The sequence below is a fragment of the Amphibacillus cookii genome (genome assembly GCF_016908375.1).
Lineage (GTDB): Bacteria > Bacillota > Bacilli > Bacillales > Amphibacillaceae > Amphibacillus_C > Amphibacillus_C cookii.
Genome location: NZ_JAFBDS010000001.1, coordinates 115,344 through 173,014, shown reverse-complemented (window position 1 = coordinate 173,014; position 57,671 = coordinate 115,344). Strand labels below are relative to the sequence as shown.

The 57,671-nt window shown below is 38.6% G+C and carries 44 protein-coding genes (2 of these 44 cut by a window edge); 4 read left to right on the top strand and 40 right to left on the bottom strand.

Translation table 11 applies throughout. The features are described 5' to 3' along the window. The 3 genes in view from JOE23_RS00700 to JOE23_RS00690 are tightly spaced (at most 53 nt apart) and all read right to left on the bottom strand, a layout consistent with a single transcriptional unit that may run on beyond the window. Window positions 1-1,111, bottom strand: partial view of a PTS ascorbate transporter subunit IIC gene (locus tag JOE23_RS00700; protein WP_239585195.1) — the 5' portion only. 155 nt of this gene lie to the left of the window's left edge; the window shows 1,111 of its 1,266 coding nt (coding positions 1-1,111); it begins with the start codon at window positions 1,109-1,111; its stop codon lies beyond the left edge, outside the window. Between the two features lie 2 nt (window positions 1,112-1,113). Then, window positions 1,114-1,395, bottom strand: a complete 282-nt coding sequence (locus tag JOE23_RS00695; RefSeq protein WP_204435369.1) for a PTS sugar transporter subunit IIB — start codon at window positions 1,393-1,395, stop codon at window positions 1,114-1,116. A 53-nt stretch (window positions 1,396-1,448) separates the two neighbouring features. Further along, window positions 1,449-1,877 carry a PTS sugar transporter subunit IIA gene (locus JOE23_RS00690; protein WP_204435368.1) on the bottom strand — a complete coding sequence of 143 codons (429 nt, stop codon included), beginning with the start codon at window positions 1,875-1,877 and terminating at the stop codon, window positions 1,449-1,451. Window positions 1,878-2,408: 531 nt separating this feature from the next. Here JOE23_RS00690 and JOE23_RS00685 point away from each other — a divergent pair. Next, window positions 2,409-2,696 (top strand): MGMT family protein, encoded by a 288-nt coding sequence (locus JOE23_RS00685; protein ID WP_204435367.1) that lies wholly within the window; start codon window positions 2,409-2,411, stop codon window positions 2,694-2,696. A gap of 107 nt (window positions 2,697-2,803) precedes the next feature. On the opposite strand, the gene JOE23_RS00680 is transcribed toward JOE23_RS00685, so the two are convergent. From JOE23_RS00680 to JOE23_RS00600, 17 genes are all read right to left on the bottom strand, one after another. Next, the gene (locus tag JOE23_RS00680; RefSeq protein ID WP_204435366.1) at window positions 2,804-3,445 is read right to left on the bottom strand and encodes a copper homeostasis protein CutC; all 642 of its coding nucleotides are present in this window, start codon (window positions 3,443-3,445) and stop codon (window positions 2,804-2,806) included. Then, entirely contained in the window at window positions 3,442-4,362 is a 921-nt protein-coding gene (locus tag JOE23_RS00675) for a DUF7916 family protein (protein WP_204435365.1), read from the bottom strand. Before JOE23_RS00675 ends, JOE23_RS00680 begins: the two co-directional genes overlap by 4 nt. Before the next feature lie 950 nt (window positions 4,363-5,312). Then, complete coding sequence (nagE, locus tag JOE23_RS00670) at window positions 5,313-6,761, bottom strand: N-acetylglucosamine-specific PTS transporter subunit IIBC (RefSeq protein ID WP_204435364.1); 1,449 nt, start codon at window positions 6,759-6,761, stop codon at window positions 5,313-5,315. Window positions 6,762-7,296: 535 nt separating this feature from the next. Continuing rightward, window positions 7,297-8,538: a NosD domain-containing protein gene (locus JOE23_RS00665; protein WP_204435363.1), complete on the bottom strand. Its 1,242-nt coding sequence runs from the start codon at window positions 8,536-8,538 to the stop codon at window positions 7,297-7,299. A gap of 146 nt (window positions 8,539-8,684) precedes the next feature. After that, complete coding sequence (locus JOE23_RS00660; protein WP_204435362.1) at window positions 8,685-9,293, bottom strand: YesL family protein; 609 nt, start codon at window positions 9,291-9,293, stop codon at window positions 8,685-8,687. A 20-nt stretch (window positions 9,294-9,313) separates the two neighbouring features. Beyond that, the gene (locus tag JOE23_RS00655) at window positions 9,314-10,276 is read right to left on the bottom strand and encodes a carbohydrate kinase family protein (RefSeq protein ID WP_204435361.1); all 963 of its coding nucleotides are present in this window, start codon (window positions 10,274-10,276) and stop codon (window positions 9,314-9,316) included. 23 nt (window positions 10,277-10,299) lie between these two features. Continuing rightward, window positions 10,300-11,763, bottom strand: a complete 1,464-nt coding sequence (locus tag JOE23_RS00650; RefSeq protein ID WP_239585194.1) for a glycoside hydrolase family 32 protein — start codon at window positions 11,761-11,763, stop codon at window positions 10,300-10,302. 5 nt (window positions 11,764-11,768) lie between these two features. Next, window positions 11,769-13,361 (bottom strand): type 2 periplasmic-binding domain-containing protein, encoded by a 1,593-nt coding sequence (locus JOE23_RS00645; protein ID WP_204435359.1) that lies wholly within the window; start codon window positions 13,359-13,361, stop codon window positions 11,769-11,771. Window positions 13,362-13,379: 18 nt separating this feature from the next. Then, on the bottom strand, window positions 13,380-14,273 hold the full coding sequence (locus JOE23_RS00640) for a carbohydrate ABC transporter permease (protein WP_204435358.1): 894 nt from the start codon (window positions 14,271-14,273) through the stop codon (window positions 13,380-13,382). 17 nt (window positions 14,274-14,290) lie between these two features. Then, window positions 14,291-15,226 carry an ABC transporter permease gene (locus JOE23_RS00635; protein ID WP_420827527.1) on the bottom strand — a complete coding sequence of 312 codons (936 nt, stop codon included), beginning with the start codon at window positions 15,224-15,226 and terminating at the stop codon, window positions 14,291-14,293. A 498-nt stretch (window positions 15,227-15,724) separates the two neighbouring features. Further along, window positions 15,725-16,687 carry a LacI family DNA-binding transcriptional regulator gene (locus JOE23_RS00630; RefSeq protein ID WP_204435356.1) on the bottom strand — a complete coding sequence of 321 codons (963 nt, stop codon included), beginning with the start codon at window positions 16,685-16,687 and terminating at the stop codon, window positions 15,725-15,727. A 353-nt stretch (window positions 16,688-17,040) separates the two neighbouring features. After that, window positions 17,041-18,216, bottom strand: a complete 1,176-nt coding sequence (locus JOE23_RS00625; protein ID WP_204435355.1) for a dicarboxylate/amino acid:cation symporter — start codon at window positions 18,214-18,216, stop codon at window positions 17,041-17,043. 391 nt (window positions 18,217-18,607) lie between these two features. After that, complete coding sequence (locus JOE23_RS00620; protein ID WP_204435354.1) at window positions 18,608-19,450, bottom strand: DUF1028 domain-containing protein; 843 nt, start codon at window positions 19,448-19,450, stop codon at window positions 18,608-18,610. A 345-nt stretch (window positions 19,451-19,795) separates the two neighbouring features. Next, a complete protein-coding gene (locus tag JOE23_RS00615) occupies window positions 19,796-20,839 on the bottom strand; it encodes a MupG family TIM beta-alpha barrel fold protein (protein ID WP_204435353.1) in 1,044 nt (347 codons plus the stop codon). Beyond that, a complete protein-coding gene (locus JOE23_RS00610) occupies window positions 20,832-22,256 on the bottom strand; it encodes a PTS transporter subunit EIIC (RefSeq protein ID WP_204435352.1) in 1,425 nt (474 codons plus the stop codon). Before JOE23_RS00610 ends, JOE23_RS00615 begins: the two co-directional genes overlap by 8 nt. A 20-nt stretch (window positions 22,257-22,276) precedes the next feature. After that, entirely contained in the window at window positions 22,277-23,170 is an 894-nt protein-coding gene (gene murQ, locus JOE23_RS00605) for an N-acetylmuramic acid 6-phosphate etherase (RefSeq protein ID WP_204435351.1), read from the bottom strand. Next, a complete protein-coding gene (locus JOE23_RS00600; RefSeq protein WP_204435350.1) occupies window positions 23,163-24,017 on the bottom strand; it encodes a MurR/RpiR family transcriptional regulator in 855 nt (284 codons plus the stop codon). Before JOE23_RS00600 ends, murQ begins: the two co-directional genes overlap by 8 nt. A 400-nt stretch (window positions 24,018-24,417) precedes the next feature. Between JOE23_RS00600 and JOE23_RS18040 the strand changes: the two genes are divergently transcribed. Then, window positions 24,418-27,573: a glycosyl hydrolase 53 family protein gene (locus JOE23_RS18040; RefSeq protein ID WP_204435349.1), complete on the top strand. Its 3,156-nt coding sequence runs from the start codon at window positions 24,418-24,420 to the stop codon at window positions 27,571-27,573. Window positions 27,574-27,919: 346 nt separating this feature from the next. Here the strand turns inward: JOE23_RS18040 and JOE23_RS00590 are convergent, their stop codons facing one another. The 11 genes from JOE23_RS00590 to JOE23_RS00540 form a co-directional block, all read right to left on the bottom strand. Beyond that, window positions 27,920-28,759, bottom strand: a complete 840-nt coding sequence (locus JOE23_RS00590) for a Nif3-like dinuclear metal center hexameric protein (protein ID WP_204435348.1) — start codon at window positions 28,757-28,759, stop codon at window positions 27,920-27,922. A gap of 164 nt (window positions 28,760-28,923) precedes the next feature. After that, entirely contained in the window at window positions 28,924-30,348 is a 1,425-nt protein-coding gene (locus tag JOE23_RS00585; protein ID WP_204435347.1) for a PTS transporter subunit EIIC, read from the bottom strand. 330 nt (window positions 30,349-30,678) lie between these two features. Then, window positions 30,679-31,677: a LacI family DNA-binding transcriptional regulator gene (locus tag JOE23_RS00580; protein ID WP_204435346.1), complete on the bottom strand. Its 999-nt coding sequence runs from the start codon at window positions 31,675-31,677 to the stop codon at window positions 30,679-30,681. Between the two features lie 106 nt (window positions 31,678-31,783). Next, complete coding sequence (locus tag JOE23_RS00575; protein WP_204435345.1) at window positions 31,784-32,698, bottom strand: alpha/beta hydrolase; 915 nt, start codon at window positions 32,696-32,698, stop codon at window positions 31,784-31,786. Window positions 32,699-33,689: 991 nt separating this feature from the next. Next, window positions 33,690-36,815, bottom strand: coding sequence for a beta-galactosidase, LacZ type (gene lacZ / locus JOE23_RS00570; protein ID WP_204435344.1), 3,126 nt, complete (start codon window positions 36,813-36,815; stop codon window positions 33,690-33,692). Window positions 36,816-36,828: 13 nt separating this feature from the next. Next, the gene (locus JOE23_RS00565) at window positions 36,829-39,039 is read right to left on the bottom strand and encodes an alpha-galactosidase (protein ID WP_204435343.1); all 2,211 of its coding nucleotides are present in this window, start codon (window positions 39,037-39,039) and stop codon (window positions 36,829-36,831) included. 32 nt (window positions 39,040-39,071) lie between these two features. Further along, on the bottom strand, window positions 39,072-39,899 hold the full coding sequence (locus JOE23_RS00560) for a carbohydrate ABC transporter permease (protein ID WP_204435342.1): 828 nt from the start codon (window positions 39,897-39,899) through the stop codon (window positions 39,072-39,074). Next, a complete protein-coding gene (locus JOE23_RS00555; protein WP_204435341.1) occupies window positions 39,896-40,768 on the bottom strand; it encodes an ABC transporter permease subunit in 873 nt (290 codons plus the stop codon). Before JOE23_RS00555 ends, JOE23_RS00560 begins: the two co-directional genes overlap by 4 nt. A gap of 79 nt (window positions 40,769-40,847) precedes the next feature. Beyond that, window positions 40,848-42,164, bottom strand: a complete 1,317-nt coding sequence (locus JOE23_RS00550; RefSeq protein WP_204435340.1) for an ABC transporter substrate-binding protein — start codon at window positions 42,162-42,164, stop codon at window positions 40,848-40,850. A gap of 174 nt (window positions 42,165-42,338) precedes the next feature. Continuing rightward, entirely contained in the window at window positions 42,339-44,120 is a 1,782-nt protein-coding gene (locus JOE23_RS00545) for a cache domain-containing sensor histidine kinase (protein ID WP_204435339.1), read from the bottom strand. After that, complete coding sequence (locus JOE23_RS00540; RefSeq protein WP_204435338.1) at window positions 44,117-45,640, bottom strand: response regulator transcription factor; 1,524 nt, start codon at window positions 45,638-45,640, stop codon at window positions 44,117-44,119. Before JOE23_RS00540 ends, JOE23_RS00545 begins: the two co-directional genes overlap by 4 nt. 900 nt (window positions 45,641-46,540) lie before the next feature. On the opposite strand from JOE23_RS00540, the gene JOE23_RS00535 reads away from it, so the two are divergent. Next, on the top strand, window positions 46,541-46,786 hold the full coding sequence (locus tag JOE23_RS00535; RefSeq protein WP_204435337.1) for a hypothetical protein: 246 nt from the start codon (window positions 46,541-46,543) through the stop codon (window positions 46,784-46,786). A gap of 86 nt (window positions 46,787-46,872) precedes the next feature. Here JOE23_RS00535 and JOE23_RS00530 read toward each other — a convergent pair whose 3' ends face one another. The 6 genes from JOE23_RS00530 to JOE23_RS00505 all read right to left on the bottom strand — a co-directional run bounded on the left by JOE23_RS00530 (window position 46,873) and on the right by JOE23_RS00505 (window position 52,872). After that, a complete protein-coding gene (locus JOE23_RS00530) occupies window positions 46,873-48,954 on the bottom strand; it encodes an SA1320 family protein (RefSeq protein WP_204435336.1) in 2,082 nt (693 codons plus the stop codon). 10 nt (window positions 48,955-48,964) lie between these two features. After that, a complete protein-coding gene (locus tag JOE23_RS00525) occupies window positions 48,965-49,816 on the bottom strand; it encodes a DUF1672 family protein (protein WP_204435335.1) in 852 nt (283 codons plus the stop codon). A gap of 374 nt (window positions 49,817-50,190) precedes the next feature. Continuing rightward, entirely contained in the window at window positions 50,191-50,562 is a 372-nt protein-coding gene (dhaM, locus tag JOE23_RS00520; RefSeq protein ID WP_204435334.1) for a dihydroxyacetone kinase phosphoryl donor subunit DhaM, read from the bottom strand. Continuing rightward, the gene (gene dhaL, locus JOE23_RS00515; RefSeq protein WP_239585192.1) at window positions 50,555-51,151 is read right to left on the bottom strand and encodes a dihydroxyacetone kinase subunit DhaL; all 597 of its coding nucleotides are present in this window, start codon (window positions 51,149-51,151) and stop codon (window positions 50,555-50,557) included. The genes dhaM and dhaL overlap by 8 nt, the downstream gene beginning before the upstream one ends. A 6-nt stretch (window positions 51,152-51,157) precedes the next feature. Then, a complete protein-coding gene (gene dhaK / locus JOE23_RS00510) occupies window positions 51,158-52,144 on the bottom strand; it encodes a dihydroxyacetone kinase subunit DhaK (protein ID WP_204435332.1) in 987 nt (328 codons plus the stop codon). A gap of 308 nt (window positions 52,145-52,452) precedes the next feature. Beyond that, the gene (locus tag JOE23_RS00505) at window positions 52,453-52,872 is read right to left on the bottom strand and encodes an Hsp20/alpha crystallin family protein (protein WP_204435331.1); all 420 of its coding nucleotides are present in this window, start codon (window positions 52,870-52,872) and stop codon (window positions 52,453-52,455) included. 251 nt (window positions 52,873-53,123) lie between these two features. Here JOE23_RS00505 and JOE23_RS00500 point away from each other — a divergent pair, with 251 nt between their 5' ends. Further along, entirely contained in the window at window positions 53,124-54,497 is a 1,374-nt protein-coding gene (locus JOE23_RS00500) for an MATE family efflux transporter (protein WP_204435330.1), read from the top strand. A gap of 57 nt (window positions 54,498-54,554) precedes the next feature. On the opposite strand, the gene JOE23_RS00495 is transcribed toward JOE23_RS00500, so the two are convergent. From JOE23_RS00495 to JOE23_RS00485, 3 genes are all read right to left on the bottom strand, one after another. Further along, complete coding sequence (locus JOE23_RS00495) at window positions 54,555-55,538, bottom strand: aldo/keto reductase (RefSeq protein WP_204435329.1); 984 nt, start codon at window positions 55,536-55,538, stop codon at window positions 54,555-54,557. A gap of 68 nt (window positions 55,539-55,606) precedes the next feature. Next, entirely contained in the window at window positions 55,607-55,996 is a 390-nt protein-coding gene (gene gloA2, locus JOE23_RS00490; protein WP_204435328.1) for an SMU1112c/YaeR family gloxylase I-like metalloprotein, read from the bottom strand. A gap of 342 nt (window positions 55,997-56,338) precedes the next feature. Continuing rightward, window positions 56,339-57,671: the 3' portion of a sodium/glutamate symporter gene (locus JOE23_RS00485; RefSeq protein WP_204435327.1), read on the bottom strand. 80 nt of this gene lie beyond the right edge of the window; only the last 1,333 of its 1,413 coding nucleotides appear in the window; its start codon lies beyond the right edge, outside the window; the stop codon is at window positions 56,339-56,341.

Below are 57,671 nucleotides of genomic sequence, written 5' to 3'. Positions count from 1 at the left end.
CAACAGCAGACCCAATAATGGCTCCTCGCTGCCCACCTTGACCTTCACCGATCACCGCTGCCCCTCCACATTCAAAAAATGACGTTACGACCAGCGGGATGAGAATAACACCAAATACATTAAAGGCATTTGCAATAATTATCATCACCGTTGAAGTTACCATTGCTGCTATAAAACCAATAATAACAGCATTAGGCTTATAATTGAATATAATTGGGACGTCTAAAGCAGGGATAGCGCCAGGAATTAATTTTTCAGAAATACCCTGGAAAGCAGGAATAATCTGATTAATCAACATCCGAACACCATAGAGCATAATTAATAGGCCAGCTCCAAATGTTAAACCTTGATTAAAGGCTAAGAAAAAAGCATTTTCACCTTCAGCAGCAATAGTTGGTTCAATAAACCAAACAACAACGTACATAAGAAAAATGACTATCCCGCCAGTAATTGATATCTCTCTAAAAAATGATAATTGCTTGGGAACATTAATATCTTCTGTTGAATTTTCTTTATTACCTATGCGCTTTGCTACAAAACCAGAAATCAAACTTAAAATGCCGGTTGGATGACCAATTAAGAAAGACTCATCTTCTGTAACCGCCCACACGTACTTCCGCATTATCCATGGCATGAATGACCAGTATGATGCTGATAAAATGGCACCAAAAACAATTAAAACAATTCCGCTTAAGCCTGCTTCAACTCCTGCCGCAACAAAAATAAAAGGAAACCACCATAACATATGACCTGTTAAGAATATCGTTTTTACTTTTGTAAAACGAGCAATTAATAAGTGCAAGATTAAACCTAAAAACATCGCTAACCCAACATCACCACCATATGAAGCCGTAAATGTCGCATCATTTAATGTTTCACCGACCGATATATCACCAGCTACCACTTCCTGAAAAGCTACATTAATAGGTGATATCGTCCCAACGATTAGTCCCACCCCTGCATCTAAAATAATCATACCAAATGCTGCAGACAGTGATCCTTTAATGATATCAGCAATGTTCTTGCGTTGAACAATTAAGCCTATCATAGCAATTAAGCCCAACAATATCGGCGGATTACGTAATATGTGTTCAGTGAAAAAACTCATCATGGTCAGTTTCCTCCATTCTCTTGAAATTGATCAATGGCTTGTCCAACTTCTTCTTTATCCATATAACGTTTAATTGGAAACACCGGACATTTCACACTACTTTTTAATTCATCGCCTAGCTCTTGTGAAGTAAATATAGCATCTGCATCGGTTCCTTTAGCCGAACTGACATCGGTATTCTCCACTTCACAGTCAATACCACGTTCCTTGCACGCTTTCTCAATTGACATCTTCAATACCATCGAAGAACCAACACCAAAACCACAAACTGCTAAAAATTTCATTTTAATCACCCTTTCCTTTTATCCAATATTTGCGTAAGCGTACATCATTCTTTTCACGACTGTAATATTTGATAAACCTGATCCAAATCACCTGATATAAAACATTGATAGTTCACTTCATCAGCTAAGATTCGGGAAATATCACGCAAGCTTTGCATATGGCTATCCGTATCTATTGCAGCTAATACCATAAATACCTTCACTGGATTCCCTTTCAGATCAACTGGCTGGTTGACTTTAAGTAATGACATCGCTAGTTGATTAACTCCTTCACCTGCTTTGGCATGCGGTAAAGCAAAATAGTCCATTAATACAATATAAGGACCATTTTTATTGACACTGGCAATCATATTTTTAACATAAGCATCCTCGATATAACCAGCCTCAAGCAAAGGTTTACTTGCAAGCTCAATTGCTGCTTCCCATGTTTCAATCTGTTCAATTTGTTGCATATGCTCTTTAGGTAACACGTCTGTTAACATCCATACTCACCCCCTCCTTTTATTGAAAACGCATACTATATTAATAGTATACCAACAACATATATAGTTGTCTATACCAGTTTAATTAAAAACTAGTAGATAGCTACATTCACCATTATTATACCCTTTTATTTTCTATTGAACACACTTTTGTTATAAAAACTAACAAGGTTTCTGACTGACATTTTTACATAAAAAAGATATACTATGATGTAAAGATACTTATACTATTTATCACAGATAACCGCCCGTAAAACGCCCATCTCAAAATAGAGAACAGAGGTCAATCTATTGAGGTGGGTGGTGACGGACGGTTATGTAGATTCACTTAACTAACCACCAGTGGGCGGGGAAAATCGTAGACTAAAACCACCACATCTTTAAGAAGGATGACAGACTAAGACCGCCACGTCCTGTGGCAACGTATGCATGACCTACATCCTGTAGGCCCACGCCCACTAATTCAAGGATCCTCTTATGCTTGATCACGTATTTTTAGCAAGCCCATTATGACATTTAGTGAGGTGAAGTATGCAACCTTTTACTGAAAAAGTGATTAAACAAATTAAAGCTATTCCTACAGGGGAAGTTAGAAGTTATCGTGAAATAGCAATGGAAGCGGGAAGCTCACGTGGTGCAAGACAAGTGGCACGCATCCTCCATTCTATGAGTGCCAAATATGATTTACCTTGGCATCGGGTCGTTAACGCTCAATACCATATCGCTCTCCCGAAAGGAGAAGCACGAGATACTCAAATTAGCCGCTTACGCCAGGAAGGCGTTAAGGTTGATGAACAAGGAAAAATTGATTTATCTTAATCGTTTAAGAGTCGAGCTGATTAAAGTAATAAGCTCGACTCCATTCTTTCGATGTATTTAGCAAGGATACGGGCAGATTGACTAAGAACCTGGCATGACAAACTTCTTTAAAATGATACAATCTTTGTACCGTGAAAAGTGTTGGTTCTGACTACTTTTGCTACTTCTTGTAAATTAGTAGCCGTTATTCCACCACCAACCATTATCTCAAGTTTATCAGCGACATAATCAATATAGTGATTTATCTCATCGGCATTCTCAATGACTGTTTTTTCTGATTGATTACCATGTAAAAGAATCCGATCAAAGCCTAGTTCAATGAGCTGATCTAAAGCTTGGTACTTTTCAGAAGGATTAATTTGGTCAAAGGCCATGTGAAAAGTGAGATCCATGTTTGATATTCCATCAATTAAATACTGACAAGCACGCACATCTAATTGGTGAGCTGATGTAAGGCATCCAAACACAATACCTGTGGCTCCTAGTTTGTTCGCTTGAGCGATATCAACCCTCATCGCGGCTAATTCCTGCTCACTATAACAAAAGTCACCCCCACGCGGACGGATCATAACAGACAACTCCACACCGGTTGATTGGCAAAGTTTTGCCGCTTGATCAATGATTCCATAGCTGGGTGTGGTGCCACCTACAGCAAGATTATCACATAATTCGATACGATCAACCCCAGCTTTAATTGCTTTTTCTAAATATGTGTTATTCTCTGCACAAAATTCTCGAATCATTTTCATCGTTTTGGTGAGCTGCACATGCGAATATAAGTGTGACGTTTTCCACGGATCGCAATGGAGTATGTAGTGATATTTTCTGGGATCGCAAGACCAGTGAATCCCGCATCACCAATATGGTGAATATCTGCGCCGATCATTTTGTTTTGCAAAGCGATTTGTTGTATAGTTTGTTCGCTTGCGCCTTCTTGACTCGTGCCAATTGTCAACATAGCTAAACTGCCCAGTTGATGGACTTTATTCACCCATTGGTTCGCCATGTCAATCGTTATTCCTGGAACCGTGCCTGGTGACGGAATTAAAATGACATCTGCACCAGCCGCAACAAACCGTTCAATCGTTTGATCGTCTATAATGGTTTTACCTGCTTCACCGGACACCCCTGCCCCATGCATTTTACCTGCAATAATAAAAGCACGTTTGCCGATTAATTGACGTGTTCGCTGTATCGCACGTTCAATCTCATTATTTGTCACACCTGTTTGTGGATTTCCTGTTAAACAAATAAAATCAATATTTATCTCTTTAAGTGCATTTAACGTTCTTTCACTAGCTGTTCTTCCCTCTGGAAGTTGATAAAGCTCTTCAGCTGCACTTGCATTGACGTCAATTGGTTCAATATTGACACCGATTGGGCGTCCTGTTAAGTCTTTAATATAATTGATGAGTTGAGTAGCATTCCCTTCATACCCTAGATTTTGAATCACTGGATTAAACAAATCAAACACGTTTAATAAAATCATATCTGCACCAAACCGGGAAACAATTTCTTGATTAGTGATACCTGGATACAATGGTGGTGCATTACATACCGTTTCACTAATAAGGACACGACCTTCACTCGCTTGAATTGCTTGGATGTAATCTTCACGTTGCATCTGCTGAAAGTCTGAAGCAACACAATTTAATAATCTTTTCATGAAATAACCTCCTTATTTCTTAATACTCAACTCTCTCGTCTAAATTCTCAGGTTCAGCCAAGATTGCATAAGGGTAGACCTAATATTAAATATAAGCGTTGCGTTTGAATATAGATTTTCGATTGATTATAAACCTTCCGTTTTAGACACGCAGAATGAAATATGTTCCGCTTTCACTCTCCCAAGCACAAGGGAGACATCTTGGTAAACGCAGTGTCTCCCTAGCCGTGGGCGTGGTGTTTGAGCTACTCCCACAGGCGTCTACACATAGCTCACATGCTAAATAGTAACATCTATCTTAATAATGGTTATCTTTCTAGAGCTCATCAAGCGACATTTCAATCCGTGGACGTTAGATTTAAACCATGTAGACCATGAAGACATCGCAGAATAAGAATTCACTTTATTTCGTGCGGTTGGGCTTACATGCAAAATAAGAAATTCGCATGAAAGCTAGTTGCGCTCGCACGCAAAGTGAGAAGTTCGCATGAAAGCTAGTTGCGCTCGCACGAAAAGTGAGAAATTCGCACGAAAGCGAGTTGTGTTCGCACGAAAAATGGAGAAATCGCATTTAGTATGAACCACCAGTCTAAGTGGAGATTAGCAAAGGATGAGGCTCCTACGGGAATAGGGTGAGCTGAAGCCCTCCCCGCGAGAAGCGAATCCCTTGCTTTTCGGAACGAAATAACGTGCTAAACGTATGAGAAGGTTGAATGACTATTTTCAGTGTGCGAAAATTGAGTTAATATTAATCGTTGGGATAGATATACTTGTTTTGCTCCCTTAAAGTTACTATCATCATGTTTAGATATACGCAAGACTGCGTCCGTTTTCTTAGCCTTAATAAACGCTTTTCACTTCTTTACTATAATTTCAACCTCTCTTAACGGATGAAAAAAGTGTTAAAGATAAAACAGTAAGCAAGGCCTACTGTTTTATCTTTATGATGTTTATTTGTGTAACTTATTAACTTCATTGGCTACAGATTCAACTTGTGTTCCTACAACGACTTGAATATTATGATCATCAATCACATTAATACCTGGAACGCCTGTATCCTTTATCCGTTTTTGATCAACTACTGATGTGTCCTTCACTTCAAGACGGAGGCGAGTGACACAGTTATCAATTGAAATCACGTTGCTCTCTCCACCTAAACCTTGATAGATCTCTTGCGCCATTTGTGTATACTTATCATCTCCTGCGTCTCTAGTCTCAGCTACCGAATCCTCATCCCAATCTTCATCTCCACGACCAGGCGTTTTCAGATTGAATTTGATAATTAATACACGGAATATCACATAATAAATAACCGCGAATACTAAACCTTGTACAATAAGCATATATGGATTGTTTGCTAAAGGCAATTGAGAACTTAAAAAAAAGTCAATAAATCCAGCACTAAAACCAAAACCGGCTGTCCAATTAAACATTGCTGCTACCATGAGTGAAATACCACTTAACAACGCATGAACGAAATATAACAGCGGTGCTACAAACATAAATGAGAATTCAATTGGTTCTGTTACACCAGTTAGAAAAGCTGCAAATCCAGCCGCTAACAATAAAGCTGCCACTTGTTTTTTCTTCGTCTCTTTTGCCGTGTGATACATGGCTAAACAAGCTGCTGGCAAGCCAAACATCATGACAGGGAAGTAGCCGGCTTGATACATGCCTGTCACACCTAATTCACCTTGCCCAGACCAAAAGTTACCAATATCGTTAATCCCAACCATATCAAACCAGAACACCTGATTCAGCGCATGGTGGAGACCCGTCGGAATTAATAATCGATTAAAGAATCCGTACAACCCTGCTCCAAACACACCTAATTCACTAAAGAATGTACCAAAACTCACCAATCCTTCATAGACAGCTGGCCAAATAAAAAACATAATAGCAGAAACAAATAGCATAGATAAAGCTGTCATAATCGGAACTGAACGCTTACCACTAAAGAAAGCTAATGCATCAGGAAGTTTCGTCTTGCTAAAGCGATTATACATACTTGCCGCCACCAAACCAGAAATCATCCCAATAAAGGCATTCTCAATACTCTCAAAGGCAGGTGAAACCGCATCAACTTCAATCCCTCTAAGCAATGATACGGAACTTGGAGAAAGTAAAGATGTAATGACAAGCCAGCCAACTAATCCACTTAATCCGGCTGAACCATCTTTTTCTTTTGCCATCCCTAAAGCAACCCCGATGGCAAATAAAATCGCAATATTGCCTAATATCGCATCACCTGCGGTTATTAAAAAGGCAGCAACCACATTTTCTTCGCCCCATCCAGAATGATCCATTGAATAACCAATCCCTAAAAGTATGGCTGCTGCGGGCAAGACGGACACTGGCAACATTAGTGAACGTCCAAGCCGTTGTAAATAACTCTTCATTATAAAAACCCCCATCCCTAATTAACTACATGGATAGCTTACCAACTAAATATGTAGTTGTCTATACCAGAGTTAAATAATCTTACAATCAAGAAAGCGCGTTCTATGTTTGATAGCATTTTTATGTTTTAGTATGGCGTCACTTTTGATAATGAAGATTATCTACGGTTGAATATCTAAATTAATGGTATTTATTTAGTATACCCGAATGTAAATATATAGATGTAACTAAGCTAACAAACAGATAATGAAATTTAGCCGTCTCTTCGCTTCTACTTATCAACACAAAGTCACAGAGATATAATACATTTAATATGATTGATATTCTAATATCTTCTCTACTATTCATTTTAAAAACAAAAGAATGAAGTAAACTAGTGACAAACTGATGTCCTCATTCTAAATCTTTTAAGTGGAAAAATTAACTTAGCATATTTTATTCGGTTGAGTTTTATTATTACAAGAAAAGAGCTCTGCCCCCATTCAAGCACATAAGGGGACAGAGCTCTTTTAAAACAAGTATACCTCATTTCATTCACGACTCAGGGAGCGGTATATTTAAATTACTTTCTCCACCGTCATTCTGAAATTCATTCTGATAAATACTGTCAGTCACAAGTGTATGACGAGATGGTTGCCGTATGATAATTTTCGATTCTGATGAATGAGTTACACCAATCGAGTTGTTTGAGATTCGATTATTTTCTCCTGATTCTATAGTAATAGCTGTATAACCCTCCGGCATAACATCTGTATTGATTTGATTACCATGAATGAACGTATTAGAGGCTACGATATGCAAAATCCCCCAATCTATCTCTTTTTTTTCAGGGTGTGGTCGGAAGTTATTAATAGAGATCGTATTACCACTTATTGAATTACCATAACCGTATGCGCCATCATTATTTGCCAAAAATTCAATTATACCTGTATAACGTGATGAAATCGTGTTGCTTGAGATGGTTCCATACGTCGGATTATATAGGCGGATGTTGCTTGCACCGTCTGGATATATATTATTACCGTTAATGGTAAACCATTGTGGATTTTCCATTTCAATAGTCACGCCACTTGGTTGTGCACCTAAGGAGTTGTTAACAATGCTCGCTTGTTGAGAAGCACCATTTAAGATAATCGATGTATGCGTTTCTGCAATCCAAGAATTTAGTATCGATGCTGCATCTGCCCCATGCAGTTGTACACCAGTACCAACATGATTGATAACCAAATCATCTATTACAACACGATCAGTGTCTTGCACAGCTTGAATCCCTATACCGTTATTTTCCTCTCCTCGAATTTGGAAACTCCTGAAAGTAATTCCTGAAATGCGTTGACTACTTTCCTCATCTAAAATTCGAATAGCTGTTACTCCAGACTGAACAATCAACTTTGCTCCACCACCACCCGATTGTGTCTTAGGATTGGAACCATCTACACCACTTCGCAAACCACTATTATCGCCAATAATTGAAACGTATGAGCGATCAATTTCTATTGATGAGTCAATATAAAAGTTACCGACAGGAATATAAATAGTCCCTCCATTTTCACCCATATCGTTAATTATCTCATTAAAAACTGCCGCGTTATCAAAGCTCGGCTGATTAGGTTGCGCACCGTAATCTAAAATATTGTAATAGCCTGTATTTTGCTCTAATCCTAAAACGGACAGCTTACTTTCGGTGAAGATCGGTAAAGTTACTGTAGCTATACCCACGACTAGACCTATCAACAATAACAGGACCACACTCAATATAACAACGGTTCTTTTCACCTTATTCCTCCTCGTATAATATGTTTAGGCTTCTATTTCAGCCTATTCATTTTTAGTCCCATTCCTCTGAATGCCAGCCTTGATAACGCCATTATCTTTCACTGCTGGCGGGTACTCTCGGGCGGATTGAGCCTAATGATGACGATCTAAAGGCTCTGTGCGCTAAGCAAATGACTAGATCCGATCCAAATGATAACTAATGCCATTAAACTAACACCTATTAGAAGAAATAACGCAAAAAATCTTAGATAAATAATGCAAAGGATTAATAAAATCAAGAGTAAAGATAAGGTATGGAGCGGTCTTGATACCGCATAAATAAGTGCAAACTTTGGATACTGCCAAGTACGATACTTATAATGGACGAAAAGTGGAAAGACCGCACTCAAACTCAGTACAATAATTAACAAGACGAATATAAATACACCGCTCCCCAGCTGAACCCAAATCGGTGAGGAGAGTGTGTGAAGTATTCGATAGTAAAAATACAAACTGCTGAAACTTACACTATAAATAAAACCAAGAAGATTAGCGGCTAGAAATTCATTTTTATAATTCTGCCAAAATGTGCGCGACAGTTTTTGATCATCTTTATTGATCACTAACTGCTTTAGGGCAGCAAATAACGCAACGATACTTGGGAAAAGCCCAAAGATACCGATACCTATTAACAAACCAACCCAAAAAAACATATTTAAGAGAAGGAGATGAAAACCCAGTGTACCTATCCGCATAAACCATGAATTTTGATACATTTCTCCTCCCCCTCCATTTCTTATTTGCGTAAATATTGGTTCACGTCATCGTATGTTGGGATACTATCTATCCCGCCCAATTTCGTGCAAACAAGTGCAGCAACAACGTTACTAAACATCACATAGTCCACTAACAACTGTTCATTCATTAGCACTTCAGAATAATACGATTCCTTTGCAAGTTGACTCAGTAAAGCACCAATAAACGCATCCCCTGCACCTGTAGAATCTATCGATTTAATATTTATACTTTTTACTATTCGATTAAAGTTCTGTGTAGATACATAGGTGCCTTTCTCACCAAGCGTAACCATAACTATCTCAGCACCTAACTGGTGTATGGCATTTGCTCCCCGACTCAAATCCGATTGACTCGTAATTAAAGCGAGCTCTTCTTCACTTACCTTAACCAAGTTTGCCTTTTCGCAGCATTGTTTCACCCATGCAATAAAGGATGTTTTTTTGCCTCGCCAGAGGTCATCTCTATAGTTGGGATCAAATGACACAAATTTGTTTTGTTTGTGCCCATACTCCATTAACGCAAGATACGTTTTTCGAAAAGGGTCAGATAATAAAGCTGTGGCTGAACCAAAGTGCAATATATTGATTTCCTCTAATTGATTCTCATCGATATCAGAAACCGAGTAATATTGATCCGCGCCTCTAGCAAACGTAAAATCACGTTCTCCTGTTGAGTCTAATGACACAAAGGCAAAAGTGGTATGATGATGGGGATCTTTTTTGAGCATCTTCGTATGCACACCTTGTTCACGAAGCGTCGCTTCTAAAAAATGACCAAATGCATCATCGCCTACTTTACCACCAAAATACGCTTCTCCACCAAAAGCGGAAACGACCGAACAAACATTTGCCGGTGCGCCACCTGCTTGCTTAATAAAGTGCTTTCCTTCCATTAATGTCACATTTATATCCTGACAAAAAAAGTCGATAAGTAGTTCACCAATGCAGGCTACTTTATTCATTCTCTCATCCTTTCCATCATGCCTTATGCATCATCACCTATTTTAATTCGCTTACATTTACCTTCAATTAATTTTGCTTCTGAACTATCGCTTGTTATGACGAGCTTATCAAATGCAGCACGCGGGTACACCAAGCTTGTCAATGCATATCTCCCGTCATCATTAAAGATTTCTATAGAAGAATGATCGATAACCATCTGTAAGTAATAAGGTTTGTTTGGTGCTACAGGTAGTACTTGTTCAGCCGAGAATAGCTCTGAAAACTCAACAATTCCTATGCGACTACGATCTAATATGATAGCTTTTTTTAAACAGTCTAACTTTACAATAAGCTCTTCATCATAATCGGTTTGAAAGGTAAAGTCTATTTCTTTGGCCTCTAAGGGGTCGACGAGCATCTCGACCATGAATGGCACTTCAAATAATGGCACTTGTAAATTATTTATGGGTTGATTTGGTGCCAATGGCTTACAGTCATACATGTATTGCATCATTTCTTCAACTAGCACTTGTTTTAAAAACATGCCTTCGTTTGTTTCAACCAGTGATAGTTTACGAGGAAGTGTCATTTGACCACGCCACTCACCCGTGGGCACCTGATTCGCATAACGCCAATTACTCATCCACCCCATATAAATGCGGCGACCATCTGCTTTAGGTATATCTGAGAAACTCACTCCAGCATAATTATCTTTTCCGTAATCTAGCCACCTTAGATGGTCATCTTGAGGTGTGAAAATCGCCCCATCAAAATCCCCAATAAAGTATTGTGTCTTTGAACCTTCTTGTTTGTCAGGATTATCTCCTACACTGACTAACATAACCCATTTCGTTTTATTTGTTCCTTCAATCTGAAGTTCAAACAAGTCGGGGCATTCCCAAACGCCCTCTTGATAACCCTTGCCTTCACCAAATTCACTTTTAAATTGCCAATCGATCAAATTGATTGATGTATAGATCATCACGGTTTGCCCAGTCGCAAGAATCATGACCCAACGCTTCATCTTCTCATACCAGAAAACTTTTGGATCTCGAAAATCGACTTTATCTGGATGCTTTAATACCGGATTACCTGTATAGCTCACCCAACTTTTACCCTCATCTTTACTGTAAGCTAGACTTTGATATTGTTTAGGTGGTCCCGAGGGTTGATCTAAGTGATGGGTAAAAATAGCGACCATACCAGGCTGATCTTCAAAGAAGCCTGACGTATTATGCCAGTCGATGACAATACTCCCCGAAAAAATCATGCCTAATTCATCTGGAAAGAGCGCAATAGCTTGCTCTTCCCAGTGGATCATATCCTTGCTAATTGCATGGCCCCAATGCATTGGCCCCCATACACTATCATTCGGATTATATTGAAAAAATAAATGATAAATGCCATTGAAAAAAACCATTCCATTTGGGTCATTCATCCAATTTTTTTCGGGAGCAAAATGTATTTTAGGTCTAAATTGATTATTTGTCTGTAACAAGCTAACCATCCTCTCTATTCGTTTGAACGATCGTAACCGTCTTGTTTAATTTGCAACCATTCTTGAACACCAAGACGGTCTAATTCTTGTAAATACGCATCCCATTCTGCATCAGCATTCCCATTTGTGATCCATTCTGCTTTCTTGCGATGAATATATGGGATTAAATCGGCTTCTATTGTTGATAACCGATCCAATTCATCATTATCAAAGAAAACATTTGGAAAAATATTATCTGCTTGCATATAAGGAACCATTACTTCATCCATCAAATTAAGCCTCCATGCCGCATCATCAGGCATCGTTGTCACATCACCATAGTATTTATCCAAGATAGCTAATGGTCCCCCAACAGATGTTTTTTCCCTTAACTCAACAGGTGCTGCCCCATCAAGTGGCAGATGCCTTAACATCTCATTTTCTTCATCATATTCAAAGATATTTTGTATTTCATCATCACCATACGTTCCCCAGTTATTCTGAACAGATTGTAACGGATCGTAAAGCTGATCAATCCACTTTGCAGTTAGTTCTAAGTTCTCATTAGCACTCGTAATAACCATCCGCGAACGGTCAAAGCCCATTCCATTTGTGCGTGGTACATTAATCTGTCCATCAGGACCTGCGAGCGGATTCATTAAATCATAGTCATCGCCCATACCGGTAATGTTTCCTTTGTCCCACGTGAAGTATAGCCCATATCTTCCTTCTTGCCCCTTTGCAACATATGTCGGCCAGTCATGTTCGAATGCTTCTATATCTATAAGTTGCTCGTCATACAATTCATTCATAAAATGAATGGCATCTTTGTAACCTTCTTGCATTGATGTAAGGATTACCTCATCATTGTTTGTAACAACGGTATGATCCCAGTTATCACCATAGCCAAATGAGCCGAATAAGAATCCCGGATCTTGGCCACCGTCATTAATGATGAATGACATCGGAATCGTTTGACCATCTCCCGCTGGATCGTTATCTCTAAAGGCAATCAAAACTTCTTTTAATTCTTCGGTTGTCTGTGGCATATCTAGACCAAGTTCTTCAATCCAATCCACATTAATCCATGGAAAGTTATCAACTGAATGTATGCTGCCTCTCCCTTCGCCCAATTCTTCAATCCAAGGGAAAGCATAAATATTACCGTCAGGTGCTGTCATCATTGCCTCATATTCTGGCGAGTGTTCAAGTATTGCTTGTAAATTGGGCATATATTGATCAATCAGGTCATTTAGCGGAATAATAGCTCCATCATTTGCATATTCCAATAACTCATAATCACTAAATGCTGCATTTTTGATTGCATCTGGCATTTCACCTGTAGCTAGAGCTAAATTACGACGTTCATCAAATGTTTCACCGGTAAAATTTAACCAGTCAATATGGACGCCTGTCTCTTCTTCTAAACGTTGATAAATCAGCTTCTCATTCGGATCATCTGGTGCCATTGCTGAGCTTGATGTCATGAATTTAAGCGTAACTGTTTCCTCTAAGGGAAAACTTATATTTTCAAGACCATAATCTTCAGAATGTGATACTTCTTCACCGCCACACGCAGTTAACAGTAAAACAACGATAACCATGATTAAACTGAAAAATTTTTTCATTTTTGACACTCCTTTTTCTTATTTTAACGAGCCAACCATAACACCTTTTTCAAAGTACTTTTGAAAAAATGGATACATGACCATAAGCGGTAAGCTTGCTACCACAATGGATGAATATTTAATCATCTCTGCTGCACGTTGCATTTCAGCCCGTGCCAGCTGATCCGCTATCATGCCTGGTGGCACTTCATTTTGCACCAGTATTTCACGTAATACAAGCTGTAGAGGATATAATGAGCGATCGTTTAAGTAAATCATGGCATCAAAATAAGCATTCCACTGTCCAATGAAAGCAAAGAGAGCGATTACAAAAATGATCGGCTTTGAAAGTGGTAAAATAACGCTTATAAATATACGAAAATCTGATGCACCATCAATTTCTGCTGCTTCTTTCAGTTCCTTTGGCACCCCCTTAAAAAAAGTACGTGTTAAAATAATATTCCAAACCCCTACTGCCCCTGGTAAAATAATTGCCCAAGGTGTATTAATTAGACCTAAACTTCTAACAACGAGATAGGTAGGAATCATCCCGCCATTAAAAAACATAGCAAACAGAAAGAATACGGTAATGATTTTCCCACCGACTAGCGTTTCAACAGATAAAGCATAGCCTGCTAGTACAGTGAAGGACACAGCGATAAACGTGAAACCAGATGCATATAGGACGGAGTTTAAAAACCCTCTTACAATCGAACCATCCTCAAAAATACGTCGATAGCCATCAAGCGTCCAATGTTCAGGGTTAAATGAGATCCCCTGATTCAGCAAAATATTTGGCTTTAAGAAAGACCCTACAACGACATAAGCAATTGGGATTATAATCGCTAATACAATCAAAATGAGTAGAATCTTATTAAGAAATAATATCATCCGATCAAAGCGTGAATTATTGATGAGCGTTTGCTTAGACATGGCGTTACTTCCTTTCTTTAATAAAGAGTTTCACCATTGAGTTTTTTAATAACTCCATTAGCAATAACTAATAGAATTAACCCAATGATCGTATTAAACAAGCCCACTGCCGCACCAAATGACCAGTCTCCAGATAGTAAACCACGTTTATAAACATACGTATCAATAATTTCAGAGGCCGGAATGTTCATATCTGTTTGCAGTAAATAGGCTTTTTCAAAACCTACCCCCATAATGCCACCGACCGCTAATATGAAAAGAACTGCCATAACTGGCTTAAGGACTTGGACGTCAATATGCCAAATACGCTGTAAAAGCGAAGCACCATCAATGGTCGCTGCATCATGTAATTGTGGGTCCGCATTCGATAACGCAGCCACATACACAATTGATGAGAATCCCGCTCCTTGCCAGACTCCAGAAATAATGAATATGGTTCTAAAGTAGGCTGGATTAGACATAAATGCGATGGAATCACCTGTAACCTGAGTAATCAACGCATTAATCGGGCCTGCCGGTGACAAGAAAATAAAAATCATCCCCGCAATAACTACGGTCGAGATAAAGTGTGGCGCATAAACAATCAATTGAATATTTTTCTTGATTTTTGCTCGTCTAACTTGATTTAACATAAGTGCAAGTAGCACTGGAACAGGGAACCCAATAACTAAGCCATATACACTTAATTTTATGGTGTTCGAAAAGATTTGAAAAAAATTGGGTGATGTGAGAAAGCTTCTAAAATGTGCTAAACCTACCCAATCACTCCCAAAGATGCCACGTGTCACACTAAAATCCTGAAAGGCAATAAGAACACCATACATTGGAATATATTTAAAGATAAATACGAGTGTAACAGCTGGAAGTAGAAAAAGGTAAAGAATGTAATTTTTCTTAATGTACGCCCATTTTGATTCTTTCTTTGACATATGATCGTGTTTAACATCTTTCATTAAACCTTTATTGATCACATCTTCTGGTTGCTTCATCATTTCAACTCCTTATAGTCAATTAACAAAAGTATACGCTTACAAACGTTAGCGACTAATATGACAACCGGTTGACACAATGCTATGAAGTATTGTGTAAGCTAATTATAAGTGACTAAAATAAATATGTCAACCGGTTGACATATTTATTTTTAAAAGAAATTCACACACATAAAATCAACCTTCAATTAGTGGGCGGAGGGCTACAGGATGTAGGTCATGCAGACGTTGCCACAGGACGTGGCGGGTTTAGTCTGTAATCCTTCTTAAAAACGTGGCGATCTTAGTCTGTAGTCCTTTTAAAAAATGTGGCGGTCTTAGTCTACGATATTACCCACCCACTAATGGTTCGTTGAGTGAATCCGAACATTAGCGTCCGTAAACCATCCACCTCAATCGATTTGCTTTACTCGCTATTTTGAGGGCGTTTTACGGTCGGTTATCTGTGATAAATGAGATTTTTTACGTTGTTTTTCCTTGGATTAACTGAACAGGTAAGGTGATATTAGCAACTGTAGGATTCTCCACCTCATTAATTTGATTCATTAAAAGACGTACTGCTTCCTCAGCCATTTCTTTAATAGGCTGTTTAATTGTTGTTAGCTCTGGTAATAACATACGTGTCATATCCGCGCCATCATAACCGATAACTTTCAGATTTTCGGGTACACGCATACCTCTCTTATTTGCTTCTCTAATCACACGAGCAGCAATTAAATCATCACTGGCAAAAACGCCATCAATCTTTGGATTTTCATCAAACATTCGTGAAATGTAATCACCAACAGTTTCATAGGTTTGATAGGGCATTTTTTTCTGTTTCATGGTTTCTTCATACGCATTCCGTCTTAAATTAGCTGGGGTTTCTAATGAAAGTTGACCGTTAATATGAAGAACATGTTTACAACCACGATCAATGAGATGTTCCGTTGCCATCACACCACCGCGATAGTTATCACTTGATACAATTGGAATGTGGTCCGCTAAATAACGGTCAACACCCACGATCGGCATTTTTGAACGCTGATAAATATCGATCCCCCTATTGTGGGCTCCAGCAATAATCCCATCAACTTGGTGGCTTTGTAGCATTTCCAGATAAGCACGTTCCTTATCTTCCCGACCCCCACTATTGCATAATAGGACCTTATAGCCCAATGCTTCACAAAAATTTTCAAGGTGATAAATAAGTTGTCCATAAAAAGGATTATTGGTCGTTGGAAAGATAACGCCTACAATATATGTCTTTTTTATAAATAAAGATCTTGCAATTTCATTCGGATAATAATTCAATTCTTTCATTGCAGCATGAACTTTTTTTCTTGTTTTATCGCCAATGTAACCCCGGTTATTTAAAACACGTGACACAGTGGTAAGTGATACACCTGCCCGTTCAGCAACATCTGCTAGCTTTGGTTTATCCATTGTTCTCCCCTATTTCTCTAAAAATTAATTTAAAATATATTCAACTTCCATAAAGCAATTCTCAATCAGTGGGCGTTTTATGGACGATTATCCATGTCAAATATATTAAAATCCATTTAAGTATTGTGATTTACTTTAATTTATCACGTTCAAGAAAGAAAGTAAAAAAATACTACAGTAGGGGGATGTTTTAAGTTTTCTCAACGTAGACTTCATACCCGTATTACTGACACACTATTTTTGTACATTTATTCGATCTATCGCGCCATCGCTTGCTAGCAGGTTAGACGTAGACAGGTTCTAAAAACATACTATCTACGTCTTATTTGTCATCATAAACACATACCTTTTTATTAAGCTTTAGCTTTATGCTTTTTGTTGACGAACGAATCTACAATAAGTGCAATCGCCCCATCACCCGTAATATTACATGCTGTTCCAAATCCATCTTGAGCCATATATAAAGCAATCATAAGTCCAGTCTGAGCTTCTGTAAATCCGAGGATCGAAGAAAATAAGCCTAAAGCGGCTATAACCGCTCCTCCCGGCACACCTGGTGCAGCTACCATGGTCACACCTAATAATAGAATAAATGGTAAGAACTCAATAAATTGTGGTGTCTGATTCCCTATAACTAACACAGCAACGGAACACGCAACCAATGTAATCGTGCTTCCTGCTAAATGAATAGTTGCTGAAAGTGGAATGACAAAATCCGCTATTTCATCGCTAACTTGATTACGTTTGGCGCTTCGATGTGTGACAGGTATCGTCGCTGCACTGCTCATTGTTCCAAGCGCCGTTAAATACGCAGGAATCATATTTTTCATGGCTTTAAAAGGATTCACACCTGTTCGCATTGCTGCAATGCTGTATTGAATCAAAATATAACCCAAGTGCATTAAAATAATTAAGATGAAGACTTGACCGAACACACCTAAAATATGAAAAGCTTCACCTGATGCTGCCATATCAGCAAAAATACCGGCAATATGTAAAGGTAATAATGGAATAATGATCTTTTTAATTACTAAAACAATAATCTCTCGAAACTCATTCATTCCTTGATAAAGCAATGTATAGGATTTTTCATGACGAATATAATTGATGCCTAGCCCAAAAATAAATGCCGTTACTAATGCTGTCATAACACCCATTATCGCAGGAAGCTCTAATTCTATAATCGGGCTTAAACCTGCAGCCTCACCCTCTGCTACGGCGCTGTCTGTTATAATCAACGGAATAATAAACATAGAAATAAAGAATGCAATCATTCCCGCTGTAATCGTGGAAGCATAAGCTAGACCAGCTGTACCTGCCAATAAGCGCCCCGCTTTTTTACCGAGATCCGCTATCCCCGGAACAATAAACGACACGATGATCAGTGGCACAATATAGCCAAGAAACTCTCCAAAGATATGGGTAAACGTATAAAGGACATTTCCAATCCATTCAGGGAATTGAAAACCAATTAACATACCTCCCAAAATCCCTATAACAAGACGTGGAAGTAAACCTATTTTTTTCATAATATCTCTCCTTAACTCATTTTAATCGAATTTTCTTAAAAGCAAGTTCATCTTATCACAGATTATTCAAACTCGATAGAATTTTTGGAAATTTTAATAATGTTATATCAAAGAATATATTCATATGACGTTGCAAAAGATAGATTGTAATGATATGGAAACCGAAAGAAAAAAAGAAATATAGTAACCTTTATTTGCTTTACTTATACTCTCGAGAAAAATAGTATGACATGAGTTAGACTCTACTTTGCACATTTCTCTACTTTCTATTTTTGAGGCGAGCGTTTTACAGATGGTTATCTGATAAACGTGCTTTATATTTGATCTGTGTGATGACTTACGCTTCGCACACAAAAAGGCTACTCCGCTTGGAATAACCTTTGTTCGTCAACTATCCATCTTGTACAAGCTGTTCTAAAAATTCAACAACTTTACGATCAACATAACCCGGTTGTTGCACGCGCTCATCAAAATTCTCAATGTATTGAAATTTCTGAAGTGCTGTGACAAGATCCGTTGAATTGCGATCGTAATAGCCTAATCTTTCAAGCTGGTTAATTAATTCCTGCTCAAGTTCACCTTCAATCTTCAAAATATCATCAGGATCTGTCGGTTTAAAATACAAATAGTGCAGATCCAACAAACGTTGCAATTCCGGAATTGGATCAATATGATCATCTACCCGTAAATCGATGTATCGATCAGTCTCTCCATAGCCTGCTCCTTCTTTTACAATCAATAAGGCAGCAGATTGTTTGCCTCGACGATCACCACCAGCTAAGTCTCCAGTACGAAGCGATTTTATTAATCGTGTCGCTAGGTCACCTCTTGTTTTTAAAAAGGTCGCATGCATCGCTTTGACAGTATGCTCATCAACAAGGATATTACCTTGAATGGCAAAGTTAGCACCTGCGACACCACCAGCCCAATCATAGCAATTAGCGCCCGTATAGGTCATACTATGTCCTACACGATCTACAATACCCACTTGGCGCCAATCGCTCTCTTTATCCTGATCGATAATAGTTTGTAGCACTTCTTCAACGGTCTTCCCTTTTTCCAATAAAGCCAGTCCATCAATTCCATAAACCGGATTGCCCAATGATTGTGATGCGACGGCTCCAACTCCTGCTTTAGCAAATGGTACAACGCTTCCGACACCAAGGAATTTCGAAGCTACAGCAACCCCTAACTCCTTTGTCTCTGGATCATAACCAACAATAGAAAAAGTCATAGTAGTCATCCTTTATTTGAGTATCGTATGCTTAAATTAATCCAATGATAACACTAAATTTTTCTAAAAGCATATTTAATGGAATCATATTATTTTTAATACCCGTCTTTTAATGTGCTTAAGAAACAATTTTTTTCATTTAAATATGTTTATCTAACCATTACCACTTCTTTATCGAAAATAAACACATTCACAAAAGTAAGTGAATGTGTTTATTCCTTTTATTTATACAACCCAAATTTTCTGGTTAATGGATAAGTGTTATGATTATCTTCAACCTAGAAAGTGCACGACCTGCATATGTTTTTTCACGGGCATGTGCTCTGAACCATGACACAGCAACCATTAGAGTGAAATAAATTTGATGCGATCGCCATTTTTTATGCCATTTACTAACGGGTGATAAGCTTTATCTATTTCACCAATCACATTAACCCGCTGATCTTGACGATGATCTTCACGCATGATTTGGATTTCTCCAGAATAACGCTGATACTTTTCATTGTCCATTGTTATATAACCGCATTTACGTTCAATACAATTATTTGGTCGTTTCCTATCCCCTAAACTGGCATAACCTCTCGACTCTTGCAATCGCATTAACCCTTTGGGAGAATCGACACGTATCGTAAATATTTGTTCATATAGATCATAATTCCCCTCTAAAAAAGTCACAGGAAGCTGGATGACATCATCCTCAAGAAACGTTTGGATTAATGCTAATTGTTGGTCTGATAGAACGATATCTCCAACAAAAATAGATGTGACTTGATAATTTTTTATTAAATCAACAAGCGCAACATATGGGGGCCACCCACGATGATGTTCGAGAGTAGGCAATCCCTCACCAATCGGTCCTCGTAATTGTTGATCACCAGGGATAAAGGCAATGACTTCTATATCCTGCTTGATGATCGTTTGATTAATGGTTTGAAACAAATCAGGATCTAAGCCTGTTTCCGGTCTAGGGTAGAAATTGTGCATCGCAGACAAAGATAATCGATTCTCTAATATAGGCAGCGCTTGACCATTAAGTGTTGATGCGTTAAAAACAAGTGGAAAAAGCTTAGCGATTTGTTCAATTTCACTTTGATCAAAGCCATAATCTAATCGCAGTGCTGAAATGTGCATGGCTTGAGCAAAGCTAACCATATCTGGATAATCAAATAGCTCCAACGTTTTCGGTGAAACGTCGGCAATGATTTGAAATTGTCTGTCAGCAAGCCACTGACACATTTGCTTTGCTTTTACATGATACGTTTGATCAACCTCTTCCATGATGTGAAAGGAAGTGAAGATCGCACTTCTACTTCCTGTTAATGGTTCAAGCATTGCTTTTTGTTGGTCAAAGCTAGAAATATAAATCGAAAATCCTAGTGGTTTATGCATTAGCTACATCCTTACTTTTAATAAATAGACGTGTGATGACAAAACCACCAATATATGAAATGAAAATACCGATTACAAAATGAATCATTTTATCAGCATGCATAAGTGGCACCGCAACTAGCCCAGATGGTCCCCATGCATTGGCCATCACATTGGTCATCATAACATATGCACCGCCAAATCCAGCGCCTAATCCAGCTGTGATAAAAGGTTTACCAAGTGGTAACGTGACACCGTAGATAAGTGGCTCACCAATACCAAGGATACCTGCTGGAAGAGCACCAGCAATGACTTGCCGCAAACGTTCATTACCCGCCTTTTTACAGATCAGGTAGATCGCAACAGCTGCACCGACTTGACCACCACCTGCCATAGCAAGGACTGGGAATAGAGAGACACCGCCTAAAGCTTCAAGTTGAATTGCATAGATAGGAATTAAACCATGGTGTAAGCCTAAGAGTACCATCGGTAGAAAGATGGCGGCTAATATATAACCAGAAATCACATTAACAATTGCATATTCAGAACCAATAATAATGCTTAGTGCACTCACTAACCAGTCTGATAGTATACCTGAAACAGGCATCACCACGAAAACAAAAAGTAATGTTGTTATTAATAAGGTCAAGACAGGTGTAACAATAAGGTCTAATACATCTGGTACACGTTTACGAATGGCTTTTTCGAGCTTGGCTAGAATAAACACACCGAAGATCACCCCGATAATCCCACCTTTACCAGTTGTCAAAACTGAATTCAGTGGTTCATCCGCATCAAACAAACCAAACAATTGTGAAATATCATTGATGGGTGCAGCGATCGACATCGCACCAACCATCCCACCAAGCGCCTCAGTTGCACCAAATCGTTTCGCTGCATTAATACCTGTAAAGATTGCAAAATAACCGAGAAACCCTGTACCAATAAGTGAGAATAACAAGCGAATCGTTTCCCAAACTTGCCCATCTATTACCTCTTCACCTTGAAGCGTCCCAATTAAACTACTAAACCCGTTAAATATACCTGCAGCAATAATTGCTGGAATCATTGGAATAAAAATACCCGAAATGGTTTCAAGTGCCGATTTCAATTTACTCTGCTTTTGGTTCTGTTTTATTGCTTGTTTATTTTCTTGCCAGTCGTTTGTTCCAGAGGCATCTTGGGAAACATTATACTGTTCAATTAAAAGATCAGCTAGTTTTTTAGCTTTACCTGGGCCAACAACTATTTGAAGGGTTTCAGCATTGACAACACCCATAATCTCATCTTTAGCTTTAAGCTCCTCATGTTTAACTTTATCATCATCTTTTAAACGTATTCTCAAACGTGTCATACAATTGGTCGCTGAGTGTATATTGCTTACTCCACCTACTAATTCAACAATTTCACGAATCAACTGTTCATTATTTTTAGCCATGTAAAACACCTCTTCCTCATTTATTGTAAAGTTCTCCGAATATGTCCCTTCGCTTGAGCTAAGCTTGCTTTTGCTGCTTCCAAATCACAATTTAGCAAAATCATCGTAATCGCTAGCTTTACACTTCCTTCACTTTCTAATAGTTTGGCTTTGGCTAACTCTCGATCAACATCTGTTGCGTTGATAATAATATTTTCTGCTCGTGTCTCAAGTTTTTTATTGGTGGGTTGCACATCTACCATTAGATTTTTATAAACCTTGCCAATTCCAACCATAGAAATAGTTGATAACATATTTAGCACCATTTTTTGTACTGTACCTGCTTTTAACCTTGTTGAGCCCGATAACACTTCTGGTCCTGGTGCAACTTCAATTGCGATCTTTGCAATCGCTCCAATTTCAGAACCTTGGCTACAAGCAACCGCAACAGTGCTTGCACCCATTTGGTTAGCGTAAGCTAATGCACCAACGACATACGGTGTGCGACCGCTCGCCGCAAGTCCGACCACCACATCATGACTGGATAAGTTAATCGCCTTTAAGTCAGCTTCTCCCATTTCTTTATTATCTTCCGCACCTTCAACCGCTTCTGTGAACGCTTGCTCACCTCCCGCAATTAATCCCACTACCATTTCCTTTGGTGTACCAAAAGTAGGGGGGCATTCGGCAGCATCAAGAACACCTAAACGACCACTTGTTCCCGCACCTAGATAGATCAACCTCCCTCCATTTTCAAAAGCGGTAACAATCCTTTTAACCGCTTGCTCAATTTGTGGTAGAACAGGTTTTATGGCAACGGCAACATTCATATCTTCTTGATTCATTACCGTTAGCGCCTCTAAATAGGACATTTGATCAAGATTCATCGTTTTTGGATTCTGTTGCTCTGTCGATATGTTGTTTAAGTCAATCATCCTGATCTGACTCCTTCCGTATTTGCGTTTTTTCTAATATTTCTATCGACTTCTCGTATTGCATATTGACATAACATGTATACAAAATATCCACTAAGTTAAGCTGTGAAATACGAGAAGACATTGCCCCACTTCGAAAAGCATATTCATTGGCGGCAACAAATAAATTGTGATCCGCAATATCCATGATCGGTGCTTGACCATACTTTGTGATCGAAATAAGTTCAGCTTTATTGTGTTTTGCAGTTTTAGCACATTCAATCATTTCTTGCGTTTGTCCAGAATATGAAATAACAATCCCAAGATCATTGGGTGTCATATTCCGTGCCATTAATAATTGTGTATGCCAATCTTCACTGACATAAGCCATTTTATTAATTCGCGTAAATTTTAATTGAGCATCTTTTGCTACAATCAATGATGCACCAATACCAAAAAGAACGAGTTTTTCACAATCATAGATCATCTCAACACAGTGCTTAATCACATCAAAGTCAAGTAAGTTCGTTGTTTCTTCTAAGGACAAAATATTTTTGTTCGTTACTTTATTAACAATTTCATCAATATAATCCGCTTTGGTTACATCTGCGATTTCCTTCGCTTTATAATGTTTGCGGACGGCTTGTTCATAAATAAGCGCCTTAGAAAACTCTTTATAACCAGAAAAACCATTATTCTTACATAAACGAATAATTGACGATGGTGAAGAAAAGGTTTCTTCAGCTAACTTGTAAATCGTCATTTTCGAAGCGTCATCCGGATGACTTAAAATATAATCGATAATGGCTTGTTCTGTTGTACTTGCGTGATCATAATATTCCCTTAAGCGTATGGTTGCGATTTTCATATGATCGCTCCTTCTTGATATAGTTTGATCTTACCATCATAAAACTAAGTGTCAATAAAATAGCGGTTACATGAAACATTGTACCAAATAGTGAACGTTTTCACTATAATACAAAGATTTTTCTGAAACTTTTTTATTGTTTTTGTTAAATAATCTAACCATTCATGTTATTTTACTTATTGCCTTAATTTAGCACATATGAGTATCGATCTTGACTATTATTTGCTTAATCGATGAGCTTTAGCATCCTTCTTGTTTAATATTTTGAAGATTTGGGCGAATATCTTGATATATAAAACCGATTGGAAGCGCTTTATACTATTTGTATAAGTAAATTAATTTAATTTATGAGGAGGTGAACCTTTTTAATTTATCATAATCTACTCGAGGTGATGTGACGATGAAAGGAACAAAAAAAGCAATTTCGTTTTTCCTTATCTCTATTTTAGTTTTTAGCTTATTTAGTTTTAGTCAATCGTATAATTTAACTAGAGCACAATCTACAAATATATTAACAAATGGTGACTTTGAAACTAATTTCTTCGAAGATAATAGTTGGCAAATAACAGATTGGGACCCAGAGCAAGCAGAGGTCCATCACAGCGCAACAGACGTATTCGAAGGTGACTATGCATTAAATTATTCAGTAAAATCAGAGGAAACCTCCAGTCAATCTTTCACCTTATCCCAAACGGTTGATCATCTTCCAGCAGGAAATTATACCGTTTCTGTACAATCGATGGGTGGGGATCATGACACGGCGGGGCTCGTCCAACTGTTTGTTGGTGACAAAGCCTTCGATCTAGTCGAAACCACAGGATGGAATGATTGGCTATCATTAACTTATACGTTTGAAATTGAGCAAGATCTTGTCGATGTTGAAGTGGGTGCCCAGCTAACGGGGCAACCTGGCGCATGGGGATTTCTAGATCAATTCAGCTTAACTACATCCTCTAAGGCTATTGAACCCGTCGAATCTGATATTTTCGTTGAGCGTGTCGATGGTTTATCAGATGACTTTATTAAAGGGGTCGATATATCAAGTATTATTGCTTTAGAAAATAGTGGGGTCACTTTTTATAATGAGCGAGGTGAAGCACAAGATATTTTCACGACCTTTGCTGAAGCAGGTGCTAATTATGTCAGGGTGCGGATATGGAATGATCCTTATGATCCTGACGGGAATGGTTATGGCGGAGGGAACAATGATGTCGACACAGCAATCGAAATCGGAAAACGGGCTACAGCTAATGGTATGAAACTACTCGTTAATTTCCACTATTCCGATTTTTGGGCAGATCCAGGCAAACAACAAGTACCTAAAGAATGGAAAGACATGGATATTGATGAAAAGGCCTCTACTCTTTATGACTTTACGAGCAACACATTGGAAGAAATGAGAAGCGAAGGTATTGATATCGGTATGGTTCAAGTCGGTAATGAGACAAATAGTACGATATCTGGGGAAAATGACTGGGCAAATATTACTCACCTTTTCAGTGCAGGTAGCCAAGCGGTCCGTGATTTTGACGCTGACGTTCTTGTTGCACTCCATTTCACTAATCCAGAAACAGAGGGACGCTATCGTCAGTTAGCTTCAACTATGGACGAATATAACGTCGATTATGACGTGTTCGCAAGTTCCTATTATTCTTTTTGGCACGGGACACTTGACCATCTAACGAATGAACTTTCCCATATCGCTGATCAATATGACAAGAAAGTCATGATTGCTGAAACGTCGTATGCTTATACAATAGAGGATGGCGATGGACATGAAAATACGATTACGGGAAATGAAGCGAACCCACCGTATCCTTTTTCACTACAAGGACAAGCTAATGCGTTAAGAGATGCTTTTCAAGCTGTCGCAGATGTAGGAGAAGCGGGTATCGGCGTTTTCTATTGGGAACCTGCTTGGCTACCTGTAGGACCTGCTGAACAATTCGAAACGAATCAACTGCTTTGGGAAGAACACGGATCCGGTTGGGCCTCAAGCTACTCTGCAAGCTATGATCCAGATGATGCTGGAAGATGGTATGGAGGAAGCGCTGTTGATAATCAAGCCTTATTTGACTTTAACGGTCACCCTTTACCAACCATCAATGTGTTTAATTATGTTGATACAGGGGCAATTGCTCCAAAAGAAGTTGATTATGTAAAAGATATTTCCATTGATGTCATACTAGGTTCACCCCCTATACTACCTGAAACAGTCACGGTTGTTTACAATGATCAAACGGAAGAGAACCTACGGATTGAATGGAATCAACAAGCCGTTGCACAAGCTTTAAGCCAAGGGCGAGGCAGTTATACGATTGATGGAGCAACGGAATCTGGACTTATTGTCCATGGTCAATTAAATGTACTGTCGGAAAACTTCATTCTTAATTCAAGTTTTGAGGATAGTGACCAGAGCATGTGGAACTTATCTTTCCCAGATGGAGTAGCCGAACATGCTCGTATCGCAACAGGAAGTGCTGATTCACGGACAGGAAGTCATCATGTTCACTATTGGTCCGAAGAGCCTGTTGATTTCTCTATTAAACAAGTGATTGAAAACCTTGAACCAGGCTACTATAATTTGTCCATGTTTATCCAAGGTGGAGACACGTATGAATCTAGTATGAACCTTGTCGCAGAAACAAGTGATCAACGTTATCAACAATTAACTGAAGTTAACGGTTGGGGAAACTGGGTAGAATCTGAAATTGAAAACATTAAAGTAACGGATGGCAAACTTACTATTGGAGCAGAAATCATTGCTAATGCTAGTGCCTGGGGGAGCCTTGATGACTTTTACTTATACCGTGTTGGCGACTTAGATCTAGAAGACAATCGAACCATTAACGATTTGAAGCAACTCGAAGAAAGAGATGATAGCTACTACTATTCACTGACTGAACCAACGATAACAATAGCTAAACACGTTATTGAACAATTAGAGCAAAATAAAGATTTCATTTTATCTTACCAAGGTGTTCAAGTCATCATTCCAATTGAATTAATGTCTATAAATGATGACATGACATTCAGTATTGAAGAAGTTAGCATTGATGATGACCGTTTAGTTAGCCCTGTCTATCGATTTAACATAAACATAGACAGCTTTGATCCGCCAATTAAGTTAACGTTCCAAGTAGACAGCGAACGCATTGAAAATTGGGACCAATTAAGTATGGTTTATCTTGATCAATCTGGCAAAATTCTAGAGGAAATAGCACCAACACATTATAACAAAGACACAAATGAAGTCACAGGTGAAGTCACACATTTCAGTTTGTATGGTATTATGGACATGACAAGTGAGCATACGATTGAAGACCCCGTCATTGAGGACGATACTGATGTAGATGAAACCAATCAAGGTTCAAGTACTGGTGAAACAGAGCCAGATAACAACGAATCTGATGATGACATTGATCGAGCAGGTTCGGGGCCATTACCTAAAACAGCTACCACATTATTTAATTGGTTATTCGCTGGTGGTTTACTACTTATTGTCGGTGCTCTTTTATTACTTGCTTACCGTAGAAAACAGATCGTCAAAGATTAACAGATTGACCGTAGAATTATCACTATAATGCTACCGTAAATTAATCATCCGAACTTGCTCAATGACCTCACATGAGGCATTCGAGTTAAAGTTCGGATTTCTTTATTGGAAAATATAAAACGAAACTTCTATCCGCGGGGACGTTTTTTCCACGGATGGTTAGTTGAGTGAATCAGGACACTTTAGCGCCCACCTATATGATTGACCGCTACTCCCTATTGTGAGACTGGCGCTTTACGGACGGTTATCTGTGATAAAATGTTAGCATGCCAATGACTTGGAGACACACCACTCGAAATGTTATTATTGATCTCCCTAACACCGACATTCGCCAGACATTATTCAATTAGTAAAAATAGCGAAAAGGCTCTTCAGAATCTATAAAAGAAATCTCTAGATTTGGCAAGTGTTTTTCCATCCATGGAACAATATTTTTCATTCCAATTTCTTCACTTTTCTCGTGACCAAGTATAATCATATTTTTATTCACACCTAGCATACTCGCATCTCTTATATACGCACTTAAAGTCCATTCCGTTATATCACCACATATTACCGTATCTAAATGATTCGCCTGTACGAGCTTCATTGGATTTCTTTCATCTCCTAAGCCCAGACTACTCCCCCCGAGTAATAGCCCAATGCGTTGGACCACGGCATCTTCAGCACCGATATAGCGAATGACTTTCATGTTAAGCGCTTCTTTTAACTGTGCCAAAAGCGCCCTTACCTCTAGTTTGGGAATCTGATAACAAGTCGCTGCCTGCTCTAATGGATTCAAACTTAAGGAGTTGCCTGCTAAATTATAATCATGCCAACCGAGTGCTTGTTCAAACCCTTGATAGATTTGATCTTTCTTCGCTGAATGCATATAATCATGAAAGCGCCATACCACAATATTATGCTCTAACAATAATTGTTTCTTTTTTTGATAAATAAAATCATCTTTAAGCCAGGAGGTATCATCACGTCCATTAAACCAGGTCGGTTCATGTGTAATAATTAAATTTGCTTTTTTGGCGACAGCATAATGAATAACATCTATCGTAGCCATAAAGGTCGTCACCACAGCTGTCACTTCTTGATCAGGATCACCGATAATGACCTGATCATTGGTCCGCTGTTGATCAACATCTACGGCTCCTGTTTTCTCTTTTAAAATATCGATTACTTGTTTAATTCTCATTCTTATCACATTTCTTTCCATTATATTTTTGAGTTATCTTGCATTCTAGTACGACAACCTTATACATGAATAGAAAGGGAATGATCACAAGCGAGCCATCAAACCCTTTCACCTATCTACTTGTTCTTATTGAAACGCGTCATTCTAGTATATTAAAAAAGTAATTATTTGACCATTTCTTTGTGAGCTGACTTTGAATCCCCATCTGCTGGCGTCAAGAAATAAGCAGTGATTGCTGCAACAACAAATGCAATAATACAGCCTATGATACCGTTGATAAGATTTGCCGTCGAGTGGCCAGTAAAAGCAAGCAAACTTAATAAATTAGTCAATGGGATAAGCGTAAAATGACCAGAATTAACAACACCTAAATAAAGTCCACCAACAAAACCACCAAGCATCAACCCTAACAAAGGTTTTTTATAACGAATAGCAATGCCGTAAAGGCCAGGTTCACTTATCCCACCAACAATCATTGAGATAAAGTAACCCCATGCTAATGATTTCTCATTTTTATTCTTCAAGCGCAGGGCAGCACCTAAACACATCCCTCCAACTGCAAAGCTAGCAGCAGCTAATCCCGGGGCAACAAAACTTTCACTGCCATTCACCATAAACGCTTGAATTAATGAGGTGATCAAAATAATATGCATACCTGTAAGGACAAGCAGTTGGAAAGAAGCACCGATCAACGCAACACCAATAAATCCAACGACACCATCCATATTTAAAATAGCTTCACTAATAGCTGTTCCTAAAATAGCTCCAGCCGGACCTAAAACACTTAATGCAATGGGTAGCATAACGACCATTGTTAAAGCAGGAGCAAAAATACTTTTTAATGCACCAGGAATATGTTTATTAAAGAAACGTTCAAGATAGGACATAATCCATACACTCATAATTATTGGTAACATCGTGTTAGCATAGTTCTGAACAAGTGTGGGTATACCAAACACACTAAAAGATTGCCCTTCTTCAGCTAATTGAACAAAGGTGGGATGAAGCATAATACTTCCTAATAGTATACCCATTAAAGGGGAAGCATTGAACTTCTTGGCGGATGTGTAACCAATTAAAACGGGAAAGAAGTAAAAGCCAGCATCCCCAACAAATGTTGCAAGTACATATATGTCACTGCCTTCAGCAATCCAGTCTAACATCGTTGGTCCAAATACCGCTGGAATCATTTTGAAAAATGCCGCAATAATGATAACTGGAATAGCTGGTGTTAAACTTCCAGCCAAAGCATCCAATATGCCATTGCCAATTGTTTTGATCGTTATTGGCTTTTTCTCATTTTCAGTACGTGTTGAGGCTGAATCTGCTTTTGCGAAATCACCTTGTTTACATACTTCTTGATAAAGACTTGCTACGTCTTGTCCAATAATAATTTGAAGCTGTCCTCCCGCACGAGTAATACCAATAACGCCAGGGATATTTTTCAGTTGCTCATCACTTGGAACGCTTTCATTTTTTAAATTCAAACGTAGCCGTGTTGCACAATGGGCAACATGTTCAATGTTTTCTTTCCCCCCTACTTCTTCTAAAACCGCTTCCGCTATACTTTTATAATCTTTTTTCGCCATTTTTCTTCCTCCTTAACACCGTTCTTTTGAATAGAACCGGTTCCATTTTGTGATAAAACAAACCTCCAATCAGCGGAGAGGCATTCTTCTCCCACTGATTGTCGCTGAGTGAATCAGAACATTAGCAGCCATTATCTCCGTCTAAATAGATGAGCGCTGCTCTCTATTTTGAGGCGGGCGTGTTACGGAAGCTTATCCGTGATAAAAAGGGTGACGCGTTGAAAGAATAATAACGGACGCGCTTCTCCATCTCTCTCAACTTAAACATCGATATGAAGTCTAGCATTTACCTTCATGCATTCGACTAATCTCGTTGTCTTGTTTTTAGGTTTAAAGTGAATTTAACCGTTTTACACTTTGCCGTTCAATTAATGCTAAATCGACCTCATCCTTAGATTTCAGTTTCTCTTCATTTATCAGGGCCAACATATCTTGTACAACTAGCTTTGATAGATGACTATAATCAAAGGCTACTGTCGTTAATGGTGGATAGACTACTTTTGAAAAATCGTAATTTCCAAAACCAATAATAGAGATACGTTCTGGAATGTCTATCTTTTTTTCTTTTAAATATTGAATGATACCCATAGCAATGCGATCAGTTGCGGCAATCACAACACTGGGGTTAGCCTTCAGCACATGTTCACCTTGATCATAACCTGCTTCAAACGTATAGCCTGTTTTGAAATAGCTGAAATCAAATGCTTTTCTTTGTTCTTTAAAGTATTGAACAACCCCTTTTTTTCTGCTGTAACCAACTTCTCGATCTCCATCGTCAGGACCGAGATAGGCAATACGGGTATGGCCCATCTGTTCAATATATTGCCCGACGATATATCCTGCCTTAACGTTATTAATTTTCCGATAATGAATGCAATCACTCTCTTGACCAACTAAAACAACTGGAATATCAATGCTTTGAATCGCATCTGTATGTTTCTGTGTCAATTGATCCGTACCTAAAATAATGCCATCAACACCTTGTTTGGCTAAAGTAAGAATATTATCCACTTCTTGTTCAAGACTGTTACCGATCGTTTCAATCGTAATAATCGGATAATAGTTATGTTTTCTTAGCCGATCATTTATTTCTTCAAGCATTTTACCCACACTGACAGACTGAATGCCCTTAAAGATAACACCAATCATCCCCGTTTTCTTTCGTTTTAGGCTGCTTGCAAATAAATTGGATTCATAACCTGTAGCTGCTATTACTTTAGCAATTTTTTTTGCTGTCTCTTTACTAACTGATCCCCCGTTCAAATATCTCGATACGGTACTTTTAGCAACATTGCTCATTTGTGCTATCTCTTTGATGGTAACTTTCATGAAAAAGTACCTCCTGTGAAAAGTATTAATGGTCAATCCGATTATTAAGCGCATTATATCATTAATAGTTTACCACAGAACCGTAAAAGATTATTTCATTTTTCTCTTATCGATTTGTATACTTTTTCAAAAAATCAATGATGACTTGGAGTACTTCATCACAGTAAAAAACACTTCCACCATGATCGGCATTGTCAACGCAAAAGAATTCTACTGTTTTGTTTGCTTTTTTACATGCTTCATAGAGCTGAACGCTTTGTTCAAATGGCACAACCGTATCTTTATTTCCGTGGATAATGAGTAACGGGCTATTTTGCACATCTTCATGTAAATAATAACTAACTGATGCCTTAGCCGCATCATCCTTATGTTGACTTGGAATCTTTCCCCCAATCAATTGGGCCTCCGGACTCGTAGATTGGGTATGATCAACTGCAGACTCCGCATCAGCAATACTTACTAAGTCAACCACACCATATAAATCAATACACCCTTTTATCGATGGCAAGACATTATTAGAGGCGTCTAGTAATGATTGATTCCATGTTGCCCAAGAAAGTAAAGCGGTATGACCTCCACTTGAATCCCCTGAAAGAAAAACATTATCCATATCAATCATCAATTCTTCTGCATGTGCTTGCAAATATCGCATCGCCATTTTTGCGTCTTCAATCTGGCTTGGAAATTTACCAAATGGCAACGGTAAATATTCAACAATGGCAAGGATATAACCACTTGTAACGATATCTTTTAAATCAAGAAGATGCCCATTTAAGTTTTGTTCAAGCCATGCTGATCCTTGAATATGAAAAACAAGGGGATATTTGCGTTGCTCTTGAAAATAATCAGGATAAACGAATCGAATCCTTAAATTTTTTCCGTTTTTCCTTTGATAGACAATATCTTCTCGTTCAATTCGCGCCCTAATATTTTTCATATCTCCCTTAATGACTTTCATTCCATTTGATAACGCTTTCGATTTGGGCATCGATGTATAATCATATTTGAGATCAAAAAACATTATAGCGCCTCCCTTCTAACATGTTAAAAGTAATTGGTACCGGTTCCAATATAATTTTATCTTTTCATTGGAAAATTGTCAATCAAAAACTGAAATCGTTTTCTTATTATATTTTTTCAAAACGAATTGCTCACGGCTAAAATCATATCTTTTGTTCTTATGCACACTGAAATAGTCATTCAACCTTGATCGTGTTCAATAGATGTGGTATTCAATAGGCTTGTTGACTTTAGTTCTGCATGGATATTACCTGCATGCCACCTAGTCATACGTTTAGCACGTTATGTCGTTCCGAAAGCAAGGAATTCGCTTTTCGCGGGGATGGCTTCAGCTAACTTGAGTCGCAAAGATCACGCCTCAAGTGGATCTTCAGCTCATCCTATTCCCGCAGAAGTCTCAACCCTTGCTTATCTCCACTTAGAGTGGGGGTTTATACTGAATGCGATTTCTCGATTTTTCGTGCGAACGCAACTAGCTTTCGTGCGAATTTCTCACTTTGCGTGCGAACGCAACTAGTTTTCATGCGAAGTTCTCACTTTGCGTGCGATCGTAACTAGTTTTCATGCGAAGTTCTTATTTTGCGCACGAAATAAAGCAAAGAAGATGTGACACGACTAGCATAAGACATTTCTTATGCTGAGACGCCATTCCGCTGTCTTCATGATCTACATGGTGTAAATCTAATTTTCGTTTTTTATAAACTATGTTCACTTCCCCCTGGCGTGGCTAGAGCTACTCCCACAGGATCCTACACCTATCTCACCTGCTAAATCATCGTCTTCAAGACACATCTTTGTTCTTTCACACGTATAAAAAGGAGCAATTACTCGAGAAGTGAAGTAACTGCCCCTTTTATCATCCTAGATAACCATTCATATCATACCCGCCTCTAAAAGTGTAGAGGTCGTCTAGTTTGGCTAGAAGTTACGGACGTTAATGTTCGGGACCAAGCGGTTGGTGAATAACACCCAAAGCTAATTGCAGCTCCGTTTTATACGGTTACATTTATGGCTTTCAAACAAAAACGATAACGGTACGTGCGATTAGCAAATAAGGTGAAATCTTCATGTGTGCGTTGTCCCCAACTATCATCTCCTCCGACACCCATTTGGGCTAAATTAACACGGACAACCGTATGATCGGTTTCAGGTAGTTGATAACCATGATCGGCTTTTTCTAGTTCGTCTGGTGTATACGGTAAAACATTAAGTTCAAATGTAGGCATCCCTTTCAAGATGATCCCGTAACCTGCTTTATTAACCAATTTCCCATGACGCACCCCTACTTTATTCCCGCATTCTTGTGGTTTTAAATAAGGAACATATTGATCAGCAACCAAACCTTGATAATAGCCTATTTTTGCGCCTTTTTGCTTATCCCAATACGATTCGTGTGGGCCTTTTCCATACCAGCTCATTTGATTAAATGTATTGGACATAGTGAACATTAACCCAATTTGTGGAATTTCAGGTAAAGCCTCACCGGGTTCGAGAAGATAGTCTACCTTCACCTCACCGTCGCCACTGATAACATAGTCAAGATAAAGATATGAATCGTACGCCGTTGGTAAAATAAATTGACTCGAGACTTTAACATGATCCGTAAATATTTGATAAGTAAGTTGCTTTAGCATTCTCCCTTCACTGGCTACGTACCACGTCTTACTCCGTTGATCAAGTCCATTTCCACGATCATTATCAGTCATAGCACGCCAGAAATTAGGCGTCAATGGGGTTTTAAGCAATGGCTCGTTATTGACCTCATATGATGAGAGTAATCCCGTATTTGTATTGAAAGCGACAGAGAACTGGCTTCCTTTAATCACTAACTCATGCTCATGACGGTCGACATCAAGTTGGCCAGCTGGAGGTTCTTCTTGGTCAAGTGTTGGAGCGGCAACTGGTACTATAAATTGATCAAAAGCAATTTCATGACCTGGCTGACACCATTTCTTTTCTTGTTTTTCAACCAATTGAATCGTTAATACATACTCTGCTTTCGCATCCGAAGGAACACGATAATCGAGCTGAATCGTTTTTTTCTTGCCAGGCTCGAGGTCAATCGCTTGTTCGCCTGAATCAACGCGATCTCCTTCACGACTTAAAATCCAGTGCATTTGATAGGTTGCCAAGTTCGTAAACAAAAATTTATTAATGACTTCTAGTTGACCTGTTTTTAAGTCGACCACTTTAAATTCAACGTTTTGATAACAACGTTTGACCTCATAAAGTTTTGGTGATATCGAACCATCTGCAAACACTAAACCGTTACCAGCAAAGTTACCATCATGTGGTGACTCACCAAAATCACCACCATAAGCAAGATAAGGCGTACCAGATGGCGTATCTGTTCGTAAGGCCTGATCTTTCCAATCCCAAATAAATCCGCCTTGTAAAATCGGATACTGATCAAACAGCTCTGTATATTTATAGAAATTCCCTAATGAATTTCCCATCGCGTGGCTATACTCACATAAAATATAAGGTTTCGTTTGATCTGTTGCTTGTTTGGCGTATTGCTCGATGCCAGCTGGGGAAATGTACATCGTACTCTCAATGTCTGAGGCGCGTTCAGACTGTCGATAATGAAATACCCCTTCATAATGAACAAGTCGTGAAGGATCACGCTCAGCAAAAAAGTCATGCATTTTCAAAAAGTTATCACCACCAAACGATTCGTTTCCTAATGACCAGATCACAATCGATGGATGATTTTTATCCCGTTCAAACATTGAGCGACAACGATCAAGCACATTTTCCGTCCATTCAGGTTTACTCCCCGGCACTGTATCATTAAGCGCTGTTTGACCATATTCCCAAGTACCATGCGTTTCAAGATTAACTTCGTCAATCACATAAAGGCCATACTGATCACACAGCTCATACCAAAATGGAGCATTCGGGTAATGTGACGTTCGAACGGCGTTAATATTAAATTGTTTCATCAACTGAATGTCTTTAATCATATCTTCTCGCGTAACCGCTCGCCCTTTGTCAGATGCAAATTCATGTCGATTGGTTCCTTTAAATACGATGCGCTGTCCGTTAATTTTCATTAAACCATCTTTTAATTCAAAGCGCCGAAAGCCAACTTGACAACTTTCCGCTTCGATCAACCGATTGTTTTGATCTTCTAAACTTAAAACAAGCGTATATAAATGAGGGGTTTCCGCACTCCATTGTAACGGCTGATCTATTGTCGTATTCAAAACCACTTGTGTCGTCTGACGTTCATCTGTAGAAATTATCGATGACATCGGTTCAGCTAAAATCGGTTGCTTATTTGCATCATAAACCATTGCTTTAACGGTAACCGTCATGCCTTGTTTAAAATAATCGTGAATCCTAATATCTACCGTTAATTCACCATCTTTATAACTTGAATCTAATGTCGGCTTAGCAAAGAAATCCGCGATATGGACATGAGGGGTCTGATATAAGTAAACATCCCTAAAAATCCCACTCAATCGCCAGAAATCTTGATCCTCAAGCCAACTTGCATCACTCCAACGATACACTTCAACCGCTAATTTATTCGTACCTTCCACTAAATAAGGCGTTAAGTCAAACTCAGCTGGGGTGAAACTATCTTCGCTATAACCAACAAAATCACCATTTAACCAAACATAAAATGCCGATTCAACACCAGCAAAGTGGAGATGAACAGGGTTCCCGATCCAATCCTCGGGCAGCTCAAAATGTTTAACATATTGACCGACCGGGTTATAATTTGTTGGTGCAAACGGTGCAGTAATATCTTCTTTTTCTACCCATGGATAAGTGGTATTGGTATACTGCGGATAATCATAACCTTGTAATTGCCAATGACTCGGGACTTTGATCTGATCCCAATCCGTTACTGAGTAATCAACCCGATGAAAGCCTTCGTTTCTTTGTGACGGCTCGCTCACCCAGTGAAATGCCCATTTACCATTCAGCGAGTGATAGTAAGGGGATTGTTCAGGCTGCATGGCCATTGCTAAATCAATCGTTGGGTAAGGCATCAATGTGGCATGTGCTTGGCTACGATTCAATGCAAAGATTTCCGGGTTGTTATTCCATTCAGGATATCCATTTTTAGGAGGGGTATATTTATATTTTTTTAAATGTGCTGTCATTCTTAATCTCTCCTTATATTCGATTCAATTTAAATAAATGTGCTTGAAAATCATGAGCACCTGATTGATCCGTATAGCGGTCGATTTCGATACCTACTTCCATTAATTGATCGCCATACATGTGTTGGTCTGTTCCAGCTAATCGATAACAGGCTTCAGGATCCAAGCCAACCAGTTGTACCCGTCTTAACGCCGGATTAGGGCGAGACAATATTTGATAGTAACCCACCAGTAATTCTGACTTATCCTCCGATAAAATTTGCCAACTGACTTGATTGCCGTCCTCGATAAACGGACTCATTAGTCGACTGAATTGTCCAGTTTGAATCAAGGTCTGGTTTTCTTTATAAAAATGAATCTGATTGGCAATCTGTTGCTTCTCTTGGTCTGTTAATGTCGTGATATCTAATTCATAACCCAACATGCCAAAATAAGCGACAGCTGCTCGCATCTCTAAACGCGTTATCCGCCCTGTTTGGTGATTAGGTACGGCAGAAACATGGGCTCCGATCATCGAAAGCGGATAAACCATTGATGTCCCATGTTGAATAAAGAGACGTTCAACTGCATCCGTGTTATCACTGGTCCATGCTTGTGGTGCATAATAAAGTATCCCTGGATCAAACCGTGCCCCACCACTTGCACACGATTCAAATAATACATTAGGGAAGCTCTCGATTAACCGTTCGTATAAACGGTAGACGCCTAGAATATATCGGTGGGGCAATTCTTGTTGCTGATCAGCAGGTAATTGCAAAGAGCCAATCTCAGTCATATATCGGTTCATATCCCATTTGACGTAATCAATCGATGCCTCACTCAAAACATCAGCCATCACTTGGTACAAATGATCAACGACATCATCCCTAGAAAAATCAAGCACGTATTGGTGACGACCATGCGACTTGACACGATTTGGCACTTGAATGACCCAGTCTGGATGTGCTTGATACAACTCACTAATGGGTGACACCATCTCCGGTTCAAACCAAAGCCCAAACTTCATCCCTAAATCATGGATCGATTGGGCTAACCCACCAATCCCATGTGGCAACTTACGCCTATCGACAGACCAATCCCCTAATGAGGTTGTATCATCATCACGTTTACCAAACCACCCATCATCAAGGACAAATAATTCAACACCACATTGTTTGGCTGCTTTAGCCATTTCAATAATCTTTGCTTCTGTAAAATCAAAATACGTTCCCTCCCAGTTATTAATCAATACTGGGCGAAGGCGATCCCGCCACTGTCCTCTAGCTAGTCGGTTGCGATAAAGGCGGTGGTATGCTTGACTCATACCATTAAAACCTTGAGCCGAATAGACCATGACCACTTCCGGCGTTTGAAACGGTTCACCGGGTTTAAGTTGCCAATTAAAATCAAATGGATGAATCCCGATCATGACGCGCGCCTTATCGTAATGATCAACTTCAACTTGAGCAAGAAAGTTCCCGCTATACACCAGGTTTAACCCAAACACCTCGCCATGATGTTCCGTTGTCTCAGGTCGACTTAAAGCAATAAATGGATTATGTTGGGCGCTACTTGTACCTCTCGTACTTGCAACACTTTGGATTCCAGCAGTTAATCTTCTTCTCTTGATGTGCCTTTCTCTAGCCCATGAGCCAGACAAATGAATCAAATCAAATTGATGGCCATTTAAATCGAAACTGCCACTCATGACGCGATTTAATTGTAACGTCTGATCACCTTTATTATGATAATGAGCTGAACGCGCAATCACAGCTGTTTCTTCAAAAATGGTATAGCTTAGTGTTAATTCTGTACCCAATTCTTGATCAAACAGTCTCACCTCAACCGTTGTCGCTTCATGATTATCTTCCACATAAGTTGCCGGAAGACCTGCCAACTTTCTTTTCCCTTTAAAGATAATGTGATCGACATATTTAAAATCGGTGATACGGCTACCGTTCTGTTGAGTAATTTGATGGGCAGGCTCCCTAAAATCAGTCGTTCCATATGAGGGATACTCTTGCTTGATCAAATCTAGTGAAAAATGGTTGCTTTTCTCCGGCACAAAGCACGTATTCGGTGTCTCTTCGACATAAAACAGTTGGCTAAAGTCATCTCTATCAATTAACCGTTTGCCAAAGTATAAATGACCTAACTGATCATTTTCTAATACATTAAAAATGTAACTAACTTTATTTGACTGCAAATGAAAGACTTTCTGGTCTTCATGAAAATAGATTGGCAAAAAAACGCCCTCCTCATCAAAAATTCTATTGTTTAACCTTTAACAGATCCCATCATTCCTGCAACGAAATGCTTCTGCATAAAGAAGAAAACAAGTGCTGTTGGTAGAGTGGCAATCGTAATAGCCGACATGATCATGCCATAATCCGGTGAATAACTTGAACCTAAATTAGAGATTAATAGTGGAATTGTTTGCTTCCCTGGTGATTGTAAGACAACAAGTGGCCATAAAAAGTTGTTCCAGCTATTCATGAATGCAATAATAGCTGCAGCCGCATACGTCGTCTTCATTGTTGGCATATAAATCCGAAAGAAAATCCCAAGTTCCGTTAATCCATCAATTCGCCCTGCCTCGATCAAATCTTTAGGGAACATTTTCGTGTTTTGTCTAAAGAAAAAGATAAAAAAGGCAGTTGTAATGGTTGGTAAGAACGCGGCAGCTAACGTATCTAAACCGATAAGTGGTGCTGTATGAGAGATCCGACCAAACAAACGATAGAGTGGCACCATAATAGCAGCAAACGGGATCATCATTGATAGTAATAGAATATTAAAGGCAATATCTTTACCACGACTCCGATACATCTCAAATCCATAACCTGCTAATGAAGCAATCAGTAACGTCAAGAAAGTTGATAATACAGCAATAATAGCTGAATTCGTTAAGGCAGTAACAATATTAACTTGGTCAAATAAATTGGTTAAGTTTTCAATTAAATGTGTGCCTGGTAACTGTCTGCCTCTTGTAACATCGACAGATGCATTCGTGCTACTTACCACCATCCAAAAGAATGGATAAATCGAAATGATCGTAGCAATCGACAAAAACGTATAGCTCAATATTCGTTTAAATTTTTTCATTCTTTATCACCTGCCACTTTAAATTGGATGGCAGACAGTATCACAACGAGAATTACGATAACGTAAGACACAGTCGCTGCGTAACCAAAGTTCGGCGTGTATTCAAACGACAAATTATAAATATATTGTGAAATCGTAATCGTTGCATTACCCGGTCCACCACCTGTAATATTAACCACTTCATCAAACAATTGGAGTGTTCCTATTGTTGATGTAATGGTCGTAAACAAAATAATCGGTTTTAACATCGGTACGGTAATTTTAGTAAACTGTTGAAAGCTTGAAGCACCATCGATTCGTGCCGCTTCATAAATGGAATGATCAATATTTTGTAAAGCAGATAAATAGAAAATCATATTATACCCCGTCCATCGCCAAGTGATCGCTAATATAATAACAATTCTTGCCCAAAAAGAGTCCGTTAAGAAGTTAATAGGTTCTGAAATAATCGATAGATTGATTAAAAACTGATTAACGATACCATTACCGCTAAACATATATTTAAAAATAACGGAATATGCTACCAAGGATGTGACCGCAGGTAAAAAAATGGCGGTTCTGAAAAAACCACGAAACTTTAGCGTTGGATCATTTAACATGACAGAAAATACCAAAGCGAGAATAATCATAACAGGCACTTGTACGATTAAATAAGTGAACGTATTTGTTAATGCACTGATAAACGTTGGATCATCAAAGAGGCGCAACCAATTATTTAATCCTGTATACTCTAAATTAGCCCCCATCCCTGATTGAAACGATAGTAAAAAGGCATCAATCATTGGATAGAAATAAAACAATGAAATACCGACAATAGAGATAAGTACAAATAACCAACCAATATTGTTCTTTTTTAATAACTTATTCACCTGCTTGCCCCCCCATTTATAAAGATAAAACCACAAGTCACAACCAAACTTGTTCTCATTGTGCTTGTGGTTTAATAAGTTATCTTAATTGTGTCTCTGCTTGAGATTGTGCATCTTCCAACACGTCTGTTAGCTCTTTATCATTTAAATAGTTTTGCAATTCAACGGCTAAAATATCATCAATGGCATACGTGTGCATGCCGTAATTGACGGCTGGAATAGCTTCCGTCCATTCAGAGAAATCAGCAACAATCGATTGACCATCAAAGAATTCATGTCCTTCTTCAAAAGCCTCTCCTTGCATACCAGGTAAATACGTACCAATTGCACCAATTTCATCAATTAAGTCTTGATAGAACATTTCATTTGATCCAAATGTGTTAGCTAAGAATGTCGCAGCAGCTTCCTTACCATCTGAATTAAGTACATACCAGGAGCTTCCGCCTAAGTTTGTTACATTTGTTGCCCCCTCTACTTCTAGCTTAGGAAACGGTACAACGGCCCAATTACCGGATTGTGATTCTTCTGCTGTTATACTCGGTGTAATCCAGTTGCCTGTTGGCACACTTGCCACATCACCATCATTGAACGCGCCAACAAATTGACTCCAATCTGATACCATGCTAACAATATTGGCTTCCATTAATTCACGATAAGCTTGCATCGCTGCTTCCAACGCTGGGTTATTAGCTAAATTAGGTGTTGAACCATCATCTTCAAAATACCACGTCCCTGCTGATTGAATCATCATACGAATTAATCCTAAATCACTTGGGTCTTGGGTAAGCATATTATTTCCGGTCGCTTCTTTAATATCTACACCGATTTGAATATATTCAGCCCATGTAATATCTTGAACATCATCAACACTATAACCTGCTTCTTCTAAATAATCGGTTCGAATATACAAACCGGCTACACCTGTATCAAACGGTAAACCATACTGCTCACCATCTAAGCTTGTTGTTTCAATTTTATAATCAGCAAATGCATCGACATCAATATAGTCTGTTAATGGATAAAACGCATCTGGATAAGCTTGCAAAAAGCTTTGTGCACGATAATCTTCTATTAGAACAATATTCGGCATCCCCTGTGTCGTACCAGAACTTAAACTTGTATTTAAGCGTTGAACAATATCATCTTGAGCATTTTCTATAATTTCTAATTCTAAATCAACCTCACCATCATAAGCTTGATCAGCTAATTCTAAAGCACGAATATTAAAATTCGGATCCCACGCCCAAGCGGTAATGGCTTCACCTTCACCGTTTGTAGTGCCTTCCGTCTCATCGTTAGCTTCCTGATCATCAACTGAATCCTCATCACCATTTCCACAAGCTACCAATACGGCCACCATCATAATTGTCAATATCATGAATACGACTTTCTTCATCATTAACCCTCCTTTTGTTGTAAGCGTTTACTTACGCTATAAATAAAGTATAACGTCAAGAAAAAAAGATCGTTAGCACGATCTTTAGAAAATAAATAGTCATTTTTTTAGTAGAAACCTACCTTACCACTTAATAGAATTGGACTTTCTTTAGAATTTGAACTATTTTTAGATTTATTTACTACTTTCAATAATTGGTAACTTAATCGTTACCTTCGTGCCTTTGCTTAATTCACTGGTCACTTCAACACCATACTGATCGCCATACAACAGCTGAATCCGTTCATGAACATTCCGCATGCCAATCCCACTAAACAATTGACTTTTTTTCTTATATTTAGTAGGGAACTTATCTTTATTAATCACCATACCATCACCATCGTCCACTACTTCACCGTATAAAAACTTTCCATGTCTGCGGATAAGAATTTGAATAAACCCATCTTTTTTCTTATTAAAAGCATGAAAGAAGGCATTTTCTATAAAAGGTTGGAGTACGAGCTTTGGTAAATGTAAGGATTGACAGTCGGGACCAATAAAATAATTAACTTTAATCCGTTCGCCATAGCGCGCTTGATTAATCGTAACATAGTTCTTGGTATTCTCTAGTTCTTGCTCAACTGTTACCGTCTCACTCACTTCACCCAAAGTACTTTGTAACAAAGTAATTAACGCATGAATTGTAGACATCGCATGTTCTGGATCACCTTGCATCACCATAAACTTAACCGTTGTCAGCGTATTATAGAGAAAATGTGGATTAATTTGGTGTTGTAATGATTTCAATTCAGCATTTCTTTGTCTTTTCTGTGATTCAAGAACAATGCCAACATAAGTCTCAAGCTCATCTAACGTATGATTGAACGCTTTAGCAATCTGATTTGATTCGTAGCCGCCTTCCTCAGTGACCCGCTCACTAAAATTATACTTAGCTATTTTAGATATTTGCTTAACTAATCGGGTTAATGATTTCGTTATTCGTCTCGTGACAAACCACACCATACCGAGTGCGAATAAAATAATAACGACACTAATTAATAAAATTTCTCCCGTATTTATTAAACTACGGACAACCATTTGACGGTCAATTAAATTGACCAAGTACATATCAAAGCCCGGTAAATATTCTGTTAGAAGTAAATAGTCGCGTTTCCCCCATTCCACTTCTGTATGTTCTTGATCTGACAGATAAGTCGACTCTGCTATAGCTAACAAATCATGCTCTTCTGTCCCTATTAAACCTGCCTGACTACTTGAAACAATTTGACCCGTTTGATCAATGAGAATCACATCATTGCCCTCACTCGTATAGCCTTGATAAAACTCACGTAGCTGTGATTCCCTAATCGAAATATAGACCGTTCCATAAATATAATCAGATAGCCGCTCGGTAAGTGCCTTGACAGCAACAATGACCCGATCATTTTCAATAACAGCTGTTTCCATTGCATGATAAGTTAATGCGTGAGGAGAGGCATGTGCTTTTTCTGTTATACGTAACGATTCAATATACGGTTTCGAAACTGGCCAATAAATATAATTCATATTATACAAATGCTGGTTTCTACCAGACACGACTAAGTTCGCATCAAACGTTTGCAAGTTGGTATAAATGCGCTCAAGCTCTTGATTAACTTGATAATACGATCCCGCTAATGTAACAGAATCGTCGTCTTCTTCATTTAGAACCCGTTTAATGACACCATTATTCTCAATTTGATTCACAGTTGTAGCAACTGTTGCACTAAAATGATTAAATTGTGAAGTGATTTGTTGAATAATTTTAGAATTTGTAATACTAAATGTTTCTAAAAATAAATTTGTTGAAACACGAATCGTACTTAATGTAATCAACGTTGAGACGAGAATAATACTAATCAAGGTTACACTAAACAGTTTAATAAATAAGCCATTTTTTATCATTATATCTTTACCTTTTGCAATTATCTGCCTCATTTTATTGCATCTCTCCGATAACGACTTGGTGATTTATTGGTGTTTTTTTTAAACACTTTACAGAAATAACTATGATCAGTGTAACCTACCATTGCACCAACCTCTGCAATTGAAAGTTCTTGATTACCCAATAATTCTTTTGCATGATCGACCCGCACTTTTGTTAAATAATCACTAAACCCCACATTATGATGTTGTCTAAAGTAACTCGATAAATAGGATGGATTAAAATGAAAATGATCAGCAAGTGATGTTAGACTCAATGCTTCAGAATAATGCTCATCTATATAGGTTAATAGCTGATGAATACGACCCGTTTGGGACGCTTTTTCCTTCCCTGAAATCATCGCCTTAACGGCAGCAATGTACTGAGTGAATGAACCAATCGCTTCATCAAAATAAGTCGCGTTATTAATGGTATTAAAGTAATGATATTTGTCTTTTTCCAGCTGATCCATATGATAATCCAACATGCTTAATAAAACCGTCGTATTAAAAATAATATTCCCTAAAAAACTTTTAAGCTGGTCGGGATCATACGTATAAAAAGATTGCAATGCACCAATGTAACGATCCAACTTATAAAATGCCGATTCAAATTTCTTATGTTTTAATAACTCAGTAAAATAATCTAAATCAAACGATTCTTCTGGAATAATTGGCTTTGGTAAGTGATCATAATAAAAAAGCGTCTGATCTTTTAAATAAAACCGATAACTTCGGAGCATAGCCATCTGCTGCTGATTGATCGCTTTCAGCCTGTCTAACTGATCAAACAGACCAGATATCAACCATTTTTCTTGTTGCTGACTGCTATCTTCCTTTTCCAGTAAAGTAAGGAATTCAGAAAAAATCTCACTTGACAGATTAAGCAATAGTTGACAACTTGTATTTGTTTTCGTCAAGATAACATTATTGATCACATTAACCCGTGTAATAACAGCGTCTATCACGCCTTCAATGTCAATCGAATTTGAATAGTGAACCTCAACAAGGGCAAATTGATCTTGTTTAAAGAAATCAAGTGACCGCTTATCTTGTTCCGATAATTCATATCCTGCTAATAATTTTTTTAAAGGTGTTTTAAGTAATTGCTTTTGATCAATCGCTCCCTGACTTGATCGTCGCCTTTGCCTTTCATTCTCGCCAATCACCCGTTCTAAAGCGGCAAGTAAACTGGTACTGTCTAATTTAGGCTTCAAAATATAATCCGTTACACCACTCTGAAACGTATTTCTTACATAATCATAATCACCATAGCTACTCAAGACAATAATCCCGATTTCTGGATAAAGCGCTTTCACTTTTGTGATAAATTCAGTTCCACTCATAACAGGCATAACCATATCTGTAATAATAACATCAGGTTTATTTTCTGCAATCATCGTCAAGGCCTCTTTACCATTCGATGCTTCACCAATAAGCTCAAATCCTTCTTCTCCCCAATTAATATAATGGATGATACCTTGTCTAATTAATAGTTCATCATCAACAATTAAGACTTTTGTTAAAGCAGTCATCCTATTCATCCCCCTAACCAACACAGTTAATCAAATGCTGTATTGATTCTTATCATAGCATGCTTTTTGGTAAAACTCTAAACCAAAATTTTCTTCATTTTATTTTTCAATTCGAGTGGATTTCATAATGGCTTGCGCTAACGCTAAACAAGGATGCTAATATATAAACATATCTAAGGAGAAGTGTGTTGACGCGCTCCGTCGATCAATGGACTTGCTTTCCTGAGGCATCGCCTCGGGTCAACAGGATGTTTGATCAGTTAGACGTTGTCACACGATGTGACGTTTTTAGTCTAACATTCCTTAAAGTGGATCTTCGACTGATACTGTCGAGACAACTGAAAAACTAACCTATAGCGTTATTTCCTAATTAAAGTATTTTGTACTCACTCCAGTTACAGACGATCGCTTTCCACAGGCACGGCCCATAGCCGTCAAGCTAAGGATCAATTACAGAAAAAGCAAGTCTAGAGCGTAATTTTTACACGAAATTATATTATTTTCCAATTCGGTGCATGATTAGTAAAAACCACTTTATTGCTTTTTTAAAAATGTTACGCTGTTAAAAGTGGCTGTTGATTTGCGATCCAGGCATTCGCTTTCCGCGGGCTCGCGCTGAGCCTCCTCGTTCGCACAGAACGCTCACTGTGGGGTCTCATCGTCTTCGCTTTTCCCGCAGGAGTCGAATGCCTTCCTCTCCAATCAACAAAGTTAAAAAACAATAAGCTTTGGCAAAACCCAAATATTCATCTATACTGCTTTGAAAGTTCGTTCATAAGTAAGATGACGGCTATGGGGCACGGTCTCGGGCCTACAGGATGTAGGTCAATTAGACGTTGTCACACGAGGTGACGGATTTAGTCTAATATTCCACTGTGTGAAGCTAAGAGCGCTTCTAAAGTGGATCTTCAGACGCGTGCGGTTCCCGCTGGAGTCGTCGTCTTTCACTTCTGTTTTAATAAGCGATTTAATTTGACTGAACATATCAAATTAAAAAATAAAATGAACCTTCAATTAGTGGGCATTTTCGTTCTTCGCCCACTAATTGAAGATTCGTTTAGTGAATCTGGACATGGCGTCTGTTATCACTCACTTCAATCGATTTGCTCTACTCTCTATTTTGAGGAGGATTTTACAGACGGTTAGCTGTGATAAACTGAAAAGGTCTAATATTAGAACCAGACCTTTTTACTCCATGAATAGCTTGCTCTATCATAATAGCTTTCTTTTTATTAAAAAAACGTCACGCGCTCGACTTGCTCTTGCAGCATCCCCATGTTATTCTTCATTCGCACCGCATTCAGCGTTAAGGCCTCAATCGCATGCGCTTCATGCCCGCCCAACTGGTAAACAATATCATCAAATAACCGTTGCATTTCTTTTAAAATCGCAATCGCTGCCCCATTATAAGCATAGACATCGGCATAGCTATGATTGGCAAAAATGGCATTTTCGATATATGGCCGAAAGTTAGCTAATAATTCAGGGAAATTATCTCTTAAACGATTGACCCCAAGGCGCACCCCTTTAATCGTTGCCTCTAATTCATCAAGGGGGGCTAATGTTTTACAAATATAATCACGAACTTTATCATCATAATCAGTAAACACGCTAATAATTGCACCTGGCACTGTCATTTTAAAGAAAAATTCGCTGGTGCCTCGTACCATGCGAGCAATCGACTGGGCCCTCAATTCAACAAGTAGCGCAGCCACAGATAATCCAGATAAGATAGGTGCAATTAAATTCGAGACCTGTTCAGAAAGAAAGGTATATGCCAAGTCAGCTTGTTGATCTTTAAGGGCTTTTTCATCTTCCATCACATCATTATCTTCAAAATAATACGGATCAAGTGTCGGTATCTTTACCAAATCTGTGATGGCGTTCGTTTGATGTTGAATCGATGTCGCGATTTGAAAATCACGTCCTGTGAAATTTTCGGCTGTTTGACTGACTTGAGCACCTAATCTATCTAATTGATCGTGCAACCGCTGACTATTATCTAACACCATCTCATAATGCGTATCCAGTTTTTCAACCACCGCATCTTTACGACGGAGCGTGTCTTGTAACAATTCTGGTAGGGTTTGGTGAATAACCGTATCAAACGCTGTTGTTAATTCTTCAATGCCAGAGCTAAACGACCACAATCCACCCGACATTTCACGAAATAGCTGGAAAACATTCAGGCTCTTGGTAATCAAGAAATCAAATAATTTACCAGGTGGCGAGTCAAGTACATTGGATAAAAGGTTGCTCTCCAATTCCGCCTCATCTAATAAATTAAATAAGTAGCTTGTCTCATTTTTAGCTTTCGTGCCAAGTGAGGCAATGCCAGTAAAAAAAGAATGCCCCGCCTCCTGTTCAACTAAGTCTTCAAACGTCGTCTGTAATTGTGACGTTCGTTCCGTCATTTGCTCCCCGACATCTTTCACAATATCTACAGCATTTCCTAAATATGTATGCGACAACTCAAGTCGATCAGCCACTGACGTTTCTAAACCCGCCGCAAGCATTAATAGACTTTCAGCATTAATCTTAATCCGCTCAGATCGTTCACCATAAAGCGGTAAGCCGGTCCAAAGACTCGTAACAATATGATCATCCGCGGCAATATGAATCACCCCAGCACCCGCTTCGCCTTCTTCACGAATCTTATAATATTGTGTCCCTTGATCATTTCGCAAATAGCCGGTATGGTTCGCTCCAATTTTATCGAAACTGATCGGTACTCCATTATAAATTTCATAATGCTTACCCGGAATGCGCGTATCAAACTCCAATGCGGTTAATGTATTGGTTAAAGCATCATAGCTACTAAAATAGTTGGTGACTTGGTCATACGTTTGATCGGGATCGATCATCCCATCAGGCAAAAGGGCAGGGTTTAATGTTACCGCCCGAACATCTGGATGTTCAACCGCCACCGCACCTACTAACGCACCCCCTAATGAATTCCCGGTCATCGAGTCGACACCATATTTATCATTCATGTCATCAAAATATTCTTGCGCTGCCTCAAGTTGTGGTACGTCAATATCACTAAGTAAGCGAATATCTGTGATAATATCTTGCATCTGGTCTTTATCCGTGCCGACATAGACTACCGTCACTTCTCTATTCTCTAGATTTATTACCGTTAGTGCATCTAATCCAGTTTTAGTATCTGCAATAACATCCAAAACCCTATAATCCGTATCATTTACAATAAAACGGTCATACTTGTTAAGTCTACGATAAGCATGATAACCAGCCATCTGAACTAAATCTTGATCTGAAGTCATTTGATTCACTTCTTCTATACTACTAGACATATATCCACACCTATTCCTTTATAATATCATTCGGGTATGAACGATCAATTGAATTCTCTTTACTCCCTCGACCTGAGCTCTTACTCACTTTATTATCATGTAGAGAAATTGAATACGTCCCAATTGGAATTTGATCTGCCTCTTCTATCGCAGTAGCAATCGCATCTAATGCATCTTGATCAGGCTCAACATTCTTTTCTTCCATAAAAAGGTGCATCCCTATAGAAATAGAGTCTCCGTTGAAATTCAATTCTTCAAATAAAGCCATCCATTCCTCTCTACTTATTGATGGTTCATTCAAGTAAGTTCTCCACACCTCTTCAAAAACAGAACTATTTGACACTTGTACAAAATAGTATGGATTGCCATAGCCTCTTCCACCGGTATTAGCTACAGCTCCCATTGTATGACCAACTATACTATATTCCTTTAATATATCCTCTAAAACATGATCTAAGTTTGCAAATTCATCTTGATAAACCAAACCATATAACCCTGTTACAATCGCATTTTCTACTTGCCCTTCCTGCGACCAAACCTGTTCAACCATAATTTGTTCATTCTCTACATCAATCGGGATAATCGCATAAGAATAAAAATGCGGTTCACCAACAGATTCAACAAAAACCGTTGCTCCGTCGACATTACCAACGATATTATGAACAATCACTTCTGTTTTGTATTCTTCCACAAAAAAACGGATCACCGCTTCCTCGACAAGCTCTTGATTATCATTAGCGATTTGGTTGGTTCGGCTACCATTAGCCAGTGTATATTCTTCACCGGTATAGTCTTGAACACGCATATAGTAATCATCGTCATTATGATCTTCTAATGTTGTCTTTTGATTTTCATCATCCATTGATAAGCACCCTCCTAATATAAATAGTAGGCTAAAGCCTAGTATCACAAAACAATACCTTGGATTCATAAACATCCTCCTTCAGTCAAACCTATTCACGTTATTATTTTATCGGAAATCTTTGTTTTTTAACAGATGAATACTGTTAATTCGTGTAAAATGAGGAAAAAGTGGGAGGTAGATGAGACTTTTTCATTTACCAGGCGTATGATCTAGAACATTTCACCTAACAATGCAGAAAAAGAGGAGTGTTTAAATTTTTCAATTGGTTAATCCGTTTGTAGCTACTAAAATAGTAACATCGTATTTGCTCCTCTATACAATACAGAAGAGACCAAATGATTTCATTCGGCCTCTTCCTTCTTCACCATCTATTATTTAACCGTCAACGGTTTTAACTGTTCGACCACATCGTCATAGTCAGTTCCACCTGACAGTAACGATGCTGCTGTATAGGCACCTTCGATAAAGGCAACATCCATTACCTCAACTGTCTTGTCTGTCATTTCTACTGCCATCTCCATTGTCATCTTCGCACTTCCTAAATCATAAAAGGCAAAGCAATGATCCGCTTCGTTTTCTTTAATCGCTGCTGTAATTTGCTCAAAACTTGATCCAATCTCACCGTCATCGGTCCCACCAGCATACGTAATCGAAACGTTAGGTGCTGTTTCTTGTAACAATTGATAGACACCTTCAGCCAGTTCAAAGACATGTGACGATAAGATAATCCCAATATCACTCATCAATTATCTCTCCTTCAATCATCGCTTCAAACAAAAAGCCACTTGACACCGCACCCGGGTCTAATTCACCTAGTGACCGCTCACCAAGATAAGAAGCTCTTCCCTTTGATGCTTTTAACTCCTTGGTCGCTTCAACACTGTCTTGAACATCTTCAATGGTGACGGTTCCTTCAGCTAAGTGTTCAACAACTGGGGACCAAACGTCAACCATTGTCTTCTCTCCAACTTCTGCCTTTCCTCGTTTTGTAATCCCTTCAAGCCCTGCTTTTATGATGGCATGAAGATCAGCTGAATCTTGGCCTGCTTGTTTAGACATCGCTAATAAAGCACTGCCATAAAGTGGGCCTGAAGCACCACCAATTTTTGATAGCAGAGCCATCGAAGCATCTTTTAATACCTCTTCTGGCTGAGCATAATCCTCTTCTGAAAGCTTTTCTTTCATCGCTTTTACGCCTCTAGCCATGTTATTGCCGTGATCACCATCACCGATCACACTATCTAACTCACTTAAATAAGCTTTATTTGTCTCAATCTTATCAGCAAATCGTTCTAACCATGCTTTTGTATTATCTACCGTTAACACATTCATTCCTCCTTACCAATCTGTCACATCTACAGGGTGTTGCCAAAGTTTCAACCAGTCCTGTTCTAATTTAACGAGCGTGAGTGACACCCCGTTCATATCAAGTGATGTCATTAAAGCGCCGACTTTTTTAAAAGCTACGGATACGTCTTCGTTTGCTAACTGTTTTTCTACATCATGAAGGAAAATATATTGTTCCATCAACGGGGTCGCTCCTAAGCCATTAACGAGCAAACCATATGTTTCACCACTTTGAAAATCAAAGGCTTGTTTTAATTTACTGACTAATTCCTCAGCTATAGCCGATGAGCTCTTAACCTTTGTTCGATGATAACCAGGTTCACTATGAATCCCAACACCATACTCCATCTCATCATCGGCTAGTGAAAACCCTGGCTTTCCTACTTCTGGTACAGTGGCAGCTGTCAAAGCCACACCAATCGACTTCACTTGTTTAACTAGCTCATCTCCTAATGCTTTCATGTCAGTCAGGGACATTCCCAAATCCGCAGCTGCTCCAAGTATTTTATGAACAATCACCGTTCCAGCCACCCCACGTTTACCGGCTGTATGGGTGCTATCTTCAACAGCAATATCATCATCAACAATTAACTGTTCAACTACAATCCCTTCTGCTTCAGCTAATTCTTTTGCCATTTCAAAATTCATGACATCACCCGTGTAATTTTTAATAATTAACAATACACCTGCGCCATTATCTGCTGCTTTAATGCCTTCTAGCACTTGATCAGGTGAAGGTGAGGTGAATACTTCCCCAGCCACAGCAGCTGTCAGCATTCCCTTTCCAACAAACCCCGCATGTGCGGGCTCATGACCACTACCACCGCCACTGACTAAAGCAACTTTGTTCTTTTCTTTGTGCTTTTGAACAATAACCGTTGTATTCGGGACACGCTTGACGAGCTCTCCATTAGCATAAACAAATCCTTTTAACATTTGATCAACCACTTGATCCGGTTGGTTGATGATCTTCTTCACTCTTAATCCTCCTTTATATCATGTCATGTTATTCCTATTCCCTAAATATAACGATTTAAGCCATTCATTTATCACAGATAACCATCCGTAAAACCCCACCTCAAAATAGAGAACAGAGGTCAATCGATTGAGGGGGGGTGATAACGGACGCTAATGTTCCGATACTCAACTACCATCAGTGGTGGGACAACGAAACGCCTACGTTTTATGCCGGTAAGCATTTTTTGCTTGAGTGTTATGATAGATTCGAACATTATCGATAAGTGAAAAACCCCACCTTAACGTAGGTGGGGAGGGGAATAGACTAATTATTCAAGGTCAATTCGATATGCATCGTTATCTCCATTGATCTGCGGTGACTTTGGTACAGTTAATGTGAGTAAGCCATTTTTAAATTGACCTTTAATCTGTGATTCATCGATGTCACCAACATATAATTGACGCTTGAATGAACCATAGGCACGTTCACGACGAACAAAGTCATCTTGCTCTGATTCTATACTTTGTTCTTGTCGACCTTCAATCGTAAGGAAGTTGTCTTTGTACTCGACAACAATATTATCCTTGTCAAACCCAGGAAGTTCTGCGTCAATTTCGTAGTGATCTCGCTTGTCTTTGACATCGACTTTTGGTACATCAAAATCAAATAACGACTGATCATGGTTGCGTTCTAAAAAACTTGGCAACCAATCAAAAACATCACGTTTACGAGGAAATAGATTTCCCATCATTGACACCTCCTGTATTGAGTTTATTTAGCTTTCATAAAAATATTACCACGCCTCTTCAAATATTAAACTTATAAATACGCAGATTTTCTCATCATTTTTTCTAAAACAATTAGCTTTTGTTATTGTTGATACTTTAAAATTTTTACTTCTTTTGTTAAAATTTTATCTTTTCCTCATGAAAAAAATAAAATAGCAAACAAACATGGTATAATAGCGTTTACAATATAAAAAGAAACTGGAGAATCGTGATGGAGCGCTTAACAAATTTAGAGACACAGTCAGCTAAAAAACAGCTTTTACTCATTACTTGGCCAATATTTATTGAGGTTTTTTTACAGGCAATTATGCAATTTTCCGATGTATTTATGCTAAGTTATATATCTGACCAAGCGGTAGCTGCAATCGGTGTCGTCAACCAAGTGATGATGTTTACTTTTGTTTTATTTAATTTTACGGCGATGGGATCTGGAGTCGTTGTTGCCCAATTCGTTGGTGCCAACCAACCCAAAGATGTAAGAAAAACAATCGCTCATGCAATAACCGTTAACTTAAGTTTCGGGGTCTTACTAAGTTTAACGGTTGTTAGCTTTCGCAAACAATTTTTAAATTTGTTTTCACTTGAACCACAGCTTTTGGAATTTGCCGAAACCTATATGATAATTGTCGGTGCAGCTTTGTTTGCCCAAGCCATTATATTAACCATCTCTGCTACTTTACAAGCAATGGGGCACACAAAAGATGTGATGTTTGTCGTCTTAATTATGAATTTATTAAACATTTTTGGCAATTATTTGTTTATCTTCGGTGCGTTTGGGGTCCCTCAACTTGGGGTAACAGGGGTAGCTATTGCAACAGCTTCAATGCGCCTATTAGCAATGATTGGTTTATTTATCATACTGGTTAAACGCATGCCGATTAAACTACGGTTTAAAGCATTCTTCACATTAGAAAAAAGTTATCTTAGCAAAATTCTACATATTGGCGTACCGGCCGCTGGAGAACAGCTTTCTTATAACATTAGTCAAATTATCATCACCATCTTTGTCACATCCTTAGGTGCAACGGCACTAGCTACTCGAGTATATGCCCAAAATTTCATGGGATTTATGACGGTCTTTTCAATGTCGATTTCAAAGGGCATGCAAATTTTTGTTGGTCAGCTTGTTGGGGCTGGCAAACAAAAAGAAGCTTATCATCATATGTTCATTGGTTTGCGTTACGCAATGGCTGTGTCATTATCAATTGGAAGTATACTAGCGATCTTTGGCCAGCACTTATTCGGATTTTTTTCTGATGATCCAGCTATTATTACACTAGGAGGAACGATTCTTGTTATTACGCTTATTCTAGAGCCAGGACGAACCTCCAACCTGGTGATTATTAGTGCTCTTAGGGCTTCAGGAGATGCTCGCTTTCCTGTTGTAATAGGCATGTTAATTATGTGGGGCGTTTGTCTTCCACTCGCTTATTTCTTCGGTATCACATTAAACTTGGGACTACCTGGCATTTGGCTTGCGATGTTGACAGATGAATGGGTGAGGGCAACATTGATGTGGTCAAGATGGAGAAGTAAGAGATGGATGGATAAAGCACTTGTCAATCAAGTCAAACAAGCACATTAAGCGATCAATGTGCTTGTTTTCTATATCCTGGAGATCATTCAGGTGTATTGCTTAATTTTAATACGCACCTCTAATATGTTGATCGACTTCAGTTATATAAAAAGATTGAATGCGCTGCAATTCTGTAGAAGAAAATTCAGGCACATCGATTGCTGCCAAGTTATCTTCTATTTGAGCTACGTTTTTAAAACCTGGGATCACAGTAGAAACACCTTGTTGTTGCATCACCCATTTAAGCGCTGCTTGAGCCATGTTCCCGCGTCCTTCGGTGATCCATTTAAGCCGGTTACTCAGTTCAACACCTTTTTCAAAAGTTAATCCACCAAAGGTTTCACCAACATTGAAGACCTGACCATCTTTATTAAAATGACGGTGGTCGTCTTTTTCAAATTGGTGGTTACTGTTAAATTTACCTGTTAATAAACCACTTGCCAATGGCACACGTGCAATAATCCCTACATCTTTCGCTACGGCTTTAGGTAGCAGATCAGTGAGTGGCTTTTGACGTAACATGTTAAAGATAACTTGTAACGTACTGACATTTTCATTTTCTAGACAATACATACCTTCCTCAATTGTCTCGACACTCACGCCATAGTGGCGGATTTTCCCAGATGCTTTAAGTTTATCAAGGACTTCAAAGACTTGCCCATCCTTTAATATCTCAAAAGGCGGACAATGAATTTGGTATAAATCTAGTGTTTCACGTTCAAGTCGCTCTAATGTAGCTTCCAAATATTGCGTTACTAATTGCTCCGAGTAAGTGCTTGGGTCAGTGATATCACCTGCACGGCAAAACTTTGAAGCAATATAGATGTCTTTTTCTTTGCCTTTTGTTGCCTTAGCTAACAAACGCTCACTATGACCATCTCCATAGACATCAGCAGTATCAAAGAAATTGACACCTGCTTCAATGGCACGTTCTAAAGCACGTAAAGATTCTTTATCATTGGTTTTTCCCCATGAACCGCCAATTGCCCATGTCCCAAAACTTAGTTGGCTGATATTATAACCTGTCTTTCCTAATCGATTATAGTCCACTAAATGACCTCCTTAAAATGTTTGCGTTTACATTATTAAATAGATGATACAGCAAATAGCCATGCTTCCTATTTACTGTATAATTCTAATGGTAAACCATCGGGATCTTTAATAAAAGTATAAGGCTTATTAGTAAGGGGATCGATTCGAATCGGTTCAACCTCCACATCCTGTTGTTCTAGATACGCAACGGTAGTGTTTATATCATCAACCTGAAATGCTAAATGGCGTAATCCTGCTGCTTCTGGATCATCAACACGTGCAGGTGGTGAAGGAAAGGAAAACAATTCAATTTGATCCTGTTCTCCTACTTTTAAATCTAATTTATACGATTGCCGTTCATATCTATATGTTTCACTTATGATCTTAAAACCTAAAATTTCTGTATAAAAACGTTTTGATTTTGGATAATCAGATACAATAATTGCAGCATGATGAAATTTATTAATGCCTTTCATATCCACCCTCCTCGTATAATGGTTTAGGCTTCTTTTTTTGCTTATTAATTTCTGCTCACTTTTCTGAATAAGAGCCTTGATAACACTGCTAGCGGACACTTTCCGAGAGCATATCTCGCTCGCAAGTCTATGTCTATAGACTCAAGTCACTCCCATAGGAAATTAATCCAATCAATCGATTTTCGACTTGCACCATCGGAATAATCCGAGCTAACCATCTACTAAAATGGCTTAGTCAGTGATTAGCTCGGATCACAACAGCTAACATATGTAGCCCTGAAGTAAATTCCTATTTAAGAAACGCTTCTCAGTATGGTTGCGAAAATGATCAATTATTACTAACTATTTCTTATAACGACCAAAATAAAATAAACCAAACAATAAGAAAAAGACGGTTATGATAAGTGAAATAACTAAGAACATCACCGGTCCAAATTGATAAATGAGAGGCAATGAAGCGGCAGTGACAAGTCCACCACCTACAAAAGGTTCAAAGAGGATTTGTTTATAACCAAACCCTTCTAATGCTGGTGTTTCATGATCGGGGTCAGCAATCTTCATTAATAATAAGCCAGTCGCCGTCATTCCCATTGCTTGCCCTAAATCTCCTACACCACGTTCAAACCAATACTCGGGAATCATTCGAGGGGCTAAGACAAGAAAAGCAAAAACGTTCCAAGCAATCGCAATAATAGAGAGTAGTAGAAACGGGACAATATTGTCTCCGATAACCGCTAAAGATAAAGTAGCTAATGCACTAACCAGTAGTACATCAAGTGCGAAGCCAGATATCCTACTAATTAGGTTTTGATCAATATACGTTTCAATATTTAAACGATCAAACACAAGTTGAACCACCATTCCGCCAATCATGGCTAAAGGGAACAGTGGGACATAAGGAAACAGATACACATCCGTCCACGCCCCCCAAGTCACTGCTTCTAAGCCAATTAATAACTGTTGAAGAAGATAACCTAGTGCAATGGCAATGGCAATTAAGGATAGATGAAAGGCAAGTGGTTCAATAGACGTCACTTCTTTCGTTTCCTTCTCGATCTCATAGCCATAAGACTCACCAATTTGGGCACGTTCTTTTTCTGATAACTTCGCTTTGCCTCCTACATATTTAGCACGACCCGAGCGGTAACCCCAGTTAATTAATATAATCCCAATTACCACACCTGATAAAATACCAATTGTTGCTAAACCAAGGGCAAGATCGGCTCCTTCAGCAAAACCGAGCTCTTGGAACGTACTCGATAAACCTGCAGCCGTACCGTGCCCCCCAACAAAGCTAATCTCAATAAGGGCACCTGCCAGCGAGCTCATTCCGAAAAATGGCGTTAGGATAAGTAAGGTGAGTAGCAAACCAACCACATATTGTCCCCATGACACCGTTTGTCCCATCACCACTTGTGGACCAGCTATTAACCAAATTTTTTTAAGATTTGGAACAGCTTTACCCAAAAACAAAGCCGCAAAGACAACATTAATAAATAAACTTGGTAGTGTACCCCAAACCTCTAGCACAAATTCTGGAATTAAACCATGATAAAAAAATGACGTCTCATTGAAAAACTGTGACGTCACACGCCCTAATACTTCTGGTCCTACAATTAAAGCAATAAAGCCTGCAATAATAGAGCTCGGTAAAAATAAATCGCGTAACCATTTC

What these genes read in the sequence shown, in the direction of transcription:
- murQ (WP_204435351.1), bottom strand. Translation starts at nt 23,170, where the DNA reads ATGATTGACTTAAACAACATATCGACAGAGCAACAGAATCCAAAAACG.
- JOE23_RS00620 (WP_204435354.1), bottom strand. Translation starts at nt 19,450, where the DNA reads ATGACTTTTTCTATTGTTGGTTATGATCCAGAGACAAAGGAGTTAGGG.
- JOE23_RS00610 (WP_204435352.1), bottom strand. Translation starts at nt 22,256, where the DNA reads ATGGCTAAAAATAATGAACAGTTGATTCGTGAAATTGTTGAATTAGTA.
- JOE23_RS00675 (WP_204435365.1), bottom strand. Translation starts at nt 4,362, where the DNA reads ATGAAAAGATTATTAAATTGTGTTGCTTCAGACTTTCAGCAGATGCAA.
- JOE23_RS00585 (WP_204435347.1), bottom strand. Translation starts at nt 30,348, where the DNA reads ATGGCGAAAAAAGATTATAAAAGTATAGCGGAAGCGGTTTTAGAAGAA.
- JOE23_RS00590 (WP_204435348.1), bottom strand. Translation starts at nt 28,759, where the DNA reads ATGAGAATTAAACAAGTAATCGATATTTTAAAAGAGAAAACAGGAGCC.
- JOE23_RS00550 (WP_204435340.1), bottom strand. Translation starts at nt 42,164, where the DNA reads ATGAAGAAAGTCGTATTCATGATATTGACAATTATGATGGTGGCCGTA.
- JOE23_RS00655 (WP_204435361.1), bottom strand. Translation starts at nt 10,276, where the DNA reads ATGAATAAAGTAGCCTGCATTGGTGAACTACTTATCGACTTTTTTTGT.
- dhaL (WP_239585192.1), bottom strand. Translation starts at nt 51,151, where the DNA reads ATGAATGTGTTAACGGTAGATAATACAAAAGCATGGTTAGAACGATTT.
- JOE23_RS00600 (WP_204435350.1), bottom strand. Translation starts at nt 24,017, where the DNA reads ATGAAAATCGCAACCATACGCTTAAGGGAATATTATGATCACGCAAGT.
- JOE23_RS00530 (WP_204435336.1), bottom strand. Translation starts at nt 48,954, where the DNA reads ATGTCTAGTAGTATAGAAGAAGTGAATCAAATGACTTCAGATCAAGAT.
- dhaM (WP_204435334.1), bottom strand. Translation starts at nt 50,562, where the DNA reads ATGAGTGATATTGGGATTATCTTATCGTCACATGTCTTTGAACTGGCT.
- JOE23_RS00575 (WP_204435345.1), bottom strand. Translation starts at nt 32,698, where the DNA reads ATGTTTTTTGATCTCAAATATGATTATACATCGATGCCCAAATCGAAA.
- JOE23_RS00545 (WP_204435339.1), bottom strand. Translation starts at nt 44,120, where the DNA reads ATGAGGCAGATAATTGCAAAAGGTAAAGATATAATGATAAAAAATGGC.
- JOE23_RS00695 (WP_204435369.1), bottom strand. Translation starts at nt 1,395, where the DNA reads ATGAAATTTTTAGCAGTTTGTGGTTTTGGTGTTGGTTCTTCGATGGTA.
- JOE23_RS00640 (WP_204435358.1), bottom strand. Translation starts at nt 14,273, where the DNA reads ATGTCTAAGCAAACGCTCATCAATAATTCACGCTTTGATCGGATGATA.
- nagE (WP_204435364.1), bottom strand. Translation starts at nt 6,761, where the DNA reads ATGAAGAGTTATTTACAACGGCTTGGACGTTCACTAATGTTGCCAGTG.
- JOE23_RS00690 (WP_204435368.1), bottom strand. Translation starts at nt 1,877, where the DNA reads ATGTTAACAGACGTGTTACCTAAAGAGCATATGCAACAAATTGAACAG.
- JOE23_RS00635 (WP_420827527.1), bottom strand. Translation starts at nt 15,226, where the DNA reads ATGAAAGATGTTAAACACGATCATATGTCAAAGAAAGAATCAAAATGG.
- JOE23_RS00685 (WP_204435367.1), top strand. Translation starts at nt 2,409, where the DNA reads ATGCAACCTTTTACTGAAAAAGTGATTAAACAAATTAAAGCTATTCCT.
- JOE23_RS00625 (WP_204435355.1), bottom strand. Translation starts at nt 18,216, where the DNA reads ATGAAAAAAATAGGTTTACTTCCACGTCTTGTTATAGGGATTTTGGGA.
- JOE23_RS00580 (WP_204435346.1), bottom strand. Translation starts at nt 31,677, where the DNA reads ATGAAAGTTACCATCAAAGAGATAGCACAAATGAGCAATGTTGCTAAA.
- JOE23_RS00680 (WP_204435366.1), bottom strand. Translation starts at nt 3,445, where the DNA reads ATGAAAATGATTCGAGAATTTTGTGCAGAGAATAACACATATTTAGAA.
- lacZ (WP_204435344.1), bottom strand. Translation starts at nt 36,815, where the DNA reads ATGACAGCACATTTAAAAAAATATAAATATACCCCTCCTAAAAATGGA.
- JOE23_RS00615 (WP_204435353.1), bottom strand. Translation starts at nt 20,839, where the DNA reads ATGCATAAACCACTAGGATTTTCGATTTATATTTCTAGCTTTGACCAA.
- gloA2 (WP_204435328.1), bottom strand. Translation starts at nt 55,996, where the DNA reads ATGAAAGGCATTAATAAATTTCATCATGCTGCAATTATTGTATCTGAT.
- JOE23_RS18040 (WP_204435349.1), top strand. Translation starts at nt 24,418, where the DNA reads ATGAAAGGAACAAAAAAAGCAATTTCGTTTTTCCTTATCTCTATTTTA.
- JOE23_RS00500 (WP_204435330.1), top strand. Translation starts at nt 53,124, where the DNA reads ATGGAGCGCTTAACAAATTTAGAGACACAGTCAGCTAAAAAACAGCTT.
- JOE23_RS00645 (WP_204435359.1), bottom strand. Translation starts at nt 13,361, where the DNA reads ATGAAAAAATTTTTCAGTTTAATCATGGTTATCGTTGTTTTACTGTTA.
- JOE23_RS00505 (WP_204435331.1), bottom strand. Translation starts at nt 52,872, where the DNA reads ATGGGAAATCTATTTCCTCGTAAACGTGATGTTTTTGATTGGTTGCCA.
- JOE23_RS00560 (WP_204435342.1), bottom strand. Translation starts at nt 39,899, where the DNA reads ATGAAAAAATTTAAACGAATATTGAGCTATACGTTTTTGTCGATTGCT.
- JOE23_RS00630 (WP_204435356.1), bottom strand. Translation starts at nt 16,687, where the DNA reads ATGGATAAACCAAAGCTAGCAGATGTTGCTGAACGGGCAGGTGTATCA.
- JOE23_RS00525 (WP_204435335.1), bottom strand. Translation starts at nt 49,816, where the DNA reads ATGGATGATGAAAATCAAAAGACAACATTAGAAGATCATAATGACGAT.
- JOE23_RS00540 (WP_204435338.1), bottom strand. Translation starts at nt 45,640, where the DNA reads ATGACTGCTTTAACAAAAGTCTTAATTGTTGATGATGAACTATTAATT.
- JOE23_RS00660 (WP_204435362.1), bottom strand. Translation starts at nt 9,293, where the DNA reads ATGTATCAAAATTCATGGTTTATGCGGATAGGTACACTGGGTTTTCAT.
- JOE23_RS00650 (WP_239585194.1), bottom strand. Translation starts at nt 11,763, where the DNA reads ATGGTTAGCTTGTTACAGACAAATAATCAATTTAGACCTAAAATACAT.